Origin of the sequence: Brevibacterium aurantiacum (assembly GCF_003932995.1) — a bacterium.
Classification (GTDB): domain Bacteria; phylum Actinomycetota; class Actinomycetes; order Actinomycetales; family Brevibacteriaceae; genus Brevibacterium; species Brevibacterium aurantiacum.
Genome location: NZ_CP025333.1, coordinates 2,076,179 through 2,133,240, shown reverse-complemented (window position 1 = coordinate 2,133,240; position 57,062 = coordinate 2,076,179). Strand labels below are relative to the sequence as shown.

Genomic DNA, 57,062 nt, shown 5'->3' with positions numbered 1-57,062 from the left:
CTCGAACTCGAACACTACGAGAAGATCGAAGGCGCCCGCCTGTCCTTGGCCGGCAAGGCGAACCGATTGGCATCGATGCTGCGCGGCAACCTCAGCCTGGCCATGCAGGGACTGTCCGTGGTTCCGCTCTTCGCTGGAGTCGACGAGGCCACTCCTGCCGGACAGATCTTCAGCTTCGACGTCACCGGCGGCAAATACGAAGAGCACCGATTCCATTCGATCGGCTCCGGATCCGGCTACGCTCGCGGGGCGCTGAAGAAGCTGTGGCAGCCCGGTCTCGAATTCGACGCGGCGATCTCGGTCGCCGTTGAAGCACTCTTCGATGCCTCCGACGACGATTCCGCCACCGGCGGCCCCGACTTCGTCAGACAGATCGCCCCGACCATCTTCACCGTCGACCTGGAAAACGGCGTCGTCGAGGTCCCCTCCGCCGACGTGATGTCGGTTGCCGCCGAGGTCGTAGACCGTCGGACCAGGAAGGCCCAGTCATGAGCCAGGCACCGTTCTACGTCTCACCGGAACAGCTGATGAAGGACCGGGCCGACTTCGCCCGCAAGGGCATCGCCCGAGGACGGTCCGTGGTGGTTCTGCGCTACGACGAAGGCATCCTCCTGCTCGCGGAGAACCCCTCACCGACGCTGCATAAGATCGCCGAGATCTACGACCGCATCGGCTTCGCTGCCGTGGGGAAGTACAACGAATTCGAGACGATGCGCCAAGCCGGGGTGCGCTACGCCGACCTGCGCGGATACTCCTACCACCGCAGCGATGTCACCGCTCGGGGCCTGACGAACGCCTACGCACAGACCCTGGCCGGGGTCTTCACCACAGAGTCGAAGCCCTTCGAAGTCGAACTCGTCGTCGCCGAACTCGGCCTGACCGCCGACACAGATCAGCTCTACCGCCTCAGCTACGACGGCTCGGTGATGGATGAGACCGAGCACGTGGCCATCGGCGGGCAGGCCGATGCGATCACCGCAACACTGAAGGACCTGAGGACCTCGGTGATGCCGCTGAGCGAGGTCTTCGACCATGGTGTTCGCGCACTCGCCATCGCCACCTCTGGGACCTTGGCGACCAAGGATCTCGAAGCAGCGGTGCTTGATCGCAACGCCAGCGGACACCGCACATTCAAACGACTCAGCGACGCCCTGATGGTCTCGCTGCGGGAAGACGAGGACTGATGGCCAGAATCTACGGCCTCGAAACCGAATACGGTCTCGCTCACTCGGCAGGAGAGGGCGATCGACGGATCGGCCCGGAGGAGATCGCACGCTACCTGTTCCGACCCGTTGTCGAGTGGGGACGCTCCTCGAACGTGTTCCTGCCCAACGGTTCGCGGCTCTACCTTGATGTGGGATCCCATCCCGAATACGCCACCGCGGAATGCGACAAGCTCAGCGACCTCCTCACCCAGGACCGGGCAGGGGAGTCACTGATGATCGATCTGCTGAATCAGGCCCAGGCGAGTATCGAAGCAGATGGCCTCGGCGGCAGAATCCACATGGTCAAGAACAATACGGACGCGGCCGGGAACTCGTACGGCTCGCACGAGAACTTCCTCATCCGCCGCAACCTCGATTTCAACCGTCTCACCACGGTGCTGTTGCCGTTCCTCGTGTCCAGGCAGCTGTTGGTGGGGGCCGGGGCCATCATTCCCGCACAGTCCTCGTTCCAACCCGATGTCGAGGCCAACCAGTCGGAGATGATGTTCGGACTCTCGGCACGTTCGGATGTGATGTGGGAGGGACTGTCCTCGGCCACAACCCGATCACGCCCGATCATCAACGCCCGGGACGAGCCCCATGCCGACGCGGAGAAGTACCGCCGGCTGCACGTCATCGTCGGTGACTCCTCGATGTCGACAGCCACCTCGGCGCTCAAGATCGGGTCCGCCGTGCTCATGCTCGACCTCATCGAACAGGGAGCACGGATCCCCGAACACGGCCTGCGCCACCCCGTCCGCGACATCCGTCTCGTCGCCAGGGACCTCACGGGCTCGGTCAAACTCGAACGCACCGACGGGACGACGATCACCCCGCTGAATCTGCTCGCCGACTATCGAGACCGTGCTCGAGTCATCGTCGACAACGGCGACCACAGCCTCGGCGACGATGGCATGGCCGAATACGTCATCGACCTGTGGACCAGAATGCTTGAGGCGGTCGAGTCTCAGGACTTCTCCGCCGTTGACCACGAGATCGATTGGGTGATGAAGAAGACCCTCATCGATCGAGCCCTGGCCCGGGGCATCGATGACGTCACGGATGCCCGCATCTCCCGCCTCGACATCGCCTATCACGACATCACTCCCGAGACCGGCCTGTTTCCGAAGCTGGAGCGGACAGGGATGGCGAAGAACCTGGTCTCCGCCGAGGCACGGGAGAAGGCGAAGGACATTCCGCCGACGAGCACACGAGCAGCGATCCGCGGCGAATTCGTCCGTGCCGCTCATGCCGCACGCCGAGACTACACGGTCGACTGGGTGCATCTGCGACTCAACGACGAATCCGGTCGGGCCGTGGCACTGAAGAACCCCTTCGAGCCCACACACCCACAGGCCGAAGCTCTCATCGCGGGCCTGTAAGATCTCAGTGATCTGGTCTTGAACGAAAGGAACCACGTGCGCACAAAAGTGCTCGCCGTCATCGCGGCCGCCACACTGCTGCTGTCCGCCTGCGGGCAGGGCGAGGAGGCGGAGGACACTGCAAGTGCCCCGGCTTCCGTCTCGGCCGAAGACGCGAAGTCGACCAGCCTCGACGACGTCACCGTCAAGGGCAAGGTCGGGGAGAAGCCGAAGGTCAGCTTCGAGGCACCCCTGGTCGTCGACAAGACCGGGAAGTCGGTCATCAGCGAAGGCAAGGGTGACAAGGTCGCCGACGGCGAACAGGTCACCGCGCAGATGACCCTGATCTCGGGCACGACCGGGAAACAGATCGAGTCGAGCTACGACTCGAAGTCACCGGCCGGGTTCCCCATGGACAAGAGCCAGATCTCCGAGGATCTGTACAACGCGCTTTTGGACGCGAAGGTCGGGTCGCGTGTGCTCATGTCGCTCAACGGCAGCGCACAGGAGGGTCAGCCCGCTGAGACGCTCGTCTCCCCCGCCGACATTCGAAATACCACGAAGCCGCTGACTCGCGCCGAAGGCAAGAAGATCGACCAGTCGAAGAACCCCGTGACCGTCAAGTGGGCAGACAACGGTGAACCCTCGATCTCGAAGCCCAAGGGCAAGGCCCCGAAGGAACTCGAGTCGTACACCACGATCGAGGGCGAGGGACCGAAGGTCAAAGAGGGCCAGAACGTGGCCGTGCACTACTCCGGTTGGCTCTGGGACGACAATTCGAAGTACTTCGACTCGAGCTGGCAGGATGGTCGTGGACCCTTCGCCGTCGACCCAGTCGGTCAGGCTCAGGTCATCGACGGATGGAACGAAGGTCTCGTCGGTGCGAAGGTCGGCAGCCAGATCGTCCTCGTCATTCCGCCCGACAAAGGATATGGAGAGCAGGGCAGCCCGCCGAGCATTCCCGGCAACGCCACCCTCGTGTTCGTCATCGACGTCCTCTCCGCTCAGGGCTGAGACTCAGTTCGCGAAGAACTGGGTCCCTGAACACCACAGAACCACGACATAAGGAGACACCATGAGCAAGCAGAAACCAGTCGTCGAATTCCCCGGAACAGAGGCTCCGACCGAACTCGTCATCGTTGATGACATCATCGGTGACGGCGCCGAGGCGGCTCCCGGTCATACCGTGAGCGTGAACTACGTCGGCATCGCCCATTCAACCGGTGAAGAGTTCGACGCCTCCTACAACCGCGGGACCCCGCTCGAGTTCCGTCTCGGATCCGGCATGGTCATCTCCGGCTGGGATCAGGGAATCCAAGGCATGAAGGTCGGCGGTCGGCGTACGCTGCAGATCCCACCGCACCTGGCCTACGGCGATCAGGGTGCAGGCGGCGTCATCAAGCCCGGCGAATCACTGATCTTCGTCTGCGATCTCGAAGGCGTCCGCTGAGACACTGAAAACTGATGAGCTCTCCTCAGCCCTGGGGCTGAGGAGAGTGTGGCCGCCGCGGCTTCAGAGCTCGGCGGCCAGCCTGCCCGCCGCGGCGGCAGCGAGAAACGCTGCCGCATCGGCGGGCAGCTTTCGTCCCATCGTCGACAGAGCCACCGGTGAGGACTTGAGCCCGGACCACAGTCCCTCCAGGCTCACGTCGACCTGATTGTGCATGTGCAGCATCGGCAGCTGTGCCGCTGCGACCTCGGCCACGACGGCGGGGTCGGTGTCCATCTCTCGACGGTCCGCCTCGGCGAGGGTGGAGAAGTCCGGGACCGGAATCGTCATTCCGGGGCGGGCGATCTCTGCCAGAGAGGTCAGCGAATGGTGGGAGATGCCGAAGTGTCTGCCCCGAGCATCGGCATTGGACATCCGGAGGACACCTACCGGGGTCCCGCCCAGCAGGGCAGCGGCATTGAGGTGCTCGCCGGTGACCAGACCCGAATAGCCGTATTTGGTGCCGGTGCCCAGGTTCCCCGGACCCTGCGCGACGATGGTGATATCGGCGCCCAGAACATGTTTGGCGGCCAGCAGTCCGGTGTGAATGGTCACAGCTTCGAGATCGGCACCCCAGGATTGGCCGGTGCTGATCGTTCCGTGCAGCCAGCCGGCGTCCTTGAGCCCGGCGGCGGCTTGGGAGAAGCTGGCGGGCAGTGCCGCACCGTCGCTGAGGACATAGGCGATCCGTGCCTCGGGCCGCACCGTCCGGATGCCGGCGATGATGGCAGGCAGCGCCGAATGCAGGTCCGCAGCGAGCACCGGCATGTCGTGCAGCGTCTCTTCGCTGGCGAGGGTCTCGTGGTGCTCCGATTCCTGATCGTCGACGCCGAGGACCATCGTCTGCAGAGGGGAGTAGCGGTCCTTGACCAGATGCCCCGGCCCCTCCGGCGGGTCGGCCGGAAGCGCATCGGGCAGGGCGATGACGAGACCGAAACCACCGGTGCCCAGACGTTTGGTCAGAGCCGAGACGTTGAGCAGGACCGTGTCTCCGACCTGCGGATGCCCGATCGCCTCGGTGTACGCCACGGCCTTGATGTGTGTGATCGTCGTGCCTGGCAGCGCCTGGTCAATATCGGCCTCGACCTCTGTGTATCCTGGCCGGGTGGAGCGAATCGTGGTCACGGTTCCTCTGCGCCAATGAATCATGGTCCTAAGACTATCGCCCGCATTAGGTTACGGTGGAATTGTGAATGCACCCCGCGCCAGTCGACAGAGGCAGCAGACCGAGCGTCTGATGAACCTGCTGATCGCTCTGAGAGCCGCCCGCGGATGGGTCTCCAGGAAGACCCTGATGAGTGCCATCGACGGCTACGCAGGCCTTGACGACATCGCCTTCGACCGCAAGTTCTCCCGTGACAAGGAGCTGTTGCGGCATATGGGGATCACGATCGCCACCCGAGCCGAACACGATGCCTATTCGGATACCGGGGAGACGGGTTACCGGATCTCCGCCGATGACTATGCCATGGACGACGTTGAGCTCACCCCTGCCGAAGCGGCGGCGGTAGCCGTGGCGGCACAGTTCTGGTCCGATACCGAACTCGGCGAGTCCAGTTCTCAGGCCCTGACGAAGCTTCGTGCCCTTGGCATCGACCTCACCGAGGCAGGACCAGGTCGTGTCGAAGCCAACCAGGGTCCTGCCGCACGCAAGCTCGGCAGCGTGAACTTCGCCACCGCCCTCCACCACATCAACGCACGTGAGGCCATCAGCTTCAAATATCACAAACCAGGTCAGAGCCCCCGCAAGGTCAAGCTCGAACCCTATGCGCTGCTCAGCCGCGGTGACCGTGTCTACCTCCTCGGCCACGACATCGACCGTGGTGCTCAGCGCACCTTCCGGCTCTCCCGGGTCGAGGGCAAGCTGACGAAGCTCGGCGGCCGCGACCCCGGTGACTACGAGATTCCCGCTGACTTCGCACCCCACGTGGCCTTGAACTCGAGCACGGAGATGGCTGTCGTCGCCGAGGCGAAGCTGCGCATCCGTGCCCACCGTGCCGACCCGCTGGTCCGGCGACAGGTCCGCACCGAGGACGATGCCATCATCGTCGAATTCACCGATGCGGCCTCACTTGCCGCGGAGATCGTGAGCTTCGGAACAGCAGTCGTCGTGCTTGAGCCTGCGGAACTGGTCCAGGCTGTCGACGATCGTCGGCACACGGTCAGGGAGTCCCTCAAACGACTCGGAGGTCGCAATGTCCTCAGCGCGTGAACGACTCACCCGGCTGCTGAGCCTGGTGCCCTATCTCGATGCCCATCCGGGAGCAGATCTCGAGGAGACCGCCGGATATTTCAACATCGACTCGGACACCCTCATCGATGACCTGCAGCTCCTCTTCGTCACCGGTCGGCCCGGGCACATGCCCGATGATCTCATCGATGCCAGCTGGGAAGGCGGGAAGATCTACATCTCCAACGCCGAGGAGGTCTCCGTCCCGGTCCGCCTCAGTGCGGAGGAGGCAGGGGTTCTCGTCCTGGCTCTCGAACTCATCGATACGCTGCCGGGTCTCGACACTCAGGCAGTGCGGACGGCGGCAGAGAAACTCAGGCTGGCGGCGGGGGAGAACCTGCACACCCCGGTCGAGGTCAGTCCGATCCCCGCTGATGAGGAGCTCATGACCTTCCTTAAGCAGGCCATCGACGCCGAGGCCGCGGTCGAGATCGACTACTACGTCGCTTCCCGAGACGAACTCACTCGGCGGATCGTCGCCCCCAGCCGGCTCGTCCCCGGCGCAGACTGGTACCTGGATGCCTGGTGCTACAGCGCCCAGGCTCCGCGGCGCTTCGCCCTGAGCAGCATCCGCTCCTGGAACTCCGCTGTTCATCCTCCACTGGGCGTCGGCGATCAGCAGTCGAGTGCGCATGAGGTCACCATGACACTGGCCCCGGATGGAGCATGGCTCGCGGATGAACTCGAGTTGAGTGAGCGTGAATACTTCGCCAACGGTGAGCCAAGTGTGCGGATTCGATTCCTTGTGCACTCCGTCGACTGGTTGAGTCGTTTCCTGCTGTGCCATGCCGACGTCATCACCGACATCGACGACAGCGACGCGGTGGAAGCCGCGCTGCAGCGCCTGGGCTGAGCCCGGTCTTCGCGTTCCCGCCCTGCCGTGCGGCGAGGATGAAAGGCACAGCCACAGAGCGTAGAATCTTTCACAGCAGACAACAGTCAAGGAGTCCCCATGAAACCGAGTTTCGTGCAGATCGCGATCGTGATCCTCATCATCGTGATCATTTTCGGCGCACCCAAGCTGCCGGCGCTGGCCAGAAGCCTTGGTCAGTCGATGAAGATCTTCAAATCCGAGGTCAAGGATCTCCGTGATGACGACGAGCCCAAGAAGACGGAACCGGGCGAACTCAACCGCGAAGCGACCGAAAACGACACCTCGACAACCGCCGAGGCTGCTCGAAAGCCTGAGCAGCCTGCGAAGGAAAAGCAGGATCCGCAGTCTCACGAGAAGTGAAAGAGCACAACAACCGGCGTTCGGCTTCGGCACGTAGGAAGAATCCCGAACGGAAGATGCCCGTCGTCGGGCATCTCATCGAACTCCGCAACCGCAGCCTTGTCGCGGCGATCGCAATCGCCCTCGGAGCCGTCGCCGGATGGTTCCTCTACGACCCGGTCCTCGACATCCTGCAGGAGCCGATCCGCAGCATCCGAGCCTCGGGGGACCGGACCGCGGAGATCAACTTCGCCGGAGTCGCCTCCCCGTTCGACCTGAAGATCAAACTGTCGTTCTTCATCGGCATCTTCCTGTCCTGTCCGATCTGGCTCTACGAGGTCTGGGCGTTCATCGTTCCGGGGTTGACGAAGAAGGAGAAGCTGTACTCCGTCGGCTTCCTCGGCGCAGCCATTCCGCTGTTCCTCGCGGGCTCGACCATGGCCTTCTTCGCCCTTCCCAACGCCGTCAAAGCACTGACGTCCTTCACGCCGGCAGGCGGCACCAACATCATCCCCGCCCAGGACTACCTGAGCTTTGTGATGGTCATCATCGTGGTCTTCGGACTCGCATTCGTCCTGCCGGTACTCATGGTCGGACTCAACATGTTGGGTATCCTCTCAGCCGTCAGGATCCAGAAGTCCTGGCGGGTGATTGTGATGATCGTGTTCCTGTTCGCCGCCATCGCCACCCCCACCCCCGACGCCATGTCGATGTTCTTCCTGGTCATCCCGATGCTTACGCTGTTTGCTGTGGCATGGGTGATCTGCCTGTTCAGCGACCGGAGACGCAAGAGACGACTCATCGCCCAGGGCCTGTGGGTCGACCCCGACGAACCGATTGACTGAGAGAGCCATGACTGAATCCGAGAGCCCGATCCAATCCTCAGCCGAGACCGAGACGCTGAGCCCCTCGGCGGCCTATGCCGACTACAAGGACCGGACGAAGAAGGCCCAGACTCCTTTAGGGCGGTTCTCGGCCAGAATGGAATTCGAGCTCGACGACTTCCAGCTTGAGGCCTGCGCCCAACTGCAGGACGGCAAAGACGTCCTCGTGACCGCCCCCACCGGAGCGGGTAAGACTCTGATCGCGGAATTCGCTGTGGAGCTGGCCAGAGACGAAGGCAAACGGGTCTTCTACACGACCCCGATCAAGGCGCTGAGCAATCAGAAGTTCAATGACCTGATGGACGTCCACGGCGTGGAGAACGTCGGTCTGCTCACCGGCGACACCTCGATCCGGCGTGACGCGCCGATCATCGTCATGACCACCGAGGTCCTGCGCAACATGCTCTACAACGATGTCGCTGGGCTCTCTGATCTCGGTTTCGTCGTCCTCGACGAGGTTCACTACCTGGCCGACCGTTTCCGTGGTCCCGTGTGGGAAGAAGTGATCATCCATCTGCCGGACCGGGTGCAGATGGTGTCGCTGTCGGCAACGGTGTCCAACGTCGAGGAATTCGGTGCCTGGCTGAGCGAGGTACGCGGACCCACCACCGTCGTCTCCACCTCCCACCGGCCCGTGCCGCTGGTCAACCATGTCCTCGTCGGCCACCGCATGTACGATCTGTTCACCCACCACGACTCCGACCGAATCGATCCTGCGCTCAATCATGCGACTCGGACCCACGGCGGGCCCCGTTCCAAGCGTGAACGAGCCACTAGGGCCCGTTTCCGCAGGCCCAGCCGCACCCAGGTCGTGTCCTCTCTGGCAGAGGCCGGAATGCTGCCGGCGATCATGTTCATCTTCTCGCGCAATGCCTGTGACGAAGCGGTCGAACAGTATCTGAGCTCGGGCTTCGACCTGAACTCACGTGAAGAGAAGGTCATCGTCAACGCCGCACTCGAAAAGCTGCGCGATGAACTGGCCAGCGAGGATCTGGGCATCCTCGGGTTCCATTCGTTCCGCGAAGGTCTTCTCCTGGGAGTCGCCGCCCACCATGCGGGAATGATCCCGCAGTTCAAACAGCTCGTCGAGGAGCTGTTCTCCCAAGGAATCATCAAGGTCGTCTTCGCCACGGAGACCCTGGCATTGGGCATCAACATGCCTGCCCGCACCGTGGTTCTTGAGAAGCTGGTGAAGTTCAACGGAGAGGCCCACGTCTCGATCACGCCGGGGGAGTACACCCAGCTGACCGGACGCGCAGGGCGCCGCGGCATCGACCAGATCGGCCATGCCGTAGTCATCTGGCATCCCAGCTTCGAAGTCAACGAGATCGCTGGGCTGGCATCCAACCGCTCCTATGCACTCAATTCTGCGTTCGGACCCACCTACAACATGACAGCCAACCTGCTGTCCCGGATGAGCTCCTCCGAGGCTGCGAAGGTCCTGGAGACCTCGTTCGCACAATTCCAGGCGGACAAGGCCGTCGTGGGGTTGGCGAAGAAGGTGCGCAAGAACGAGGCCACGATCGCGGCCTATGAGAAGTCGATGAAGTGCGATCTGGGCGATTTCGCTGAGTACGCGCGATTGCGGCAGGCCATCAGCGATACCGAGAAGCAGGAGACTCGCACGAAGTCGAAGAATCGGCAGCGTGAGATCGTCGAGTCCCTGACCGCTCTCAAGATCGGCGATGTCGTCACCCTGCCGACGAAGCGAGTCGAAGGCGCAGCGGTCATCATCGCACCCATGAGCTCCCGGGATGGGGGTTCCAGACTGCCGACAGTGTTGACCGAACAGGGCAAAGTCTGGCACCTGCGGCCCCACGAGGTGACCGCGCCGCTGCCAGCCCAGGGTCGAGTTCGAGTGCCGAAGAAGTTCAACCACCGCCAGGCAGGGGACCGCCGGCAGCTGCTGGGCATCCTCAACGACGCCATCCACGAGGGTAAGGTCGATCACGAGGCACATTGGGAGTCCAAACCAGGTTCCCCGGGTGTGAGCTCGAGCGTGACGGAGATGACCGCGCAGCTGCGTGCCCATCCCTGTCATGACTGCCCCGACCGTGAGATGCACGCCAGGTGGGCCAACCGAGCGGCCAAACTGGTCAAGGAGAACGATTCGCTCATCGCTCGCATCGAAGGCAGGACGACCTCGATCGCCCTCGTCTTCGAACGTGTTCAGGATGTGCTGCGCACCCTCGGCTTCGATCCCGAGCAGTCCGATATGCTGCGCCGCATCTACGGGGAACGAGACCTGCTCGTGGCACTGACCATCCGAGCCGGGCTGTGGGACAACCTCGTCGAACCTGAACTCGCAGCATTCGCATCGTGCTTCGTCTTCCAGTCACGGCGCGCCGACACACTCCATTCGGAGCGCGCACCCAGCCGCGACCTCAAGGTCAACGGCGACGAAGCGGTGACGATGTGGCGCAAGCTCTTCCAATTGGAGGAGCAGCACGCGCTGTCGACGACTCAGGAACCCGACCGGGGCCTGTTCAAACCGATGTACCGCTGGACCGAAGGCAAGAACCTCGCCGATTCCCTGCGCGGCACCGACATCGCCGCTGGCGACTTCGTCCGGTGGGCCAAACAGAGCCTTGACCTCCTCGGTCAGGTCGCCGAGGTGGCCGAACCGGAGACCGCTGTGCGCATCCGGCGGACCATCGAAGCCATCCGTCGCGGAGTCGTCGCAGACTCCTGACAGTTGGTCTGCCAGGGGTGACAGCTGGTCTGCCTGCGGCAGTGACCGCCGGGCTCTCCCTAAAACGGGGTGGCCCGGCGACTGCTCAGCGCTTGACCTTCTTGACGATGTTCTCGATGTCGGAGCCGAATGCGCTCTCCGTGGTCAGGTAGGTCCATGTCGACGACGGACGTTTGAGCCCGTGCGAGGCCAGGTCGATACCCGTATCAGTGAACTCTGCCTCTTCGACAGTCGATGCGGAATCGTCGATGACATCGGACCAGAAGGTGGAGAACACGCGGATCGATTCCGTGTTGAATGCCTCGTGCGGCTTCTCACGGGCGAAGGTGCGCAGATGAATGCCCTCACGCAGGTCGTTGAGGAAGGCAAGGTGATCGACCCAACGTGCGTCGAGATGGAAGAGCATGACCTCGCGCAGCGTCTCATCGACGAGCTCCTGAGGATGGTCCTCCGCCAGGTTCTCGGCCACATCCCCGAGGCGGGTCTTGAGTTCGTCGATAGCCTCATCATCGACACGCAGCTCCCTGCGCCGGGCGAGGACGAGATCGCGCTGCTTGGCCATGAGTTCGTTGAACTTCCACGTGTCGCGATGCAGTGCCGTGTTCTGACCTTCAGCGATACGCTGCGCGTGTTCGACGAGGCTCAGCGCGCGCTTGGACTCGATCCAACCGGTCTCATCTCCCTCGGAGACGAAGCGTTGGATCTCGGGCACACGAGTCAGCAGCTCGTCCTCGAGGCTGGTGAAGAACACCGAGGTTCCCGGGTCACCCTGACGACCTGCACGACCGCGCAGCTGGTCATCAAGTCGTGAGGACAGGTAGCGACCGGCGCCGATGACCAGCAGGCCACCGGCCTCGGCGACGCTGTCATCGGCCAGCCGAATGTCGGTGCCGCGTCCAGCCATCTGAGTTGAGACGGTGACGGCACCGGGGGCACCAGCGGCGGCGATGACCTCAGCCTCGAGCGAGTCATCCTTGGCGTTGAGGACCGTGACCTCGATGCCGCGTTCGACCAGTCGCTCGGCCAGGGATTCGCTCTCTGCCACCGATGAGGTGCCAATGAGCACCGGACGGTCCTTGGCATGGTTCTCAGCGACCTCCTCGACGATCGCGCGTTCCTTCGACTCCTGATAGGTGTAGAGGCGGTCGGGTTCGTCATTGCGGATGACAGGCAGGTGGGTGTCGACGGGAACGATCTCAAGGTTGTAGAACTCACGCAGGTCATCTCCGACTGCCAGCGCGGTGCCCGTCATTCCGCAGACCGTTTTGTAACCGTGGATGAGTTCTTCGACGGTCATCTGGTCGAGGATCTCTCCGCTTTCGGTGGTGCCGACGCCTTCCTTGGCCTCAACTGCGGCCTGGAGTCCGTCGGGCCAGCGCTGCAGCTCGGCGACGCGCCCGCGGGAGGCCGAGATGAGTTTCACCCTTCCGTCGACGACAAGGTAGTCGACATCGCGTTTGACCAGGGACTTCGCATACAGGGCGAGGTTGACTGCTGCGAGGTCGGACGCGTCTTCGTCGAAGAGCTCGACACCGAGTTCCGTCTCCACTCGGGTGATGCCTGCATCTGTGAGGGAAACAGCTTGGTGATCCGGGCTGATCTCGTAGTCGACGTCTGGCTCGAGTTTCTCGGCGAGTGCTGCGATCGCAGCGTTGGCATCTTCAACACTGGCCGAGCCGGCGAGGACGAGTGGGACACGCGCCTCGTCGATGAGCACGGAGTCGGCCTCATCGACGATGACGACATCGCGGTCCGGGACACGGATCTGGTCATCGTCGGTGACGAATCGGTCGCGGAGGACATCGAATCCGACCTCGGTGACGGAGGCGTAGAGAACCTCAGCGCCATAGGCCTCACGGCGTTCGGTCTCACTTTGGGTCCCGGAGATCGACGCCGACTTCACACCCAGGAGGTCGAAGAGCGGCTTCATCCAGGTACGGTCGCGGACTGCGAGGTAGTCGTTGACGCTGACGACGTGGACGCGACGTCCCTGCAGGGCGTATCCAGCGGCGGCGAGAGCACCGACGAGGGTCTTACCCTCACCGGTGGCCATCTGCACGATATTGGCCTTCAGGAGCCCGACGAGACCCTTGATCTGCGTGTCATAGGCACGTTCGTCCAGGGACCGTTCGGCAGCCTCACGGGCCAGCGCGCAGTAGCGGACGAGGTTGTCCTGGGCAGAACCTGAGGTGAAGATGTCGGCAGCTGCCTCGGTCAGGCCGCTGTCATCGAGCTCCGCGTATTCACGACTCGCGGCCGCCATATCGTCGGCGGCCTTGTCGAACCATCCCGTTGCTTTGTCGGCCTGGGCGCCGGGTCGGTTGAGCAGTCGTGAGAAGAAACCCATTATCGTCCTTTGTCGAGTGATGGTCGCAGTTGATTCTATCGTTCAGGCCATGGGCCAGGAGCCATCGACGACGGCTTCGGCGTTGCCTTTTCTGCGCAGCCAAGATTGCAGGTCAGCGGCCTGGTCGCGTTTCCATTCGCCTTGTGCGGCCATGATTTCGTCCCGGGTGAGCTGGGCAATTTCCTCTGAGCTCTGTGCCAACGCTCGGGAAATGTCCAGGGCGGCCAGCGCGTCTGCGGCGGCATCATGGGCATCAAGCAGAGAAACCTTCCACCGCTTGGCTGTCTCGGTCAGGGTCCTCTTGCCGCGGCGGAACTGCTCGACCTTTTTGTCCAGGACGAAGGTGTCGACGATCGTCGGCAGCAGGGCCGCGAGACCGATGTGGGGCTGGTGGCGTTTGACCTCGGCGGACATGACGCTGAGGTCGTAGACGATGTTGTGGCCCACGACCACGGCACCTTCCGCTTTGAGATCGGCGAGGACCGTGCAGAGCTCGGCAACCACCTCGGCGACCGGTGCTCCGTTGGCTTGGGCGAACTCGGTGGTGATTCCATGAACGGCCCGGGCCGGTTCGGGAATCTCGACTCCGGGATCGGCCAGCCAGGTCCGGGCGTTTTCGGCGGATTCGACGAAGGCCGCAGTCACGATGCGTGCAGTCGCCGGGTCGACGCCGGTCGTCTCGAGGTCGAAGCCGACGAGTCGCGACTGTGACCAGGCCTCGGCCGAGACCGATCCCGGACTCTGCGAGGCGCGAGACTTCGCAGGAGAGACTGAGGCGGCTGCGGATCCTGATGCGGGCCCGGACCCTGCCCCTGCGGCTGTCGTGCTGGTAGGCACCGGCGCCGGCTGTGTGGTTCCGCTCTGGTCGTTGCCTCGGCCGGCATCGCCGAGTGCGGCGATGAGGTTGTCGACAGAACGACGAATGTTCTGGCCGTGGGCCGCAGCCTCAACCGCAGTACGATCGCATTCGCCGGGGACCGATTCGAGATCGAGCCCATGGGCGACATCGGTCAGACAGCGCATGACCTCGATGGTCTTATGCAGCGTCTCCTCTTCCTCGATGAGGGTGGCGGCTCGTTTGGGGCTGAGACCTCCGGTCTTCACCCCGGCCTTGGCTGCCTTGATGATCGATTCGAGGGAACCGAAGTTCGCCAGCAGCGTCGCTGCGGTCTTCTCTCCGATCCCCGGTGCTCCCGGCAATCCGTCCGAGGGGTCTCCGCGCATCGCGGCGAGCTCACGGTACCTGGTGCCATCGGGGACTCCGTAGGCCTCGGGCAGGTCGGCCTGGGAGATGGCCTCCCACTCTCCGCCCTTGCGGGGACGCAGCACGCTCACATCGGAGGCAGCATCGATGAGGGCAAGCAGATCACGGTCGGGGGAGACGATGACCACGGGTGTCTGCGACTGGGCGGCCATGGTCGCGATCACGTCGTCGGCTTCGGTGCCGTCAACCTCGGCGATGGGGATGCCTGCGGCACGGAGGACATCGGTCATGATCGGCAGCTGCGCGTCCAATTCGGGTGGGATCTCCGTGCCTGCCTCGGCGTCCTTGACTCGGGCGGCCTTGTACTCGGGCATGATCGCGGTGCGGAATGCCGGGCGCCAGTCGGCGTCCATGGTCGCCACGACTCGAGGGGAGTCGAAGCGACGGATCATCTGCGCAATCGCATCGAGAACGCCGCGCACGGCATTGACCGGCTGACCTTCGTCGTTGACGATCGAGTCGGGAACCGAATAGAAGGCACGGTAGTACAGGGCAGGCGTGTCAATCAGAACCAAGGGCTTCACACTCGATGACGATACCCGACACCCCTGACGCGAGTGCAACGTCGCCCACAGCAGAGGTGTAACCTGTCGGCTGTGACTATGTACTTTGGTGGAGATGTTTACAGCAGCGTCGACCCGTTTGCGACTGCCCTGGGCTCGAAGGACGGAAAGGTCTCGTTCATCGGCTCCGACGAAGCTGCGCTTGCAGCGGACCCCGATGCGATCAACCTCGACGGGGATTTCCTGACCCCAGGCTTCGTCCATGCAGGACTGGTTCTGGGTGGCGGTGATCCCGATGGGAATCGACTCGTCGAATCCGGATACACGCACGCGCACATCCTTGGCAGCGCCGAGGATGTGGAGGATTTCCAGGCTCGCGCACCGAAGGGCCTGCGGATCGTCGCCTACCCCGAGATCGGGTCCGACGACGCTGGCAGCGCCGACCAGGTCGAGGGCCGGGCGAGCATCGCCGCGGGCGACTTCCTCGGCCTCGACGAGATGCCCGAGACCGCGCTGTACATCCAGGTCGAGTCGAACCAGCGCCTGGGCGAGGTCCTTGACCGCGTGCGCGGACAGGCAGCACTGGCCCAGCGCAACGGCTATCGCCTGCTGTTGGATTTCAGTGTCGAAGAGGAGTTCGTCACTCCTTTGGGCTACTCCGGCATCGCGATCACTCTCGATCCGGCACAGCCCCAACCTCTGGCGCAGCTGCTCTCGGCAGGTGCTCAGGTGTCGTGGACCGACTCACAGGATTCCCCGTGGGCGACGGTGCGCTCGGCAGTCGTCGGGGAGAACGGAATCGGTGCACGCGCAGCATTCAACGCGGCCACCCGATTCGCTCACCGCGCCGCCGGCAATCCCGATGGGGGAGTCCTTGCCCCGGGCGCGGATGCGGATTTCGTGCGGTGGCAGGTGGAACGACTCGTCGTTCAGGTTGCAGACGCACGTGTGGCGGCGTGGAGCACAGACCCCCGCTCGGGTACTCCCGGACTGCCGGAGCTTTCCTCTGACGTTGCACTGCCGACCCGCATTCCGCTCGGCGAGGACGTCTAGAAGCAGCCGCTTGTGTGAGTCGAGTCACGACTCATCGAAGGCAAGACGACACGCCGAGGAAGATCTATTTTCATCATTCTGTCTTGCGTCTGACCTGGAGATTTGAACATAACCCCAGGTCAGAGCGATTTTGCAAAGACGCTGAGAGCCACTAGATTCGTTGCTGACATTCCACAGCAGCTGGGATGGAGCCGGCACCCCCGTCATTAGATAACTCGTTGCTCAACGTGGTCCGAAGGCGAGGGTGTCGGCTCATATTTTCTCTGCCGCGACGCGTATCGTAGTGGCCGTGGTTTCTAAGACTCTGGTCGTCATTCCGACCTACAACGAACGACTCGCTCTGCCCGTGACGCTGTCGGGGCTGTTTGAGAACCAGCCCGACGTCGATGTTCTCGTCGTCGACGACGGTTCACCTGACGGCACCGGCGAATGGGTAGATGAACAGGCGCGAACCGACCCACGCCTGCACGTCCTGCACCGCAGTGAGAAGTCCGGTTTGGGAATGGCCTACATCGCCGGGTTCGAATGGGCGCTGGAACGCGACTACGAGATCATCTGCGAATTCGACGCCGACGGATCCCACCGCCCCCTTGACCTCGGGCAGCTGCTGGCCGTCGCTCAGGCCGGGCACGCCGACCTCGTCATCGGCTCACGCTGGGTTCGCGGCGGGGCGATCGTGGATTGGCCACGCTCACGCTTCTTCCTCTCCCGCGGAGCCAATATCTACGTCAACGCGGTCATGGGCCTCGGCGTCAAAGACGCGACAGCAGGGTTCCGTGCGTATTCGCGAGAAGTACTGCAGAACCTCGATCTCTCCGAGGTGCAGTCTCAGGGCTACTGCTTCCAGATCGACATGACCTACCGCACCGTCGAAGCCGGATTCCGCGTGGCCGAGGTCCCCATCGTCTTCGTCGAACGCGAGCTGGGGGAGTCGAAGATGAGCGGATCGATCATCTCCGAGGCATTCACCAAGGTCGCCGGATGGGGACTGACCCGGCGCCGACGTCAGGCTCGGGGCCTGCTTGAGCGTCTGACAACACGCAGTCGAACTGCGTGAGGTGATTCCCGGCAGTTTCGGGACGATGAGTTTCGGGACGATGAAGGGCGGGGCGCAGGTCCGATGACCTGCACCCCGCCCTTTCCGCTCGGATACGTTCGTGTGACTCAGTACAGAGGCGCTCAGGCCTGTGCTGGCACCTCTCCGCGACGAACGGCGAGTCGCTCATCGAGCAGAACCTGAAGTTCGTCGAAGGAGCGGCGCTCAAGCAACATGTCCCAGTGGGACCGCACATGCTTGCCCGGCTCCCCATCGGGTTCATTCACGCCGACACGAGTGCCGATGCCGTGGATGCCTGAGTCCCAGGTGGAGGGCACTTCGGCTTCGATCGAGAAGGGAACCTTGAACTTGGTTCCGTCTTCGCACTCGAATTCGACCATCTGGCGAGGTGCCGGTTCGACGCCCTCTTCCGTTTCCAGGCTGCGTGAGCCCAACTGTGTACCGCGGAGACTGCGTTCGCTCATATCTCTCTCACCTTCCGACTCGACTGCAGACGTCTCATACGAAGGAACAGTCTACCGTCTACGCCTATTCCCAGCACTCAGGTCCACGCCGCGATCTCGCGCAGCCCCGGCAGGACATCATCCGTGACGATCCCATCGACGCCGAGGTCGAGGAGGGTGCGCATCTCGGCGACGTCGTTGATGGTCCACACATGGATCTGCAGGCCCGAGCGGTGAGCACGCGAAACGAAGTCCTCGGTGAGGACACGGAGGCCCTTGAACGACATCGGCACCTGCAGGGCATCGAGACCGGCTGGCAGCGGAGTCAGGCCGGAATCCGCGACTCCTGGCAGGGCGCCTAAGGCAAACAGGGCAGACTCGAACACTCCGGCCGAAGAACGGACCCCGGGCAGGGCCTCGCGCAGTCTGCGCAGAGTCGACGAGGAGAACGAGGCAAGCCGGATCCTCTCTCCAGCCTCGCGGCTGCGGATGGTGCGGATCATCGGTGCAATGGAGTGGGCGGCTTTGACATCGATGTTCCAGGCGAGGTCCGGAAGCTCCTCCAGAAGCGTGGTCAGGCGAGGCAGATGCCCGCCTGCGATGAGTTCGATGGAATCGAGTTCGGCGGCCTTGAGATCGCGGATGCGGTGGGGGCGACCTGCGATGCGATCCAGATCGGCATCATGGGCGGCGAACACGACTCCGTCGGCAGACGCATGGACATCGGTCTCCATCCACCGCACGCCGGCCTGATGCGCGGACGCGAACGCCTCGAGGGTGTTCTCACTCATACCGGGCCACTGCCCGCCTCTGTGGGCGATGATCTCTGCCTGAGAATTCATGGTCCAATCCTATGTTGCTGTTGACCTGACGAGCAGGGTCGACAACTATGGAGACATGAGCCGAACACAAGATCCGATTGAACCTGACTACGTCATTGACTCCACCAAGCGGACCCCGACCGAAAGGGTGCGTTCGGCAGCCACCAGAGCCTACGGTGCGGCCAGCAGCGGTGTGAAGAACGCTCGTGAAGCCACCTCTGGCAACCGTCTCATCGAGACCACCGAGACGAACGTGAAGAAGGCGCTGGGCAATGTCTCCCACGCGATCGACGATGCCGTGCGAAGCGGCAAGGTCGAGCGAGTCTTCGACAAGGCCCAGGAAGGTGTGACCACCGGCGCCGATACCGTCCGCAGGCTGGTCAACCGCAAGTCCGAGTGACCCGATAACCATTGATGCGGCACGCTTTTTAGCGTGCCGCATTGCTTTTGTAACAGTTTCTTAATTAGACTGTGTTCAGGTAACGATCCGATAACTTGGAGTCAGTGTTGAGCCTTGCTCGATCACTGAGACCCATGTTTGCGAAGGACACCGGCACATCTATACAAGGACTGACTGTGGGTAAACACTCTTCACCCCGTTCGAAATCGACGGGATCGCTCTTCTCTGCGTTCAAGGCACCGAAGAAGTCCGGACGGCATTCGCCGCAGGGGACCCAGGCATCTGCGAACACCGCTGGGGGAGTGCTGGCCTCGGTGCGTGCACGTCCAGTGCTCTCCGCATTCATCGTTCCCACCGCCGCAACAGCAGCGGTCGTCGCATCCAGCCTGGCGATGGTGCCCGGCAGCGCCGGCGGTGACCAGCAGGTCGTCGCCGAATCTCCTGTCGTCGCCGCAGCCGAGGCGACCCAATCCCCAGATGAGTTCCTGGCCAAAGCGAAGAAGCAGGCCAAAGAGAAGCCAGCCGAGATCTCCCTCAAGTCCAAGGTCGAGACACCGAGCCCGACCCCGTCGGAGACCGCGTCCGACGAGGCTGCGAGCACGGACGCGACCACGGGCGGCACCGCAGGCGGCACAGACACGAAGAAGCCCGCTCCTGATACCAATGACGAACCCTCGAAGTCCGGTGAGTCCGCTGGCGAGTCCGGTACCTGCCCGATGTCGTACTACGGCGGAGGCGATGGATTCGATGGCCGGCCGACGGCCAACGGGGAGATCTTCGACACCAACAAGCTGACCGCTGCGCATAAGACGCTGCCCTTCGGGTCGCAGGTCAAGATCACCAATACCGCCAACGGAAAATCCGTGACCGTGCGCATCAATGACCGTGGTCCCTACCACGGCAGCCGCTGCATCGACCTGTCCAAGGCCGCCATGGAAGCAGTCGGCGGAGTCGGTGCCGGGCAGATCAACGGCAAATACGAAGTCCAGTGACCGTCCCTGGCGTCGCTGAGCGACGTCAGGGACCATTGCACGCGGCCGCTTGACGGGCCCGTTCATGCAGCGCCAGTCGGAGTTCTCCAGGTGATATGACCTCGACTCCGGGCACCGTGATCAGCTGGGAGACAGCGACGTCCACGGGCTCCATCGGAAGGTCGATGACATAGTCGTCGGCGGTGATGGATCCTGCCTCGATTGCCTCCTCGGTGACTCGACCCGGAACTGCCCGGCGCAGATCGTCGAGGCTGTGGCTGGGAACCCGCAGTCTCACCGTCGTCGACCTGACGGTGCGGTCGAATTCGACCTGAGACCGCGACCAATAGTCGCCGAGGTGGAATTCCACCGGCCGTGAAACCGCGACGTAGCGCAGTGCGATCGCAGTCATCCGGGAGACCCGGTAGGTTCGGGGTCTGCCTCCGGGAGGCTGTGCGATGAGGTACCAGCGACCGGCCTTGACGACGAGTCCCAGCGGAATGGCAGTGCGAAGTCGTGATCCCGTACGGGCTGCATACCGAAACTGCAGTCCGCGGTGCGAACGCAGAGCCGTGACGATGACCGAGAGCGCCTCGGGACGCTCATGTGTCATGAACCAGTCGGGCCCGTCGACGAGGACGTTCGATGAGAAGACGGATTCCGTCTCGGACAGGATCTTCTCCCGCGCCGTCGCCAACTCCCGTGCGAACCCGAGATCGGCTGCTGCGGCACCTCCGATGAGCACTGAATCAAGCTCATCACGGGTCATGCCCGACAGCGGAGACGTCCAGGTTCCCAGCAGGCTGATGCCCCCACCTGGGCCGGCCTCTGTCACCACGGGCACACCCATCCGAGACAGGTCGCCGAGATCGCGATAGACCGTCCGTTCGGTGACCTCGAGCCGCTCGGCCAGATTCGCGGCAGTGATCGGTACGCTCCTCGCGCTGAGGATGACGATCTCCGACACCAGCCGTGCTGCCTTCATGCTCATCAAGAATAGTCTTCATCACTGACATGAGGTGTCAGTGATCGCACGAGATGCTGTCATCATGACCTCATCCCAGGCACCAGCAGAACCAGAATTTCCTCCCTTCGTCCAGCGTCCGCTTAAGGGCCGAGTCGCTCTCGTCGCCGGCGCAACCCGGGGTGCCGGACGCGCCATCGCCAGGAATCTGGCCCGGGCGGGAGCGTTCGTGTACTGCACAGGACGATCCACCTCGGCGCAGCCATCCGACTACGGTCGCAGCGAGACGATCGAGGGCACAGCCCAACTCATCGAAGCAGACGGCGGCCACGCCCAGGCGCTCGTCTGCGATCACCTGAAACCGGAGATGATCCACGAGGTAGTGCGCCGCATCGATGAGCAGCACGGTCGGCTTGACGTTGTCGTCAACGACATCGGGGGAGAGGCCTACGTCTCCTGGGGCGAGAAGTTCTGGGACACGGACTTCGACTCGGGCATGAGGTTGGTGAACGCGGGCCTGCTCACGCACCTGCACACAGCCCACGCTGCACTCCCTCTGCTGACACGCACCCCAGGGGGACTGCACATCGAGATCACCGACGGAACCTCCGAGTTCAATGCTGCCCACTACCGGGAGTCCATCTATCTCGACCTGACGAAGACGGCGGTGAGCAGGCTGGCGTTCGGACTCGGCCACGAGCTCAGCGACTCCGAGTGCACCGCGTTGGCGATCACCCCAGGCTGGCTGAGATCGGAGATGATGCTCGACCTCTTCGACACGAGTGAGCAGACTTGGCTGCGAGACTCTCTGGATACCGAGCGTGAACTGCCGCCTGCGGATTTCGCGATTTCGGAGACCCCACACCTGTTGGGGCGAACTGTCGTCGCAGTGGCCTCGGACGCGCAACGGCACCGGTTCAACACACGCACATTGAGCACGCGGGAACTCGCAGATATCTACGCGATCGACGATATCGATGGTTCTCGACCCGATTCCTGGAGCTTCATGGCAGCCAAGGAGGCCGACTTGGGCGCGGACGCCCGCGAGTATCGCTGAAACCGATTCCGCACCGGTCCGACCGGACCCGAACTCGCCTTGGCAGGCCCTGGTTCCCTGGTTACTCTGATCACATAAGTGGAACTTTCGAAGGAGTGCAGGATGACGGATCGAACATGCGATGTGGTCATCGTCGGAGCTGGCCCGACCGGCCTGAGTGCGGCCCGGACGCTGCAGGCAGCAGGTAAGGACGTTGTGGTCCTCGAGGCACGAGATCGTGTGGGCGGTCGGACGTGGACAGATCACATCGACGGTCAGATGTACGAAATCGGTGGTCAGTGGATCTCACCTGACCAGACGGCACTCCTCGAACTCGTCGAGGAGCTGGGCAAGGAGACGTACCAGCGCTACCGAGAAGGCGACAGCGTCTACATCGCACCGGACGGCACACGTTCCGTCTACAGCGGCGACATGTTCCCAGTGGGGGAGTCGACCCAAGCGGAGATGGAACGGCTGATCGCGCAGTTGGACGAGCTCGCCGCCCGCATCGGACCGACAGCTCCGTGGGAAGCCGAGGATGCTGCCGAACTCGATTCGGTGTCGTTCCACCATTGGCTGCGCCAACAATCAGACGATGAGACCGCGTGCGCGAACATCGGCATGTTCATCGCGGGCGGAATGCTGACGAAGCCGGCCACCGCATTCTCCGCACTGCAGGCGATACTCATGGCCGCCTCGGCGGGATCATTCACCCACCTCGTCGATGATCATTTCATTCTCGACCGCCGCGTCGTGGGTGGAATGCAGTCGGTCTCCGAGCAGATGGCCAGCGAGCTCGGTGAAGGCGTCGTCCACCTCAATAGCCCCGTGCGCACCATTGAGTGGACGGAGGATGCGGTGAGCGTCGGCACCGATGCGATGACCGTGTCGGCCGATCGTGCCATTGTGGCCGTCCCGCCGAACCTGTACTCACGCATCAGCTACTCCCCGCATCTGCCCCGACTCCAGCAGGTCTTCCACCAGCACCAGTCGATGGGTCTGGTGATCAAGGTCCATGCCACCTATCCGACACCGTTCTGGCGTGAAGACGGCCTGTGCGGAACCGGATTCGGTGCCGGCCAGCTGGTTCAGGAGGTCTATGACAACACCAATCACGGTGAAGAGCAGGGGACTCTCGTCGGATTCATCTCAGACGTCAACGCCGATGCGATGTTCGCCCTCGACGAGGACACCCGCAAGCAGCGCATCGTCGAATGCCTGGCAGACTTCCTCGGTCCACGTGCCCTGGAGCCTGACGTCTTCTACCTGTCGGACTTCGGCTCCGAGGAATGGACCCGTGGAGCGTATGCGACCAGCTACGACCTCGGTGGACTGCACCGGTGGGGCCGGTTCCAGAACGACCCAGTCGGTCCCATCCACTTCGCAAGTTCGGACATTGCAGCACACGGGTACCAGCACGTCGATGGCGCCATCAGGATCGGGCAGGACACCGCCCGTATGATCTTGGGCACCTGAGCACATGTCTGAAAGGTTGAACTGATGACCTCGGCAACTCCATCACCGGGCCCGACCGGAAGCGCGTCTGCGACATCCGCTTCGGGTCTGAGCTCCAAGGGGCTGTCGGCGGGCAAGATCGGTGCCATCGGCGGTGCCGTCATCGGCATCTCCTGCATCGCGCCCGCCTACACCCTGACCTCGGGGCTGGGACCGACGATCTCGCAGGTCGGTGTGCACACTCCGGCGATTCTGCTCATCGGATTCGTTCCGATGCTGCTCGTCGTCTTCGGCTACCGCGAACTCAACACTGCCATGCCCGATTCCGGGACGACCTTCACCTGGGCGACCCGCGCCTTCGGGCCCTGGCTGGGCTGGATGGGAGGATGGGGCCTGATCTCTGCCACGATCCTCGTGCTCTCGAACCTGGCCGCAGTGGCAGTGGACTTCCTGTTCCTGCTGCTGGCGCAGATCTTCGGTGACCCAGGAATCGCCGATCTGACCCGAGTGCTGTGGATCAACATTCCTGTCACAGTTCTCCTGACCGCGGCCGCCGCGTGGATCTCCTACCGCGGAGTCGAAGCCACCGAGAAGATTCAGGTCTGGCTCGTCGCCTTCCAGGTACTTGCACTCGGCTGGTTCGTCATCGCAGCATTCGTCCACGTGTCCAACGGCACCGCCTTCGACCCCACACCGGTCGAACTCGGCTGGTTCAACCCTGCCGAGGCCGGAGACTTCTCGACGGTCGCAGCGGCAGTGTCTCTGTCCATCTTCCTGTTCTGGGGCTGGGACACCGTCATCACCATGAACGAAGAGGCGAAGGACCCGGAGAAGACTCCCGGACGCGCAGCCATGCTCACGATCATCGCCATCGTCATCATCTACCTGGCCTGCACCGTCGCCGTCATCTCGTTCGCCGGTGTCGGCACCGAGGGGCTGGGCGCGGGGAATCCGGAGAATCAGGAATCCATCTTCGCCGTCCTCGCCGGCCCGGTGATGGGGCCCTTCGCCGTTCTCGTCTCGATCGCCGTCCTCTCTAGCTCACTGGCCTCGCTGCAGTCGACGATGGTCTCTCCCTCGCGCACGATCCTGGCCATGGGCCACTACGGGGCGCTGCCGAAGAAGTACGGAAAGATCTCGCCCCGGTACAAGTCTCCATCCGTGGCCACCATCACCTCGGCGACGGCCGCAATCATCTTCTATGTGGTCATGCGTCTGCTGTCAGAGAACGCACTGTGGGACACGATCACTGCCTTGGGGCTGATGGTCTGCTTCTACTACGGTGTGACCGGCCTGGCCTGCATCTGGTACTTCCGACGGTCCCTGTTCTCCGGGGCGAAGAACTTCTTCTTCAGGTGCCTCTTCCCGCTGGTCGGGGGAGTGACCCTGCTGGTGATCTTCGTGACCACCGCGATCGACTCACTCGATCCCGACTATGGTTCCGGCTCTTCGGTCTTCGGCATCGGACTGGTCTTCGTACTGGGCATCGGCGTCCTGCTCCTGGGTGTGGTCATCATGATCATCCAATCCCGCAGGCACCCCGACTACTTCCGCGGGAAGACGCTGACACAGGGAGTCCACACAGGGTGAGCGCGAGAGGCAGCGACACTCCGTCTGTGCAGCAGCTGGCCATCCTGAGGCGTGTGCGCGACCGCATCGACAGAGAATTCGACCAGCCTCTCAACGTCCAGGAACTTGCCGCCGGGGTGCATATGTCGGCCGGGCACCTCAGTCGCGGATTCAAAGCTGCCTACGGGGAGTCGCTCTATTCCTATCTCATGACCCGGCGCATCGAACGCTCCATGGCACTGATTCGTCGCGGTGACCTGTCGATCACAGATATCTGCTTCGCTGTGGGATTCTCATCGCTGGGCACGTTCTCCACTCGATTCAGCGAACTTGTCGGGGTCTCACCCTCCCGCTACCGTTCCGGCGTCGTCGAAGGCGACCACGACCTGCCGACGATCATCGTCAAGAATGTGCTCAGACCGGTCAGGAATCGAGAAGTTCCACCCCGGTGATGCGCACTAGGATGACGATCATGAATATTTCAATCAACGCCAGCTTCCTGCCTCACACCGATGCCGAAGCATCCCTGACCTTCTACCGTGACGTCCTCGGCTTCGAGGTTCGCCTCGATGTCGGATCAGGGCAGATGCGGTGGCTGACTGTGGGCCCTGCCGGTCAACCCGATACCTCGATCGTGCTCACCCCAGCGATCACCGACCCGACCATCAGCGACGAGGAGAGGGCAGTCATCGAATCGCTCATGGCCAAGGGCAGCTACGCCGCGATCGTGCTGGCAAGCACGAACGTCGATGAGGCCTTCGCCGAGGTGGAGGGCAGGGGAGCCGACATCGTCCAGGAGCCGATGGACCAGCCCTACGGTCTCCGGGACTTCGCTCTGCGGGATCCGGCCGGCAATATGATCCGCGTTCAGCAGCGCGGCTGATCGGTATGACGCATCCAGCCGATGACCATGAGCTCATCCGTGTGCAGGGAGCTCGGGAGAACAATCTCGCAGACATCTCTGTCGACATCCCCAAACGCCGACTCTCTGTGTTCACCGGAGTCTCCGGTTCCGGCAAATCGTCGCTGGTCTTCTCCACGATCGCAGCCGAGTCCCAACGCCTGATCAACGAGACGTACAGCGCCTTCGTCCAGGGCTTCATGCCGACTATGGCCAGACCCGAAGTCGACGTGTTGGAGGGCCTGACCACCGCCATCATCGTCGATCAGGAACGCATCGGGGCCAACCCGCGATCGACGGTGGGCACCGTCAGCGACATCAACGCGAAGCTGCGCATCCTGTTCTCCCGGCTGGCTCAACCGAACCTGGGATCGACCAAGGCCTATTCGTTCAATGTGGCCACGATCAGCGGCAAGGGAGCCGTGACGATCGACAAGGGCGCCGACAAACAGGTCGAGCGACGTACCTTCACCGTCAATGGAGGGATGTGCCCTCACTGCGAAGGAATGGGCACGGCCACAGACATCGACATCGCCGAGGTGGTCGACTCCTCGAGGTCCCTCAACGAGGGTGCGATCACGATCCCCGGCTACAAGCCCGGCGGATGGAGCGTGCGGTTCTATTCGGAATCGGGATACTTCGACCCCGACAAGGCAATCGTCGACTACACCGAGGAGGAGAGGCACAATCTCCTCTACGCCGAGGACGAGAAGATCGTCATCAACGGCACGAATATGACCTTCGACGGACTCATTCCCCGGATTCGACGCTCCTTCCTGTCAAAGGACCGCGACGCGATGCAGAAGCATGTGCGTGAGTTCGTCGATCGTGCGGTCGTCTATACGCAGTGTCCCGAGTGTGACGGCACACGCCTGAACTCGGCGGCACGAGGATCGAAGCTGGTCGGTCTGTCCATCGCGGAAGTCTGCGCAATGCAGGTCTCTGACCTCCTGGACTGGCTCGCCCAAGTCCCCGATGAGGGCGTCAGCAACCTCGTGGAATCACTCATCGCAGATGTGCAGGCCTTCGTCGACATCGGCCTCGGATATCTCTCCCTTGACCGTTCGGCCGGGTCGCTGTCCGGGGGAGAGGCACAGCGAATCAAGCTGGTCCGACACCTCGGGTCCTCACTGACCGATGTCACCTATATCTTCGACGAACCCACGATCGGGCTCCACCCGCACGACATCGACGCAATGAATGGGCTGCTCATCGCGCTTCGAGACAAGGGCAACACAGTCCTCGTCGTCGAACACAAACCCGAGACCATCAGAATCGCCGATCACATCGTCGACCTCGGACCCGGAGCAGGAACAGCCGGGGGAGAGGTCTGCTTCACCGGCACCGTCGGCGACCTCATCACCAGTGACACCCTCACCGGTCGACATCTCAATGACCGTGCGCAGCTGAAGGCGACAACCCGTGAACCGACTGGACGTCTCGAGATCAGGGGAGCACAGGCCCATAATCTGCGTGACGTCGATGTTGATGTTCCTGTCGGAGTCATCACTGCGATCACCGGCGTGGCAGGTTCGGGCAAGAGCACCCTCATCGAAGGATCGCTGCGCCATCGCGATGGTGTGATCATGATCGATCAGGCGGGTATCAAGGGCTCACGTCGGAGCAACCCGGCCACCTACACCGGCATGCTCGAACCCATTCGGAAGGCATTCGCGAAGGCCAACGGGGTCAAACCAGCACTCTTCAGCACGAACTCCGAAGGGGCTTGCCCGGTCTGCAACGGTGCCGGGATCATCTACTCCGATCTCGGAATGATGGCGGGAATGTCAGCTCCCTGCGATGTCTGCGACGGCAAGGGATTTCAGGCCGAAGTCCTCGAATACACGCTCGGTGGCAAGAACATCCGTGAGGTACTCGACCTGCCGGTGACAGCAGCCATCGAATACTTCGCAGCAGAGGAGTCACGTATCCCTGCGGTGAGTAAGATCATCGCCAACCTCGCCGAGGTGGGACTCGGATATCTCAGCCTGGGACAGCCGTTGACGACCTTATCGGGCGGTGAGCGACAGCGTCTCAAGCTCGCCACACATCTGTCGGCCAAAGCCGCGGATGCCGCACAGGTGATCATCCTCGACGAACCGACAACGGGCCTGCACCTCGCCGACGTGGACAACCTGCTCGGAATGCTCGACCGTCTCGCGGATGCAGGCAGAACAGTTATCGTCATCGAGCATCATCAGGCAGTCATGGCCCACGCCGACTGGATCATCGACCTAGGACCCGGGGCCGGACACGACGGTGGCCGCATCGTCTTCGAAGGCACTCCGAAGCAACTCGTAGACGGTGCCCCGGAGTCGGACGCGTCCTTGACCGCACAGCACCTGGCGGCCTACGTCTCAGGTGCCTGAGCCGGATATCGGGGGAGTCTGAGGCGATTCTCGGGGGAGTCGAGCACCTCTGTGACACTCACCTGACGGGCTCGTCTCTCAGTTCGTGTTGTGACTTCTGTGAGTCGATTCGGAGTGCAGAGACCTTGATCTCGGTTCACACCGGCACTCAGATCCGTTACGGTGTATAACGGCTCGGTAACGACCGAGTTACAGAACCGAAATGCAGTCGTATTACGGAGATGAGACAGTGAACCTCTACAGCACAAGCCTCCGCAAGGTCGCCCTCGTTGCAGGAGCCGGCGCGGTCGCCGCAGCCGGACTGACGGGAATGGGCGGCCCAGCTCAGGCCTCCACAGGGGCTCAGTCCTCGGAAGGCGTCTGGGACAAGGTCGCCGAGTGCGAGTCCGGCGGTGACTGGCACATCAACACCGGCAATGGCTACTACGGCGGACTGCAGTTCTCGGAGCAGACCTGGAAGGCCTTCGGCGGTGAGGGTATGCCTCACAAGGCCAGCAAGGCAGAGCAGATCGATGTCGCTCAGAAGACTCTCAAGGAGCAGGGCCCGGGAGCATGGCCGGTCTGTGGTGAAGAAGCTGGCCTGACGAAGGCCAACGGCGCTGCAGACGACGGCGGAGGATCCAAGGACGATGGTGGATCCAAGGATGACGACAAGGTCGGACTCGGCGGCAGCTGAGACACCTGCTGATACACGCAGTTGGCTGACACGCAGTCAGCACGATGACGGTCGCGAATAGCTGAGAAGCTATCCGCGGCCGTCATCTTTTTGTACGCTGGTGACTGACCGGTAACTATGATCGTCGCAGGAATGACAGCAGAACTGATGGCAAGACCGACGGCAGAACTGACAGCTCAATATCAGCGGTATCTCGTGGCTCCCTTGGGGTCATGTGTATAACGCCGATAATATACATTATGTTAAGTAAACTCATTCGTCACCACTATTGCCGCGACCGGCACCATGGCCAAAGGAGAATTCCATGACCGCAGGAACAGCAGACACCACAGGCACCGCAGAGGCGCAGCGCACTTCCATGCCCGGCGCTCCGCGCAGTCTGGACACCACAGCTTCGGGCGCGATCTTCACAATCTGGCAGAAACTGCAGAAGGTCCCGTTCGGCAACTGGCTCTTCACTCGTGCGGTGTGCTTCAAGGCTCCTTATTTTCGAACCGTTCATCCGCAGATCCATGAGCTGCGTCCCGGGTATTGCCGAGTCAGTGCCCCGAACCGTCGCGGCGTACGCAATCATCTCGGCACCTATCACGCCATCGCCTCCTGCAATATGGCTGAAATCGCTGCCGGCATGATGACTGAGGCGACGGTTCCGGCAACGCATCGTTGGATTCCAGTCGGAATGACAGTTGAGTACAAGGCCAAGGCCACCACCGGTGTCACATCCATTGCACGGCTTGATGCGCTTCCGAAATTCGGTGATGATCCGATGGAACTGCTCGCGCCGGTCGATGTCCTCGATGCTGACGGTCAGGTGTTCGTCTCCGCGGAGATCACCATGAGGGTCTCTCGGAAGAAGGCTGCCTAGGTCGACGTGCAGGAAGTCCGATCCCCGGCTCCCCTGCGGATGTGTTTCTGGAAATGCGTTATATGGTGTCGCTATGACCTGCATATTGTGTGACGTGGCCGATGGCACAGAGTCCGCAGAGATCATCTACGACGATCCGGAGTGTCTCGCGATCACTCCCCTTCGCGTTATGGCACCCACGCATGTGCTTCTGTTTCCTCGCGCACACTACGACGGTCTCCCCTATTTTCTCGAGCGTGAGGTCGAGTCCGCGGGTCGGTCGGCTCATGCGGCGGGCAGCGGAGATTGCCGCACAGCGCGGATTAAATGAACGCGGCTATCGGTTGGTGTGGAATTTCGGACCGGACACGAAACAGCGCATCACACATCCGCATCTTCACCTGCTGGGTGGCACCTTGCTTCGAGAAGAGTTGGCCTGACGTTTTGGTGCTGCGATCAACTGTCGGCGGCCGCTCCCCCTCACGAATGAGGTCAGCCCTCGCCTCTCAGCGCCCCGAGATCGCCAGCACGCGCTCTGCGTGGGATCCTGAGTGTCGATGTCTCGGCGATGCATATCCCCCAGTCTCCCCCAATTCGATGATGAGTTCGTCGAGCTCTGTCGACATGAACTTTGCCAGCTCATCATCGATGGGCCACCTATCACCGGTTCCGACAGAGAGGTCGGCGGCGTGGAGCGCCAGTTCGAGTATGCGCATTCGCATCAGCTGATGGCCGGAGATCGGGCCGATGCGATGAGGCACCTGGCGGTCGAGATCGCACTCCCCCGCAATTCTGCGGAAGGCCCGTTCATGGTTCCAGAACGACGCAACTCGATCCTCGCCGAGGTGGTCCTGTCCTCGGGTGGCCTCGACCTCTGCTGGCGGGGCTTGAGCCAGCAGCTTTTCGTAGCGCAGTCCCCCGCCGATGAGGTGGTTGATCAGTTCCCTATTGGTCCACTCCTGGCATCCGCTCCTGAGATCAAAGTGCTCGTCTGAGACTCGGGTCAGAGCAGTCACCCAGCACGTCTCTGCCTGGTCGAGGTAGCTGTCGATGTTCCGCTTGCCCATTGTTCGAGTCTTCCTGATCGCGAATAGTTGTGTTCTTGAGGTTACTCATCGGATTCGTTGATGGTCGGCATTGAGAAGTCTGTTCTTGCCAGTCGGGAAGTCTGGCCAAAGATGATCATTTCAGCCCCGTCCCGGTATACGTTACTCACACACGTGATGTGGACCACAAAGAGGTGGCTCGGTCCCGTGAGCAACTCCGACAAGAAAGTGAGGAGCCCCGCTATGGTGCTGGCAAGTCAGTCGGCCGATTACATCGGTCTCGCAAATGCCCCGGTTCTCTGGATTCTGGCAGCGGCAGTTATGGGCGTTGTCGTCGTCCAGTCACTCATCTACATGACTGCGGTGAAGAAGAACGCCGAATCCGCGGGCATGACCCAACAGGAGGTCAAATCGGCCTTCAGAGCAGGCGGTGTTGCTGCGATCGGGCCGTCATTGTCCGTCGTCCTCGTCGCCATTGCGCTTCTCCCCCTCTTCGGCACTCCCCCGGTCGTCGTACGCGTCGGTCTCATCGGTTCCGCCGCCACCGAGGTTGCCTCGGCCTCGATCGCAGCCGGCACCATGGGCTCGAGCCTCGGTGATGAGACCTTCACTCGTGGCGTCTTCATCGTCGCTCTCATGGCCATGAGCCTCTCGGGTGCAGGGTGGATGATCTCCACCCTGATCCTGACTCCGGTCTTCAAGCGCAGCTCCCACAAGCTGGAGAAGGTCAATCCGGCACTGATGTCCATCATTCCCGGGGCAGCACTGCTCGCGGCCTTCGCCGCACTGACGTTTCGGGAGCTTCCGAAATCCCCGACACACGTCATCGCCATCCTCGTCTCAGCTGTGGTGATGACGATCTGTCTCTTCCTCGCAAAGACGTTGAAACAGCCATGGCTCAAGGAATGGGGACTTGGAATCTCCCTGCTCGTGGGTCTCATCGCGTCCTACTTCGCCCACTACGCCGGTCTTGGCGCACCCGAAGCCTGAGGAGAACATCATGTCCAACATCATCACGTCACCCTCGCACGCGGCCTTCGAACGCACCACGACCAAGTGGGGCTCACTCACTCTGTTCATCGGGTTCCTCATTGCCACCTCGGTGCCCTTCTACCTTCTGTTCGTTGCAGATGCCAACGTCAACTTCGGTGAGATCCTCAAGGGGTTCCTGGCCGTCTTCGCCGTCTACGGCGTCTTCTACATCGTCGAACCACTGACCTACTTCCCGATCCTCGGACCCGCCGGCATGTACCAGGCATTCCTGATCGGCAACATCTCCAACAAGCTCCTGCCCTCGGCGATCGTCGCGCAGGACACGCTCGGAGTGAAGCCGGGTACGCGCAAGGGCGAATACGCGGCCACCATGGCCATCTGCGGAGCGGCACTGATCCACGTAGCCTCCATGGTGCTCTTGGTGGGCATCCTCGGCACCTGGCTGGTCTCGATCATTCCCGAACCGGTGACTCTCGTAGCCAAGCTCTACATCCTGCCGGCCATCCTCGGCGGTGTCACAGTCCAGCTCATCGCCTCTCTGCGGCAGGTCAAGTCCACGCTCATCGCCTTGGGAGCGGCGGCCCTGGTCATCCTCGTCCTCATCCCGCTCGTCCCAGTCCTGGCCTCCGGCGATGTTGCCATCGTCGTCATTCTGACGATCGCCATCACCTGGTTCACCCGGAACAAGGCCCTCACCGACAAGAAGGGACCGGCAGACGGCGACAACGTCGGAATCAACTGACGGTCACCCGCCACCTCGTCATTCAATACCTGAGACCATCGAAGACACCCACACTGTGAAAGGACATCATGTCGCTCAACACCACTCTTCGGAGTGCGATCTCGGACAATCTGGCACAGACAGTCGCCGACTACAAGGACTTCCATCGCACGCCCGAGCTGTCGATGCAGGAGACTCAGACGGCTGCGACGATTCGTTCCAAGCTCGAAGCACTCGGACTTGAAACCCGCACCTACGGCGGCACCGGCATCGTCAGCGTCATCGAAAACGGAGAAGGCCCTGTCGTGGCCTACCGGGCCGACACCGACGGACTGCCGATCGCCGAAGATACCGGATACGACTACGCCTCGACGGCTGAGGGAACACTGCCCGATGGATCGACCACGAAGGTCATGCACGGCTGCGGCCACGATACGCACATCACCGTCGGCCTATATCTGGCCCGCTACCTCGTCGAGCACAAGGACCTGTGGTCAGGCAGCGTGGTCATGATCTTCCAGCCCGGCGAAGAGACCGGCGAGGGCGCGCGGGCGATGCTCGACGACGGACTTTGGGACTCGACCGTCAAGCCAGAGGTCGTCTACGGACAGCACGTGTGGCCCGGTAAGGCCGGACACGTCTACGTGGCCAAGGAGACCGCCATGGCGATGTCCGACTGCATCAAGGTCACGGTCAGAGGCAAGCAGGCTCATGGTTCACAGCCCGAGAACTCAGTCGACCCGATCGTCCTCGGCGCCTATATGATCACCCGCCTCCAGAGCATCGTCTCGCGAGAGATCTCGGGTCGCGACATGGCTGTCGTCACCGTGGGCACCTTCCACGGCGGGCTGAAGGAGAACATCATTCCCGATTCCGCCGAATTCAAACTCAACATCCGCACCTTCAACGAGGAGGTGCGTGAGGTCGTCCTCAACCGGATCGAACGCATCATCCTCGCCGAGGCGCAGGCATCCGGGGCACCGGAGCCGATCATCGAAGAGATGTACCGGTTCCCACGCTGCTACAACGATCCTGCAACCACCGACCAGTTCCTCGAGGCTGCCGGATCCGAGCTCGGAGCAGAACAGGTCCACCTGGACCAGGCCGTCACCGGCAGCGAGGACTTCGGGGCCTTCGGCGATGACATCGACGTGCCCTACGTCTACTGGTTCTTCGGCGGGTACTCCCCCGCCAAGTTCGACGGTGATGAACCGCCGGCAGGCAACCACTCCCCCTTCTTCGCTCCAGACGATGTCGAAACCACACTGGAGACCGGTATTCGTGCGGCACTGAGCGCCGTTCTCAGCACGGTCGGGAAGTGAGACGATGAGCAAGGAACTGGACTGGCTGTCCACCCGTGAGCTGGCGGCGAAGATCGCGACGAAGGAGATCTCTGCGCGGGAAGCACTCAGCGATCACTTGGCACGCATCGATGCTCTCAACCCGGCCCTCAACGCGGTGGTGACCCGCGATGACGAAGGCGCGCTGGCACGCGCCGACGCCGCTGACCAGGCGGTGGCCAACGGTGAGCCGATCGGACCGCTGCACGGCGTGCCGATGACCCATAAGGACACGCACGACACTGCCGGGATGCGCACCACCTGGGGCTCGCCGATCATGGCCGATCGCGTTCCCGAGACTGACTCCCTCATCATCGCCCGACTCAAAGCGGCGGGTGTCAACACGACCGGCAAGACGAATGTGCCTGAGTTCGCGGCGGGCTCGCACACCTTCAACCCGGTCTTCGGCACCACGGTCAATCCCTATGACACGAGCAAGTCCGCCTCGGGCTCCTCCGGCGGAGTCGGGGCGGTCTTGGCCGCTGGCATCCAAGCCTCCGGAGATGGTTCGGACATGGGAGGATCGTTGCGCTCCCCCGCGTCGTTCAACAATGTCGTGGGGTTTCGCCCGTCGAATGGGCGCATTCCTCATACGCTTCCCGGCAACCCGTTCGCGTGGTTGGCACAGAGCGGCTTCATGGCCCGGACGGTCTCGGATGTGGCATTGACGATGAGTGCGACTGCCGGGCCGGAGCCAGGCGGGCCTCGTTCGATCAGTGAGCCCGGCAGCGTCTTCGACCTGCCCGAGTTCGAGCTGGGACATCAGGCCGAACCTGACCTGCGCGGTGTCAAGATCGGATTCAACCCAGACCTCAACGGTCTGCTCCCCGTCGAACGGGAGGTCCATGACATCGTGGCGGGTACGGCAGACGTCTTCTCCGAGCTGGGAGCGAGCGTCGTCGACACGATCCCCAACCTCGGCGATGCCGATGAGGTCTTCAACGTTCGACGAGCCCTCGATTTCGTCCATTCCTGGGGGCCCCTGCTGGAACAGCATCCCGAACAGATCAAGGATTCCGTGATCTGGAACATCGAGATGGGACTCAAGCTGACCGGCACCGAGGTGGTCTCCGCCGATCGTGCTCGTGCACGTCTGCATGGCGAAGTCGACCAGTTCTTCGGTGACCACGACCTCCTGGTGCTCACCACCTGCCAAGTGCTCCCCTTCGACGCCAGCATCGAATACCCCACGGAGATCAACGGGGTCGGACTCGAGAACTATCTCGATTGGATGCGAGCCCTGTGTCTGATCTCGGCCACGGGGTGCCCGGCGATCTCCGTGCCTGCGGGCTTCTCGGAGTCGGGGCTGCCGGTGGGAGTCCAGCTCGTCGCGAAGCCGGGTGCCGACGTGGACCTGCTGCGCATGGCGCATGCCTTCGAAACGGCGACCCAGGTCCATCGCCGTCATCCTCAGCTGGCTGCGTCGATGCCCTGATCCTTCGCGATCTGGGAGATCTCAGTGGCCAAGTCGATGTCCTTGTCGGTGATCGACCCGGCGTCATGGGTGGTCAGTGAGATATCCACATGTGGGAACCGCAGGTCCACATCCGGGTGGTGGCCTGCGGCTTCTGCTGCGTCTGCGATGGCATTGATGAACGTGACTCCGCTGACGAAGGAACCCGTCAGGAACCGTGCGTGGAGTGCGTCGTCGGCCGATTGCCATTGTGTGAGTTCGTCGATTCGATCCTGCATGGACCCAGCTTGGCACCGGGCCCGGCGAAGTGTCCATAGCCACGGCATCGGCAAAAGCAGCGAATCTGCTGGGTCAGGTATGCCATGCCTCAGCATTGTTTGCCGAGCCTTCCCACACTGGAACCGTTCTAGAAAAGGTGTCAGGATATGGAACATGAGGACGGAACGAATCCGTCTCGTATCGCGAAGGAGAAACATATGCAGTTGAGCCCCGCAATGCAGAAGGTCCTCGGCGAGCAGGTCACTCTCGAACTCGAAGCGTCGATGGTCTACCTGCAGCTGTCCATTCAGCTCGATGATCACGACCTTCCCGGAATGACACGCTGGATGCGTGCGCAGTCCGAGGAAGAACAGGTCCATGCTGCGAAATTCATTCAGCACTGCCAGGATCGTGGCTTCGCTCCCCAGATCGGTGACATCGCGGCACCGAAGGTCTCGGGCTCACAGCCCATCGACTACTTCAAGGCTGCCTTGGCCCACGAGGAGAAGGTCTCCGAATCGATTCGCAACCTCTACCGCACTGCTCAGTCGGAGACCGATCTCGACGTCCTGCCGCTCCTGCACTGGTTCATCGACGAGCAGGTCGAAGAGGAATCAACCATCTCTGAGATCATCGGTCGCCTTGAGCTCGTCGGCGACAGCGGTTCCGGTCTGCTCCGGATCGATTCCGAGCTCGGATCGCGTCACCCTGACATCAAGGCTGACAACGAGTGATCGACAGATCATGACCTGTTGCGTGTGACCTGCAGTCACCGTAGGCAAGCAGCGAATGGCCGGACCCCGCACGGGGTCCGGCCATTCGCTGCTTCGGTGTGAGAACTTCCAGTCCGCGAACTCGCGGGTAATGCGAGAGACCGCGGACGATGAATTGCTCAGCTGCCGAGTACGGCTTGTGAGACGAGCAGGACGATGGGCAGCGTGATGAGCATGAGCACAGTCTGGGCCGCGATGAGGGCGGCCATGAGCTCCGAATTGCCGCCGAGCTGCCTCGCCATGACATAGCCGGAGCTGGCCGTGGCGATCGATTGGAAGATCATGGCCACCAACGCCGGGGTGGTGGGGACGTCGAGCAGGACCAGAGCGAGCAGGGTCACTGCAGGCAGGACGATGAGCTTTGCCACGGTGGAATTGATCAGGCCCGCGACCTGGGCGCGAAGCGGGAATCTTCGCAGACCGGCGCCGACACACAGAAGTCCGATCGGCAGGGCCGCGGCCGCCAATGGCGAGAGCACGGAGTCGAGCACATCGGGCACGCGAGCTCCGGTGAGGTTGAACGCTCCCCCGGCCGCACAGCCGATCACCAGCGGGTTCGTCACGATGACGCGGAGGATTCCGAGCACGGAGCTGGGCCCGGTGCGCAGAAACTCGAACCCCAGGCTGGAGACGATGTTGACCGTGGGCACGAGAACGGCCGCCACGATGGCAGCCAGGGCACTCCCCTCAGGTCCGAACATGCTGGCCGATATCGACAGTCCGATGTAGGTGTTGAAGCGGATTCCGCCCTGCAGCACCGAGGTGAAGGATGGAAGATCGCGAGTCACGAACCGACGCAGCACGATGATGAGGATCGATACGAGCAATGTCGGGGCGATGAGGCCGATGGTCAGTCGCCCGAGCGGAACATGTGCGACGTTGACGTCGGCGACCGATGTGAACAGCAGCACCGGCAACAGGCAGTAGTAGGCGAGCTTCTCCGCTCCTGACCAGAATTCGGGATTGGTGAAACCTGGGAGTCTTTTGAGCACGGCGCCGAAGAAGATCAGAACAGCGACGGGAACGAGGGCGAGGAGGACCGGAGTGAGACTCACGAGACTGAGAATTTCATGAGATGGGAATCATTTCAAAGTTGAGTGTGTTTGACTCAATGTAACGACCTAACGAAAGGAAGCTCATGGCTACACGTTTTGACCCCATCCGTGACCTCGATCGATTCTTCTCGGAAGTGACTCGCACCCCGAACTCCACTTCGCTTCCCATGGATCTCTACCGTGATGGAGAGGTCTTCGTCGCACGTATCGACATGCCGGGTGTTGACCCCTCGAGCATCGACGTCGACGTTGAGGATCGCACGCTGACCGTTCGCGCTCAGCGGCAGTCCGAGGTGGCGGATAAGGATGTGAAGTGGCTGACCCGGGAACGGACGACCGGCACCTATGCACGCCAGCTCACCCTGGGCAATCGAGTCGCCCTCGACCGGATCCAGGCTGACTACCAGGACGGCGTGCTGACCTTGACCGTCCCTGTGGCAGAGGAAGCTCGGCCCCGCAAGATCAATGTCTCGCACTCCAACCCGACCAGAGCCACCGAGGTTGTCGAAACCTCTCCGGTCCGTGATGAGGATCCGGCCGGCGCCTGATCGACAGTCTGCGCCGTCACGACGGACACAACGCTCCGTTGCGAAGGACTCGACCGTGAGAAGCGGGCCGCACCCATGGTACGGCCCGCTTCTTTGCGCTGAGTGTGGGACCGACCAGGCAGCTTGGCGAACCGTCAGGCAACCGACTTAAGCACATACGCCAGGCACATGTAGGGCAGCTCCAGCGCTCCGTCGATAGGGTGCTCAAGGGTGAAGTACTCACGCAGATTCGCCTCGACCCGGGCCCTGGTCGTCTGGTTCGAGCGCAGCCAATAGGAACGGGTCCGGGCCAGATCCACGGTGCCATCCACGGTGAGTGGGGTGGAGAACTCGACCAGCTCATGAGCGACGAGCTCGAACCCGGCCGGGTTCGGGCGGTACGCGGGACGGTACACGTCCCCGGCGTGCATGATCCGACTCAGGCGCAGCACCCAGTCGACACGCACGTCGAGTTGGTTGATGAGGATGAGCAGCCGACCGCCCGGTCGCAGGATGCGCGAGATCTCAACCGCCGCGGCGGCTTCGTCGAACCAGTGCCAGGCCTGTGCCACGGTCACGACATCGACGCAGTCATCCGGCAGCAGAGTGTCTTCTGCGCTGCCGCCGCTGCTGCGCGCAGGATTGCTCTCCAGGGCCTCTTCGTCGGGATCGACGGCGATGACCTGGGCTCCGCGGTCGAGCAGAGCACGACTGAGGATGCCCGTCCCCGCACCCAGATCGCAGACGTCGAGTTCGCTCCACTCAGAGCCCGCAAGGTCGATGGCCGCATCTGGATAGCGTGGGCGCACTTCATCGTAGACGTCGGCCAGTCGACCGAAGCTGCGCCCATGGGCCGATCGCGCGCGTGGTCTCACAGCTGCCCACCCCGATTCGCAAAGTTCAATGATCGAGGTCAACTCTAACTCGTCGCCGATGGGTGGCGCCCGCGCCGAACTCAGGAAGTGACTAGGATAGAGGTACCGGTCAAACAACAGTGACAAGGAGCATCGATGTCCCCCACGTCCGAGCTGCAGGCAGAGCTGGAGAGCGCCTCCGGCGCCTATCAGGAATTCGCTTCCCGCGGGTTGAAACTCGATATCACCCGAGGCAAGCCTGCAAGCGCGCAACTCGACCTGGCGGCAGACCTTCTGACTGCGGTGACACCCGATGACGTCATGACTCCCAGCGGAGTCGATACCCGCAACTATGGCGGTCTGGACGGAATCGTCGAGCTGCGTGAGCTCTTCTCACCGCTGCTCAAGATCCCTTCGAACCAGTTGCTGGCCGGCGGCAACGCCTCTCTGACCCTCATGGCCCAGGCTCTGACCTTTGCTCTCATGCACGGAACCGTCGGTGACTCACGCCCCTGGGGCCAGGGGCCTCACAAGCTCATCTGCCCGGTCCCCGGTTACGACCGCCATTTCACGCTGGCCGAGTCGCTGGGCTTCGAACTCCTCAGCATCCCCATGGACTCACAGGGTCCGGTCGTCGCCGAGGCCCAGCGTCTGGCAGAGGATGAAACGGTCAAGGGCATGTGGTTGGTGCCCATGTACTCGAACCCGACAGGCATCACCATCACCGAGGAGCGGGCGAAGGAGCTCGCGGCGATGCCGGCAGCGGCACCCGACTTCACGCTGCTGTGGGACAACGCCTACGGTCTCCACCACCTCCGGGACGAGCATCCCGAGGTCCTCGACATCCTCGACATCTGCGCCAAGGCCGGACACCCGGAACGCCCCTGGATCTTCGCCTCAACGTCGAAGATCACCCACGCCGGTGCCGGCGTCTCCTTCTTCGGTGCGGGTCCCGAGACCAATGATTGGATCCGGTCGAATCTCGCAAAGATCTCCATCGGTCCCGACAAGGTCAACCAGCTGCGTCACCTGCGTTTCTTCTCCACCCCGGAGGGCGTCAAGGAGCACATGCGCCAGCACGCGAAGATCATCGCACCGAAATTCGACGCGGTGCTCGATACCTTGGAACGGGAACTGGGCGGCACCGACCTGGCGCAATGGACCCACCCAGACGGTGGATACTTCATCACGCTGACCACCTTGGAGGGCACCGCGGACCGGATCGTGAAGCTGGCCGCCGAGGCGGGGGTCAAGCTGACCCCGGCCGGTGCCACCCATCCCTATGGTTTGGATCCGCACAACAACGTCATCCGCATCGCCCCCACCATGCCGACAGTCGAAGATGTGGAACTGGCTGCACAGGGCCTCGTGGCCTGTGTGAAGCTCGCCAGCTACGAGAAACTCCTCGCGGGCTGAAGCCTGCGCTTCGCGGTACGCAGCCTGAATACAAGAACTCCTGGTCGGTGCGATCACCGACCAGGAGTTCTTTGTCTGTCTTGGTGCCTTTGGCCTCAGTACTCGTAGAAGCCGCGGCCGGACTTGACTCCGAGCAGACCGCCATCAACCATGCGCGAGAGCAGCACTGGAGGTTTGGCCGCAGGATCTCCGGTCTCCCTGTAGATGCTCTCAGCCGCGTACAGGCAGGTGTCGAGTCCCACCATGTCGGCAAGCTTGATCGGCCCCATCGGGTGCGCGCAGCCGCCCACCATTCCGGCGTCGATGTCTTCCTTGGTGGCGAACCCGGCCTCGAGCATGCGGATGGCACTGCACAGGTACGGGATAAGCAGTGCATTGACGATGAACCCGGGACGGTCCTGCGCCTGGATCGGGTTCTTGCCCAGCACCTCGGCGACGAACTCCGTGACCGAATCACGCACCGAATCGGCGGTGAGCACGGAGGAGACGATCTCAACCAGGGGCTGGACCGGTGCCGGGTTGAAGAAGTGAACCCCGAGCACACGCTCCGGACGTGACGTCGACTGTGCAAACCGGATGATCGGCATCGACGAGGTGTTGGAGGCGAGGATCGCATCGGGGTCGGTCACGACCTTGTCGAGTTCGGCGAAGATCGACTTCTTGATGTCCTCGTTCTCACTTGCGGCCTCGATGACCAGCTGACGATCGGCGAGTTCGCCGATGTCGGTGGTGAATCGCAGCCTGCCCATCGCCTCGTCACGGGCCTGGGCATCGAGCTTGCCCTTTTCCACCGCACGGGCCAGGGACTTCTCGATACGAGCACGACCAGCTGCCGAGGCCTCGTCGTTGATCTCACGGACGATGACGTCGAGACCTGACTTCGCGAGCACCTCGGCGATGCCTGCTCCCATGAGTCCGCTTCCGATGACTGCAGTGCGTTGAATGCTCATCTGGTGCTCCTTCTGTTGAAGTGGTGATTCGTCGTTGTTGGTTACGGCTGCCTGGCGAGGAACCAGTCTGAGCCGCGGATGGCCTTCATCGCCTCTCGGCGACGCTCCTTGGGAAGGGTCTGGACGTAGACCTGACCATCAAGGTGAGCGACCTCGTGCTGAAGCATCTGGGCGAAGACCTCGGTGCCGGAGATCTCCACGGGCGAGTTCTCCGCATCCACACCGCGCACACGAGCGAACTCGTAGCGCGGTGTGGGGAAGAACAGCCCGGGGACAGACAGGCAGCCTTCTTCGATGTCGCGCAGCTCCCCGCCGACCTCGACGACCTCGGGGTTGATGACATACCCCGTGCGGCCGTCGAGATCATATCCGAATGCCCGTACGCCGACGCCGATCTGCGGTGCCGCCACAGCGGCCCGGCCCTCCGGCAGAGATGTGTCCACGAGGTCTTGGGCCAATGCTCTGAGCCCTTCGTCGAAGACGGTGACCGGTGCGCACGGACTGCGCAGCACCGGATCACCCCAGAGACGGATGTCGCGTTCAGCCATCGATGACCACGACGAGGTCGCCGCCTTCGAGCTGCTGGACGTTGCCGATGGCGATACGTGAGACGGTGCCGCCCGTCTGAGTGGTGATGGAAGCCTCCATCTTCATCGCCTCGATCGTGGCAACCGTAGCGCCGGCCTCGACCGTGTCGCCCTCGGCAACCTGCAGGGTGACCACACCGGCGAACGGGCTGGCCACGTGACCGGAGTTCGTCGGATCGGCCTTCTCCGCGGTCTTGACGTCGCTTTCGACGGCACGATCGCGAACCTGCAGTGGACGCAGCTGGCCGTTGAGAGTGAACATCACCGAGCGCATGCCGCGTTCGTCGGTGCCGCTGATGGCCTGGACACCGATGAGGAGGTCCTTGCCCTTGGACAGTTCGACGGCGTGTTCCTCCCCCGCGGTCAGACCGTAGAGGTATTCCGAGGTCTCGACAACGGAGAGATCACCGTAGTTGGCCCGCATCTGCTGGAATTCCTTCGTCGGTCCAGGGAACAGAAGCGAATTGAGTTTCGCCTGCCGCTCGGTGCCGGGGGTCTCCAGCGCTGCCGCGTCCTCGGTTGCGAGGTCTTCGGAGACAGCATTGTGCCTGCGGCCTGCCAGAGCCTTTGTGCGGAACGGCTCAGGCCATCCGCCTGGAGGGTCGCCGAGGTCGCCGTTGAGGAATCCGATCACCGAGTCCGGGATGTCGAACTTGTCCGGGTTCTCGGCGAACTCCTGAGGATCGACACCGGCGCCCACGAGGTGGAGCGCGAGGTCACCGACGACCTTCGACGAGGGAGTGACCTTGACGAGGTGGCCGAGGATGGCATCGGCTGCGGCGTACATGCGCTCGATCTCTTCGAATCGCTCCCCCAGTCCCAGTGCCACAGCCTGCTGGCGCAGGTTGGACAGCTGTCCGCCCGGGATCTCATGTCGGTAGACACGTCCGGTCGGTCCGGCCAGACCGGACTCGAAGGGTGCGTAGACCTTGCGGACTGATTCCCAGTAGGGCTCGAGATCGCTGACAGCGTTGAGGCTGATCTGAGTGTCGCGTTCGGTGTTTTCAAACGCTGCCACCAGCGCGGACAGGCTCGGCTGGCTCGTGGTGCCGGCCATGGCCGCCGAGGCGGCGTCGACGGCGTCTGCTCCGGCTGCCGCGGCAGCGTAGAGAGTGGCCAGCTGACCGCCCGCGGTGTCGTGGGTGTGGACGTGGACCGGGAGATCGAAGTTCTCCCGCAGTGCTGTGACGAGTTTCGTCGCGGCGGCGGGGCGCAGGAGCCCGGCCATGTCCTTGATCGCGAGCACATGTGCTCCGGCACCGACGATCTGCTCAGCCAGCTTGAGGTAGTAGTCGAGCGTGTAGAGCTCTTCACGCGGATCGAGGATGTCGGAGGTGTAGCACAGGGCAACCTCGGCGACTGTGGTGTTCGTGGAACGAACCGCTTCGATGGCCGGGCGCATCTGCTCGACGTCGTTGAGGGCGTCGAAGATGCGGAAGATGTCGATGCCGGTGCGTGCCGCCTCATCGACGAAGGCGTCAGTGACCTGAGTCGGGTACGGGGTGTAGCCGACGGTGTTGCGACCGCGCAGGAGCATCTGGAGGTTGATGTTGGGCACTGCCGAGCGCAGAGCGGTCAGCCGTTCCCAGGGATCCTCACCGAGGAAACGCAGCGCCACATCGTAGGTGGCACCTCCCCAGGCCTCGATGCTCAGCAGCTCCGGCGTCATCCGGGCGACGTGTCCGGCGACGGCCAGCAGGTCACGGGAGCGGACCCGGGTGGCCAGCAGGGACTGGTGAGCGTCGCGGAACGTGGTGTCGGTGACAGCCAATGGTGTCTGATTGCGCAGCGACTGGGCGAAGCCGGAGGGACCGGCCTCGAGGAGACGGTCACGGCTGCCCGGTGCGGGATCCGCGCCGAGGTCGATCTCGGGCAGCTTCTCACCGGGGCGAATGCGCACGCTGGGTTCGCCGTGAGGACGGTTGACGGTGACGTCGGCCAGGTAGTCGAGGATCTTCGAACCACGGTCCGCGCTGACACGGGCGTCGAGCAGATGGGGCCGCTCTTCGATGAATGATGTTGCCAGGTCACCGGCGATGAACGAGTCATCTTCGAGCACCGCTCGCAGGAAGCCGATGTTCGACGATACGCCGCGGATCCTGAACTCGGCCAGGGCCCGTCGGGCACGTGAGATCGCCTGTTCGAAGTCGCGACCACGGCAGGTGAGCTTGACCAGCATCGAGTCGAAGTGGGCGCTGACGGCGGCACCGGCGTGGACGGTTCCTCCGTCGAGTCGGACACCTGCGCCGCCGGCAGAGCGGTAGGCGGTGATGGTTCCGGTGTCGGGACGGAAGGCATTTGCCGGATCCTCGGTGGTGATGCGGCACTGGAGGGCAGCACCCTTGATCCGCATGTCTTCCTGAGTCAGGCCGATCTCAGCCAGGGTCTCCCCCGACGCGACGCGCATCTGGGAGGCGACCAGGTCGACGTCCGTGATCTCCTCGGTGACCGTGTGCTCAACCTGGATGCGCGGGTTCATCTCGATGAAGACGTGCTGGCCCTTGCGGGGGCCGTCGGTTTCGAGGAGGAACTCAACGGTTCCGGCGTTCTGGTAGCCCAGCGCCTTGGCGAACTTGAGGGCGTCGGCGTGAAGCGCGTCAGCGATGGCCGGGTCCAGGTTCGGAGCCGGTGCAAGTTCGATGACCTTCTGGTGGCGACGCTGGACCGAGCAGTCGCGTTCGAAGAGGTGGATCGCATTCGAGTCATTGTCGGCAAGGACCTGGACCTCGATGTGGCGCGGCCGCTGCACGGCCTGCTCGATGAAGACCGTGGGATCTCCGAAGGCACCCTCGGCTTCGCGCATGGCGGCTTTGAGTGCGTCCTCCAGTTGCGAGGCTTCGCCGACGCGGCGCATTCCGCGTCCTCCGCCTCCGGCCACAGCCTTGACGAAGAGTGGGTACTCCATGGATTCCGCGTCGGCCAACAGCTGCGCGATGTCAGCAGAGGGACGGGTCGAATCGAGTACGGGAATCCCGGCATTGCGTGCGGCTGTCAGAGCCTGCACCTTGTTGCCGGCGAGTTCGAGTACATCGGCCTTGGGGCCGATGAAGGTGATTCCTGCCTCATGGCAGGCTCGCGCCAGGTCGGGATTCTCCGACAGGAAGCCGTAGCCGGGGTAGATGGCGTCGGCTCCGGATTCCTTCGCGACGCGCAGCATCTCTTCGACGCTGAGGTAGGCACGGACTGGATGGCCTTCTTGGCCGATCATGTAGGCCTCGTCGGCTTTCATGCGGTGTTCGGAGTTCCGATCCTCATAGGGAAAAACAGCGACAGTGGAGGCGCCGAGTTCGTACGCTGCTCTGAACGCGCGAACGGCAATCTCTCCACGATTTGCCACAAGAACTTTAGAGAACATCTGTGTCTCTCACTTCTGTATCGATCGCTCGTAGGCGATAGTCGACGGGCTGTCGAAGAACTACTCTACTCAGTGACCCAGGCCACTCGAATCAGGGGGTCCCATTTTCACTCGACTGCCACGCCCGGCGTGGTCGTGACGGCTCAGCCCAGCCGGATACGTTAACGTAGGAGGGTGCTTGTCCTAAGTATCAGCAGCCTCAAAGGCGGAGTCGGTAAGACGTCCGTGACACTCGGTCTTGCCTCGGCCGCATACAACCGGGGAATTCCGACCTTGGTCGTCGACATGGATCCGCAAGCGGATTCCTCGACCGGCCTTGATGTCCCGACGTCGACGCGCGTCGACATCGCCGATGTTCTCGCTGCTCCTAAGTCCCAGAAAATCCTGTCCGAGGCGATCATCCCCTCCGGGTGGGTGGGCGATAAGCTCGGACACCTCGACGTGATCTCCGGCTCCCCCAGGGCTGCGGAGTTCGATCGCCCTTCGCTGTCTGAGAGGTACCTCCGGCGCCTCGAAGACGCACTGAGTCGGGTGGCCAAGGGCTATCGTCTCGTGCTCATCGACTGTCCGCCGAGTCTCAACGGGCTCACGCGCACCGCGTGGACGGCCAGCAGTCGGGTGGCCGTGGTGACTGAGCCCAGTCTGTTCTCGGTCGCCGCAGCCGATCGCGCACTGCGGGCCGCCGACGAGCTGCGCCAGCGTGGCACCTCGGATATCCAGCCGCTGGGTCTTGTCGTCAACCGGGTGCGTGCCGGGTCCAACGAGCATGACTATCGGATCTCAGAGATGCGGGAGATGTTCGGGCCACTGGTTCTCAATCCCCCACTGGCCGAACGCGCAGTGATGCAGCAGGCCCAGGGGTCGGCGCGTCCGATCCACTCCTGGCCTGGAAAGCCGGCAGAAGAGGTGGCGACGTCGTTCGACGCGCTGCTGGAGCGTGCCCTACGTTCGGAGAACATCCGCTCGCGCAAAACCCCGAAGCAGTAGGTCCGGTAAGTCCGAGATAGTGCAATCAGGTGCAGCTGACTGAGTTCAGCTGCACCTGATGCTTTTCCGGGACAGCGAGACCACAACCGCAGCGCCCAGATCCCAGTGCCGCGTGCAGATCCCACCGCAGCGCCCAGTTCGTACCGCGACGCCTGGACGATGCTGAGGCAGAGCGCCACTGCCGAACCTGTCATTGAATATGAGTGTGGCCCGTCCTTTCGGACGGGCCACACTCATCAATCCCCCATGGTGTCCCTATCTGGGACTGCCCGGTATCCGGGCGAGCAACCTGTTCAGCCGAGTTTCCGAGCCCGTCGTTGGGCGAGCTCGTCCATCTCGACGATGGCTGAGTCATCTTCGGGAAGCCGTTCGCTGGGCAGTTCGGAGAGACTGCCTTCGACTTCGTTCCAGACACGACCGACGGCGATGCCGAAGACGCCCTGTCCGCCCTGCAGGAGGTCGACGACCTCATCGGGTGAAGTGCATTCGAAGACGCTGGCTCCATCAGACATCAGGGTGATCTGTGAGAGATCCCGAACTCCACGCGAACGCAGGTGGTCGACTGCCGTGCGGATCGACTGCAGCCCGACGCCGGTGTCGAGGAGTCGCTTGACGATCTTGAGGACGAGGATGTCACGGAAGCTGTAGAGCCGCTGGCTGCCTGATCCGGTTGCATTGCGAATCGACGGGGTCACCAGGTCGGTGCGTGCCCAGTAATCGAGTCGGCGGTAGCTGATGCCGACGACCTTGCACACAGTGGGACCACGGTAGCCGGCCTCTTCATCGAGGACAGGCAGATCGTCGTCGAACAACAGTCCCTGAGCGGCTGGCGGTATTGGCGTCGGCTCGACGCTTTCATGACTTGAGCGGTTCACACCGACTCCTCCTTATAGTCCCTGGGGGAAGCGAGGTCGCTTTGAAGGGCAGAGAACATTTCCATTCTAGCTCTCTTCTCAGCGAACCTACAGTGGGATTCAACATCTCCAAGCTATTCTTCCCGGCCTTCCAGGACAAACACCTCAAGGTAACAATTTCTGCGTGTCGCCGTTATCGCAGTATTCGAACACCCGAATGAGTGCCGTTCGGACAGCCCGAGACCCAGCAGACGTACCCGATCACTCGGATTCTGGCCGGGCCTTGTGGTTCTCGGCCTCGGCTGATTCCTGTGTCTGCTCATCGTCCGGTTTGGGCTCGTCTGCCTTCTTCGGTTTGGAGCTGGTGAGGAGCTTGGTCTTGACGGTCGAAGCGTATTTGTCGACGTATTCCTGCCCGGACAGCCGCATGATCTCGTACATGATCTCGTCGGTGACGGAGCGCAGGAGGAAGCGGTCGGTTGGGAGCCCCTCGTACTTGGAGAAGTCCATCGACGATCCGAAGACGATTCCGACGCGCCGGAACTTCGGGATCAGTCGGCCTGCGGGCTGGATCTTGTCGGTGCCGATGATCGCGACGGGAATCACCGGAGCACCCGACTCGAGAACCAGCCGGGCCACGCCGGTCCGGCCGCGGTAGAGCTTGCCATCCGGTGAGCGAGTTCCCTCAGGATAGATGCCCAGGGAGTTACCCTCGCGCAGCACCTTGAGTCCGGACTCGAGGGACGCCTGCGAACCGGATCCCCCGGCTCTGTCCATCGGCAGCTGGTTGTTGAGTTTGAAGAACCACCGTGTGACGGTGCCTTTGAGTCCGCGTCCGGTGAAGTAGTCCTTCTTCGCCAGGTAGACGACTGGCCTGGGGGCGAGCAGGGGGACGAAGATCGAATCCATGAAATGGTTGTGATTTCCCGCGATGATCGCAGGCCCATCGGACGGGAGGTTGTCCAGTCCGCGCACCCAGGGGCGGAAGAGGATCCGCAGAATGGGTCCGGCCACGACTCGCTTGAGAAACCAGTAGAACACGAGCACCTTCCCTGTCACGACTCTTTGTCGTTCTCGGACATCATATATCGACACCATCACCGCACATTCATGCCATGCTGATGCTATGGAGATCGACTACTCACCACAATCGGTGCCGACTGCACCTTACCGGCAGATCGCTCCGGACTCGGAGTCTGCCGTGCTGTTTCTCCACGGAATCACCGGTTCTCCGGCCGCGTGGTTTCCCATTGCCCGTGCCCTCAGCGATCACGGAGTCAGCGTCAGCGTGCCGTTGCTTCCCGGACACGGCACCCGTTGGCAGGATCTCAATGCCACGAAGTGGTCTGATTGGCTCGACGCTGCGAAGGCGGAGTTGTCGGCGCTGTCGCAGACTCACTCTCGGGTAGTGGTCGCTGGTTTGTCCATGGGTGGGGCCTTGGCCTTGGCATTGGGTGCCGACGATTCGCCTCCTACTGAACTCGTCCTCATCAATCCGGCCCTGTACATCGACTCCCCGCTGACTCCACTTCTTCCGGTCCTCAAACATTTCGTCGCCTCGGTGCCGGCGATCGGCGGAGACATCGCACATCCGGATCGCTGCGAATATGCCTACGACCGGACGCCTGTCGCTGCCATCGCATCATTCGCCTCGGCGCAGTCGAAGCTTCGCAACGACCTATGGCGGGTCGAATGCCCGGTCACGCTCTTCATCTCCGGCAGTGACGGCGTCGTCGGCCCACTCACCCTCAGGACCCTGCGCTCACGTCTGCCCACGGCTCCTGCGATCCGTGCCCTGCGTCGGTCACGTCACGTAGCCACCTTGGACAACGACGCGGACACCATCGCCGAGGTGATCCTTGAGAAGGTGACATCCGCCGGTGGCGCAACGGCTGGTACCCCGGGAGACCGGGAATAGAGAAGTCGACAGGATTGCTGATAGAGAACATGGACGACGAGAAGAACGAGGACTGGCGTAACGAGGTTCCAGAATCGGAGCAGCTCGGCGATTCCTCACGCATCAGTGACAGTCACTGGGAAGATCTCGTCAACCAGATTGCCGAACCCAGCGCGATGATGGGCGATACGCCTGCCGACGAGGTCAGGGAACGACTCGAAGAGGATGAAGGGTGGGAACCCGGCCCTGCCGCGCCGATCGGTTGGCGCACAGCCTCACCGACTCTGATGCTCTCCGTCGTCGCCACGTTCGGTGCCGTGCTGCTGTTGCTCCTCGGCGTGATCTTCTTCCGACCTCTGCCCGGGTGGTTTCTGTTGGTCGGCATCGCCGTCGGTCTCGGCGGGGCAGTCGGGCTCTTCTTCCATCTCCCCACGAACCGTTCGTCCGACGGGGACAACGGTGCCTCGGTCTGATCACGGCTTCGCACCTCGGGTCTCCCCCGGTGTCAGTGGTGGGTGAAATACTGGGGCGCATGTCTGCCCCATTCGACCGAACTCCGACAGCAATCGAATCCTCCCAGCTGTCCTTCGATGCCCTTGGCACACCGCTCCATGAGGTCACTTTCGTCATCGTGGACTTAGAGACGACAGGCACGACCGCAGGAAAGTCGGAGATCACTGAGATCGGTGCGGTGAAGACGCGCGGCGGTGAGGTCCTCGGCGAGTTTCAGTCTCTGGTCAAGCCCGAAGAATCGGTGATCAGTCCCTTCGTGGCACGGTTGACCGGCATCACACACGCCATGGTCGACGATGCACCGTCCATTCGTTCGGTCCTCCCCAGCTTTCTGGAATTCTGCGTCGGCGCGGTACTGGTCGCCCACAATGCCCCCTTCGATATCGGATTCATCCGCTCGGCCTGTGAAAAGCTCGACTACCACTGGCCCCAGCCGACAGTCCTCGACACCGTCACTCTGTCTCGGCGAGTGGTGAGTCGAGACGAGGTGCGCAATCACAAACTGTCGACCCTCGCCGCTCATTTCGGAACCGAGGTCTCACCCGACCACCGTGCGCTGTCCGATGCCAAGGCCACGGGAGAGGTGCTGCACCGGGTCCTCGAACGGTTCGGAGGCTACGGCATCACAACGCTCGAAGAGTTGGCCACGGTACGCCAGGCAGGGTGGGCGAAACGCCAGGCCAAGTCGCACCTGGCTAAGGGAGTTCCGGCTGAGCCGGGTGTCTACATGTTCCTCGATGGAACTCGCCGTGTCCTCTACATCGGGAAGTCCGGGAACATGGCCCGGCGCGTCCGAGGCTACTTCAATGCCTCGGAGAACCGAGGCCGAATGGCTGAGATGATCACTGCTGCCCAAGAAGTCAGCTGCCTGCCGTGCGCGCATGCCCTCGAAGCCGAAGTCAGAGAGATCCGCCTGATCGGCGAACTCGCCCCGCCGTACAACCGTCGCTCGAAGAACCCTGAACGCAATTCCTGGATCGTTCTCAGCGATGAGGAATATCCACGTCTGTCAGTGGTCCGGGCGAACACGGCATTGGAGAAGTCACCCGCAACTCCGCTCGGCCCGTTCCGATCACGCAAGACAGCACAAGCGGTGAAGGAACTTCTCGATACCCTCTACCCGGTCAAACGATGCACAGCGAAGATCACTGCCTCCAACCTCGCCTCTCACCGTCCGTGTGTGAGCTCCCAAGTCGGTCAGTGCGGAGGACCCTGTGCCGGGGTGCTGGACAGGCAGGCCTACCTGGATGACATCGCCGCACTGTTCGAGGTCATGGCCGGAGACTTCACTTCTCTGCGCAGTCTGTGCACTCAGCGAATGTCGCGGCTGGCTGACGAAGCGAGGTACGAGACCGCCGCTGAGGTGCGCGACGCTATGCGCTCGGCGCTCTCGTGTGCGGCTCGGGCCGAATCGGTTCAGGCGCTGCGGGCTGTCCCTGAGATCCTTGCGCACGCCCCGGGACCCGAGGGTGGGATCGATCTCGCCGTGATCCGTCACGGAAAATTGGCCGCAGCCTCGCACGTCCGTGGCTCGCAGGCGATTGACGAGTCATTCGCCGCCATCGCAGCGACCGCAGAATGGGTGCCTGCTCCAGGTCGTCTTCCAGCCGACACCGATTCTCTCCCAGAGGAGACCCGGCTGCTGTCCCAGTGGCTGCAGTCAGCCACGCTGACATCAGCGCAGGGGGCGTGGTCGCTCCCCCGCGCTGGTGCCAACTACCATGCGCAGGAGTCAGGGACGGTTCGTCTCAGCGACCCTGTGTGAGACCTCGATCAGCTGATCGAGCTTCTGTGCACCGAGGCCGGCGTCAACGGTCTTTTCCGCAATGACGAGTTTTGCCGCCATCCGCTCGGTCAAGCTCCCCACCGAGGACTCATCGGCCGCGACCAGTGCCGCTGCGGTATTGATCAGCACGATGTCTCGCACCGCTGATTTCTCACCGTTGAGCACCGATCGGGTGATCTCGGCATTCTCATCGGGGCCACCGCCACGCAGATCATTCTTCGTCACACGATCGAAGCCCAGATCCAGAGCATCGAAGGTCATGTGCTCGACCTCGCCATGGCGGACTTCCCACACATCGTTGACGTCGGTGTTGCTCAGTTCGTCCAGTCCGTCTCGGGACCGGAACACAATCGCCTGATGCCCCCGCTTGGCCAAGGTGCCCACGACCAGAGGAGCCATCTGCGCGTCAGCCACGCCGATCGCGGTGTGACGGGCACGAGCCGGGTTCGTCAGTGGGCCGAGGATATTGAACGCAGTCGGCACACTGATCTGCCGACGCACAGCCGACACGAACTGCATGGAGGGGTGGAAGACGTTGGCGAAGCAGAATGCCAGGCCGACTTCCTTTGCGATGATCCCGGTCTGTTCCGGCGTGATGTCGAAGCGAACGCCAAGGGCTTCGAGAACATCTGCGGAGCCGGAGGCTGAGGACGTCGCACGGTTGCCGTGCTTGACGACGCGCTGCCCCGAGGCAGAGATGATCATCGCCGCGGTCGAGGATATGTTGGCAGTCTTCGCGCGATCTCCACCGGTGCCGACGATGTCAACGGAATCTTCGAGGCCCGGCAACGGCACGGCGTGATCCATCATGGCCGAGACCAAACCCGCAATCTCCGATACGGTCTCGCCCTTCGTATGGTGTGCCACGAGGAATGCGGCCATTGTCACATCGGGTGTCTGCCCGGACATGATCTGGTCCATTGCCCACGCCGCAGCGGACTCATCAAGGTCCTGCTGGTGCATGAGGTTCATCAGGAGATCGGGCCAATTGTAGGTGGCGCCCTCAGATGTGGTTCGGGTCCCGGAATCCTGTGTTTCCGGGGGTGTCGTACGCGGTGTCTCCGTCATCCGAATGAACTCTCCTTAAGGTGCTGCCACCACCTCTGACTACGAGATGGAACTTACCTGCGGCATCCTATCCTGTCTTCGACACGCGGGGGCCAGGTGATCCGAATACGAGATTCCGGCACCAAATCAACGTTTTCGCTACACCGTGTAGAAAAATATTCACCGAAAGCTGGGTAAAAGATGAAAACTTACCCCGAGACGAGTAATAATGGGGTTGTGTCAACTGCCACTGCATCTCAAACAGCGCCAGCACATCCGGTTGTCAATCGTCCGAATGTGACCACGGTGGGCTTCATCGTGTTCCTCGCGAGCGACCTGATGTTCTTTGCCGCGCTCTTCGCCATGTACTTCACCATTCGATCCGTTGTGCCGGAATTATGGGAGACCCAGACTGAGGTTCTCGACATCCCATATGCGCTCGGCAACACGCTGATCCTGGTGTCGTCTTCATTCACCTGCCAGCTGGGCGTCTTCGCAGCGGAGAAGTTCCGGCCTCGCCGGACGGGTTCTCTGTTCAACGTCGCCAAATGGGGAATGGTTGAGTGGTTCTACCTCACCTTCCTGCTGGGCGCGGTCTTCGTCTCCGGCCAGGTCATGGAATACGCCACCCTGGTCAGCGAAGGCATCGCCATCAACAGCGATGGCTATGGTTCCGTCTTCTACCTGACCACTGGGTTCCACGGTATTCACGTGACCATCGGACTCATCTGCTTCCTGCTTGTGATCGGACGAGCATACGGAGCCAAGAAGTTCGGTCACCATGACGCCACATTCGCGATTTGCGTGTCCTACTACTGGCACTTCGTCGACGTTGTCTGGGTTGGTCTCTTCGGAGTCATCTACCTCCTTCAATAGTCGGCTCGAGATGCTCGGCCATTCGGACTCACAACATTTAAAGCAAAGGACGATCACGTGAAGCTTTTAGCAGATCGCCGCAGGCACCCAATGGCACTGGTTGTGCTGCTCTTGGTGGCACTGCTGCTGACTGGCGGAGCCTACGCACTCTTCACTCAGACTTCGAGCGCCCAGGCGGAGACCGCCAGCGCCTCGGACGTCGAGGAAGGCAAAAAGCTCTTCGCAGCGAACTGTGCAACATGCCACGGTCTCAGCGGCGAGGGTTCGAAGGCCGGACCGGGTCTCATCGGCGTCGGCGCAGCTGCCGTCGACTTCCAGGTCGGAACCGGTCGTATGCCGCTGCAGGCCAATGGGCCGCAGGCACGTACCAAGGAACCTCAGTTCGATGAGGAGCAGACCGCTCAGCTCGCGGCCTACGTTGCTTCGCTGGGCCCCGGCCCTGCCGTTCCTGAGGAAGAGAACCTCGACGCATCCAAGGGTGACCCCGCAGCCGGCGGTGGCCTCTTCCGCACCAACTGCGCCATGTGCCACAACGTGGTCGGCGCCGGCGGTGCGCTCACCCGCGGCAAGTACGCTCCGAACCTGTCGGACGTCTCCGAGAAGCACCTTTACGAGGCAATGCAGACCGGTCCGCAGAACATGCCAATCTTCAACGACGCAAACCTGACTCCTGATGACAAGCGCGACGTGATCGCCTATGTCAAAGAGGTCTCGGAAACCCCATCGCCCGGTGGCTTCAAGCTGGGATCGCTGGGACCCGTGGCAGAAGGACTCTTCATCTGGTTCTTCGGGCTCAGCGCGGTCATCGGACTGACAGTATGGCTGTCATCCAGGGCAAAGTGAGTCAGTCAATGTCGTTCAGTAACCACCACGAGAAAAGACGGGGAATTCAATGACCTCGAAAGACCACTTCGGCGGCGGCAGCCAGCTCGAGGAGTTGAATGGGTTCACGAACCCGGGGCTGCCGGAACATAAGCCGCGAGTCGCTGATCGCGATCCGAAGGCCGCGAAGGTAGCTGAGCGCCAGGTGGCGGCTTGGTTCGTCCTGTCGATGGTCGGAACCATCTGGTTCATTGTCGCTTATTTCCTGTTCACACCGGGTGAGACGATGCAGAGCATCCGTCTTCACAACACCTCCATCGGCCTTGGTGCGGCAGTAGCCATGTTCTCCATCGGCGCCGGTGCAGTGCTGTGGGCCAAGAACCTCATGAGCGATCACGAGGGAATCGATGAGCGTCACGACATCGGCGGCAGCGAAGAGGATCAGGCAGTTGCCCTTGAGATTCTGCATCAGGCGAAGGAAGAGTCAGGCATCGCCCGTCGTCCGCTTCTGCGCAACACGCTGATCGCGGCGCTGGCCATCGCTCCCCTGCCCGCAGTCCTCGTCTTCCGCGACCTTGGCCCACTGCCCGGAGACAAGATGTTCAACACCCTCTGGGGCAAGGGCATTCGCCTGATCCAGGATCCGGGCGGCATTCCATCGGTGGAATCGGAACGCCCCATCAAGGCAGACGACGTCACCATCGGTTCGGCTTACCACGTGTTGCCATCCGGCATCGGCGATGAAGAGAACGCCGAACACCCGTTGGAGGAGAAGGCAAAAGCCGCCGTTCTGCTCATGCGCATCGATCCCAAGGAACTCAGAGAAGATCCGGATCGCAAGGATTGGTCACACGACGGCATCGTCGCATATTCCAAGATCTGCACCCACGTCGGTTGCCCCGTCGCACTGTATGAGCACCAGACACACCACCTGCTCTGCCCGTGCCACCAGTCGACCTTCGATGTGACCGAACACTGCAAGGTCATCTTCGGCCCGGCCAAGCGTCCACTGCCGCAGCTGCCCATCTCGGTCGACAGCGAAGGATATCTGGTCGCACAGTCGGACTTCCCTGAGCCCGTCGGACCTACGTTCTGGGAGATCAATCACCCATGAGTACTACACAACCCACAACAACCATCGGGAAGGCCGCGAACTTCGCCGAAACTCGAGTCGGGGCTTCAGTCCTCGTCCGCGAGTTCGGACGCAAGATCTTTCCTTCCCACTGGTCGTTCATGCTCGGTGAGGTCGCTCTCTACAGCTTCGTCATCGTTATCCTCTCCGGAACGTTCCTGACCTTCTTCTTCACCCCTGCAATGGGTGAGATGCACTATGAAGGTCCCTGGGCGCCGCTGCGTGGCGTCGAGATCTCAGAGGCGTACAACTCGACCCTGGCGATCTCATTCGAGATCCGCGGTGGCCTGTTCATCCGTCAGATGCACCACTGGGGTGCCCTGCTGTTCGTCGCTGCGCTGAGCATCCACATGCTGCGCGTGTTCTTCACCGGCGCGTTCCGTCGCCCTCGTGAGCTCAACTGGATCGTCGGTGTGCTCCTGGTCATCATGGGTATGGCGGCCGGCTTCACCGGTTACTCGCTGCCCGATGATCTGCTCTCAGGAAACGGTCTGCGAATCATTGACGGCATCGTGAAATCGCTGCCACTGGTCGGAACATATCTTTCGTTCTTCATCTTCGGCGGCGAGTTCCCAGGCACGGACATCGTGGCCAGGCTCTATTCGTTGCACATCATGATCGTTCCTGCGCTGCTGATCGCTCTGATCGGCATCCACCTGGTGTTCGTCGTCGTGCACAAGCACACGCAGTACCCAGGTGCAGGCAACACAGAGAAGAACGTCGTCGGCGAGCCGGTTCTGCCGACATTCGCAGCCAAGGGTGGAGGATTCTTCTTCCTCATCTTCGGTCTGGTGGCACTCATCTCAGCCCTCTTCACGATCAACCCGATCTGGAACTACGGCCCGTACGACCCGTCGCCGGTGTCTGCAGGCACGCAGCCTGACTGGTACATCGGTTGGGCAGACGGCTTCCTGCGCATCGTTCCCGGTTGGCTCGAGTTCTACATTGCCGGCTGGCCGATCTCACTGAATATCAACAGTGCGGTGGTTGTCATGGGCGGCGTCTTCGGTGCGATGTTCATCTATCCGTTCTTCGAGTCCTGGTTGCTCAAGGACAAGCGTGAACACCACATCCTCGATCGTCCTCGCAACAACCCCACGCGTACTGCCATCGGTGTTGCAGGCATCATCTTCTATTGCAACATGTGGGCCGCTGCCTCGGGTGACATCATTGCGGTGTTCTTCCAGATGTCGCTCAACGACATGATCTACATCTTCCGCATAGTGTTCTTCGTCGGTCCGATCATCGGCTACATGATCACGAAGCGAATGTGCATCGGTCTGCAGCGCAAGGATCGTGAGATCGCGCTGCACGGTCGGGAGACAGCGAACATCATCCGTCTCCCCCATGGCGAGTTCCTTGAGCGTCACGAAGCGCTGCCACCACATAAACTGTGGAAGCTGACAGCGTTCGAGTCGCCGTCGTACACGCCGGCAGAGCCGAATGCGGAAGGCAAGATCACCGGACTTGAGAAGTTCCGTGCGAAGCTCTCCAGGTTCTTCTTCGAAGACCGTGTCGCGCCAGTGACCAAGCAGGAGCTCGAAGCATCGCATCACGATCATGATTCGGTGGAGTCGAACACTCACAAGAAGATCGGCTACTGATCGACCTGGAGTTCAGCTCTCGCGAACTTGATAAGCCAGCGCTATGACGGAAGGGCCCAACATCTGTTGTTGGGCCCTTCCGTCATGTTGTTTCAGTGCACAGTTGACTGTTCGAGCTGATCGGACTGACCCCGTCGGCCTTGCGAGTGTCTGTCGAACCCCGGTCACGAATTTCCTGCCTTCGCCGTGGTGGTCAAGTATTGGTACCTGAGAGTGGTGCGATTCGCAGATCTCACTTCTCGATCTCAACCGTGCTGGTGTCATCCGCTCCTGCCAGGTGCGGTCTTCTATGGCTGTCAGCCCACACTCCCCTGGTTTGGATTGGAAGAATGAAATCGCGGCGGCGTGGAGTCGGGTCTGTTTCCGGGATTTGATGAATTGGGCAGGTACGACGGCGACGGCAACGAGGGTCACGGTCACGACGATGGCGGGTTCAATCCTCTGCCAATCGGCTGTCCCTGGGCGAAGATGACCTGTCCGTGGGGTGACCGTAGAGTGCTTATGCGCA

54 protein-coding genes (1 of these 54 cut by a window edge) are annotated in these 57,062 nt (G+C 62.2%); 38 read left to right on the top strand and 16 right to left on the bottom strand.

Going from position 1 to position 57,062, the window contains the following annotated elements; genetic code table 11:
- The 5 genes from prcB to CXR25_RS09910 form a co-directional block, all read left to right on the top strand.
- On the top strand, window positions 1-492 hold the 3' portion of the coding sequence (gene prcB, locus CXR25_RS09930; RefSeq protein ID WP_180957319.1) for a proteasome subunit beta. Its footprint begins 309 nt before the window's first position; the window shows 492 of its 801 coding nt (coding positions 310-801); its start codon lies off the left edge, out of view; the stop codon is at window positions 490-492.
- Window positions 489-1,184, top strand: coding sequence for a proteasome subunit alpha (gene prcA / locus CXR25_RS09925; RefSeq protein WP_096161967.1), 696 nt, complete (start codon window positions 489-491; stop codon window positions 1,182-1,184). Before prcB ends, prcA begins: the two co-directional genes overlap by 4 nt.
- Window positions 1,184-2,587, top strand: coding sequence for a Pup--protein ligase (gene pafA / locus CXR25_RS09920; RefSeq protein WP_096161968.1), 1,404 nt, complete (start codon window positions 1,184-1,186; stop codon window positions 2,585-2,587). The genes prcA and pafA overlap by 1 nt, the downstream gene beginning before the upstream one ends.
- A 36-nt stretch (window positions 2,588-2,623) precedes the next feature.
- Window positions 2,624-3,580, top strand: coding sequence for an FKBP-type peptidyl-prolyl cis-trans isomerase (locus CXR25_RS09915; protein WP_241212326.1), 957 nt, complete (start codon window positions 2,624-2,626; stop codon window positions 3,578-3,580).
- Window positions 3,581-3,641: 61 nt separating this feature from the next.
- Window positions 3,642-4,016 carry an FKBP-type peptidyl-prolyl cis-trans isomerase gene (locus tag CXR25_RS09910; protein ID WP_009881290.1) on the top strand — a complete coding sequence of 125 codons (375 nt, stop codon included), beginning with the start codon at window positions 3,642-3,644 and terminating at the stop codon, window positions 4,014-4,016.
- Window positions 4,017-4,079: 63 nt separating this feature from the next.
- On the opposite strand, the gene CXR25_RS09905 is transcribed toward CXR25_RS09910, so the two are convergent.
- Window positions 4,080-5,204: a DUF3866 family protein gene (locus CXR25_RS09905; RefSeq protein WP_029416450.1), complete on the bottom strand. Its 1,125-nt coding sequence runs from the start codon at window positions 5,202-5,204 to the stop codon at window positions 4,080-4,082.
- Between the two features lie 40 nt (window positions 5,205-5,244).
- On the opposite strand from CXR25_RS09905, the gene CXR25_RS09900 reads away from it, so the two are divergent.
- The 5 genes from CXR25_RS09900 to CXR25_RS09880 all read left to right on the top strand — a co-directional run bounded on the left by CXR25_RS09900 (window position 5,245) and on the right by CXR25_RS09880 (window position 11,074).
- On the top strand, window positions 5,245-6,267 hold the full coding sequence (locus CXR25_RS09900) for a helix-turn-helix transcriptional regulator (RefSeq protein ID WP_236850405.1): 1,023 nt from the start codon (window positions 5,245-5,247) through the stop codon (window positions 6,265-6,267).
- Window positions 6,251-7,138 carry a WYL domain-containing transcriptional regulator gene (locus tag CXR25_RS09895; RefSeq protein ID WP_009881287.1) on the top strand — a complete coding sequence of 296 codons (888 nt, stop codon included), beginning with the start codon at window positions 6,251-6,253 and terminating at the stop codon, window positions 7,136-7,138. Before CXR25_RS09900 ends, CXR25_RS09895 begins: the two co-directional genes overlap by 17 nt.
- 99 nt (window positions 7,139-7,237) lie before the next feature.
- Window positions 7,238-7,519, top strand: coding sequence for a Sec-independent protein translocase subunit TatA (gene tatA, locus CXR25_RS09890; RefSeq protein ID WP_009881286.1), 282 nt, complete (start codon window positions 7,238-7,240; stop codon window positions 7,517-7,519).
- The gene (gene tatC / locus CXR25_RS09885; RefSeq protein WP_307722867.1) at window positions 7,516-8,343 is read left to right on the top strand and encodes a twin-arginine translocase subunit TatC; all 828 of its coding nucleotides are present in this window, start codon (window positions 7,516-7,518) and stop codon (window positions 8,341-8,343) included. The genes tatA and tatC overlap by 4 nt, the downstream gene beginning before the upstream one ends.
- Before the next feature lie 7 nt (window positions 8,344-8,350).
- Window positions 8,351-11,074, top strand: coding sequence for a DEAD/DEAH box helicase (locus CXR25_RS09880; protein ID WP_114384905.1), 2,724 nt, complete (start codon window positions 8,351-8,353; stop codon window positions 11,072-11,074).
- 85 nt (window positions 11,075-11,159) lie between these two features.
- On the opposite strand, the gene secA2 is transcribed toward CXR25_RS09880, so the two are convergent.
- Together secA2 and CXR25_RS09870 are read right to left on the bottom strand one after the other, a co-directional pair.
- Window positions 11,160-13,421 carry an accessory Sec system translocase SecA2 gene (gene secA2, locus CXR25_RS09875; RefSeq protein WP_009881283.1) on the bottom strand — a complete coding sequence of 754 codons (2,262 nt, stop codon included), beginning with the start codon at window positions 13,419-13,421 and terminating at the stop codon, window positions 11,160-11,162.
- A 42-nt stretch (window positions 13,422-13,463) separates the two neighbouring features.
- Window positions 13,464-15,209, bottom strand: coding sequence for a 5'-3' exonuclease H3TH domain-containing protein (locus tag CXR25_RS09870; RefSeq protein WP_240518460.1), 1,746 nt, complete (start codon window positions 15,207-15,209; stop codon window positions 13,464-13,466).
- Between the two features lie 78 nt (window positions 15,210-15,287).
- Here CXR25_RS09870 and CXR25_RS09865 point away from each other — a divergent pair, with 78 nt between their 5' ends.
- Together CXR25_RS09865 and CXR25_RS09860 are read left to right on the top strand one after the other, a co-directional pair.
- Window positions 15,288-16,241 carry a hypothetical protein gene (locus CXR25_RS09865; protein ID WP_009881281.1) on the top strand — a complete coding sequence of 318 codons (954 nt, stop codon included), beginning with the start codon at window positions 15,288-15,290 and terminating at the stop codon, window positions 16,239-16,241.
- A 283-nt stretch (window positions 16,242-16,524) separates the two neighbouring features.
- A complete protein-coding gene (locus CXR25_RS09860; protein WP_009881280.1) occupies window positions 16,525-17,298 on the top strand; it encodes a polyprenol monophosphomannose synthase in 774 nt (257 codons plus the stop codon).
- A gap of 122 nt (window positions 17,299-17,420) precedes the next feature.
- Here CXR25_RS09860 and CXR25_RS09855 read toward each other — a convergent pair whose 3' ends face one another.
- Window positions 17,421-17,762 (bottom strand): RNA polymerase-binding protein RbpA, encoded by a 342-nt coding sequence (locus tag CXR25_RS09855; RefSeq protein ID WP_029417638.1) that lies wholly within the window; start codon window positions 17,760-17,762, stop codon window positions 17,421-17,423.
- A 77-nt stretch (window positions 17,763-17,839) separates the two neighbouring features.
- Window positions 17,840-18,583: a glycerophosphodiester phosphodiesterase family protein gene (locus CXR25_RS09850; RefSeq protein WP_114384904.1), complete on the bottom strand. Its 744-nt coding sequence runs from the start codon at window positions 18,581-18,583 to the stop codon at window positions 17,840-17,842.
- Between the two features lie 55 nt (window positions 18,584-18,638).
- Here CXR25_RS09850 and CXR25_RS09845 point away from each other — a divergent pair, with 55 nt between their 5' ends.
- Both CXR25_RS09845 and CXR25_RS19140 read left to right on the top strand, forming a co-directional pair.
- Window positions 18,639-18,962: a hypothetical protein gene (locus tag CXR25_RS09845; protein WP_226823530.1), complete on the top strand. Its 324-nt coding sequence runs from the start codon at window positions 18,639-18,641 to the stop codon at window positions 18,960-18,962.
- A gap of 176 nt (window positions 18,963-19,138) precedes the next feature.
- The gene (locus CXR25_RS19140; RefSeq protein ID WP_096158734.1) at window positions 19,139-19,954 is read left to right on the top strand and encodes a septal ring lytic transglycosylase RlpA family protein; all 816 of its coding nucleotides are present in this window, start codon (window positions 19,139-19,141) and stop codon (window positions 19,952-19,954) included.
- Between the two features lie 25 nt (window positions 19,955-19,979).
- On the opposite strand, the gene CXR25_RS09835 is transcribed toward CXR25_RS19140, so the two are convergent.
- On the bottom strand, window positions 19,980-20,924 hold the full coding sequence (locus CXR25_RS09835) for a helix-turn-helix transcriptional regulator (protein ID WP_009884894.1): 945 nt from the start codon (window positions 20,922-20,924) through the stop codon (window positions 19,980-19,982).
- A gap of 58 nt (window positions 20,925-20,982) precedes the next feature.
- On the opposite strand from CXR25_RS09835, the gene CXR25_RS09830 reads away from it, so the two are divergent.
- The 9 genes from CXR25_RS09830 to CXR25_RS19375 all read left to right on the top strand — a co-directional run bounded on the left by CXR25_RS09830 (window position 20,983) and on the right by CXR25_RS19375 (window position 30,187).
- Window positions 20,983-21,954, top strand: coding sequence for an SDR family oxidoreductase (locus CXR25_RS09830; RefSeq protein ID WP_069601349.1), 972 nt, complete (start codon window positions 20,983-20,985; stop codon window positions 21,952-21,954).
- A 102-nt stretch (window positions 21,955-22,056) separates the two neighbouring features.
- Window positions 22,057-23,409 (top strand): flavin monoamine oxidase family protein, encoded by a 1,353-nt coding sequence (locus CXR25_RS09825; protein ID WP_114384903.1) that lies wholly within the window; start codon window positions 22,057-22,059, stop codon window positions 23,407-23,409.
- Between the two features lie 24 nt (window positions 23,410-23,433).
- Entirely contained in the window at window positions 23,434-24,978 is a 1,545-nt protein-coding gene (locus tag CXR25_RS09820; RefSeq protein ID WP_181871737.1) for an APC family permease, read from the top strand.
- A gap of 26 nt (window positions 24,979-25,004) precedes the next feature.
- Entirely contained in the window at window positions 25,005-25,409 is a 405-nt protein-coding gene (locus tag CXR25_RS09815) for a helix-turn-helix transcriptional regulator (protein ID WP_241211482.1), read from the top strand.
- A gap of 11 nt (window positions 25,410-25,420) precedes the next feature.
- Window positions 25,421-25,840: a VOC family protein gene (locus tag CXR25_RS09810; RefSeq protein WP_009884900.1), complete on the top strand. Its 420-nt coding sequence runs from the start codon at window positions 25,421-25,423 to the stop codon at window positions 25,838-25,840.
- Window positions 25,841-25,845: 5 nt separating this feature from the next.
- Window positions 25,846-28,227, top strand: coding sequence for an ATP-binding cassette domain-containing protein (locus CXR25_RS09805; RefSeq protein ID WP_114384901.1), 2,382 nt, complete (start codon window positions 25,846-25,848; stop codon window positions 28,225-28,227).
- Window positions 28,228-28,429: 202 nt separating this feature from the next.
- Complete coding sequence (locus CXR25_RS09800) at window positions 28,430-28,903, top strand: transglycosylase family protein (protein ID WP_009884902.1); 474 nt, start codon at window positions 28,430-28,432, stop codon at window positions 28,901-28,903.
- A gap of 304 nt (window positions 28,904-29,207) precedes the next feature.
- A complete protein-coding gene (locus tag CXR25_RS09795) occupies window positions 29,208-29,768 on the top strand; it encodes a hotdog fold domain-containing protein (RefSeq protein ID WP_206430631.1) in 561 nt (186 codons plus the stop codon).
- A gap of 101 nt (window positions 29,769-29,869) precedes the next feature.
- Window positions 29,870-30,187, top strand: a complete 318-nt coding sequence (locus tag CXR25_RS19375; protein ID WP_122992588.1) for an HIT domain-containing protein — start codon at window positions 29,870-29,872, stop codon at window positions 30,185-30,187.
- A 66-nt stretch (window positions 30,188-30,253) separates the two neighbouring features.
- Here CXR25_RS19375 and CXR25_RS09785 read toward each other — a convergent pair whose 3' ends face one another.
- The gene (locus CXR25_RS09785; RefSeq protein WP_125240537.1) at window positions 30,254-30,814 is read right to left on the bottom strand and encodes a maleylpyruvate isomerase N-terminal domain-containing protein; all 561 of its coding nucleotides are present in this window, start codon (window positions 30,812-30,814) and stop codon (window positions 30,254-30,256) included.
- A 222-nt stretch (window positions 30,815-31,036) separates the two neighbouring features.
- Between CXR25_RS09785 and CXR25_RS09780 the strand changes: the two genes are divergently transcribed.
- The 4 genes from CXR25_RS09780 (at window position 31,037) to CXR25_RS09765 (ending at window position 35,282) form a co-directional block, all read left to right on the top strand.
- A complete protein-coding gene (locus CXR25_RS09780; protein ID WP_069600157.1) occupies window positions 31,037-31,783 on the top strand; it encodes a DUF5058 family protein in 747 nt (248 codons plus the stop codon).
- A 10-nt stretch (window positions 31,784-31,793) separates the two neighbouring features.
- Window positions 31,794-32,528, top strand: a complete 735-nt coding sequence (locus CXR25_RS09775) for a hypothetical protein (RefSeq protein WP_125240536.1) — start codon at window positions 31,794-31,796, stop codon at window positions 32,526-32,528.
- A 68-nt stretch (window positions 32,529-32,596) separates the two neighbouring features.
- Window positions 32,597-33,829 carry an amidohydrolase gene (locus CXR25_RS09770; RefSeq protein ID WP_009884621.1) on the top strand — a complete coding sequence of 411 codons (1,233 nt, stop codon included), beginning with the start codon at window positions 32,597-32,599 and terminating at the stop codon, window positions 33,827-33,829.
- Between the two features lie 4 nt (window positions 33,830-33,833).
- Window positions 33,834-35,282: an amidase gene (locus CXR25_RS09765; protein WP_009884622.1), complete on the top strand. Its 1,449-nt coding sequence runs from the start codon at window positions 33,834-33,836 to the stop codon at window positions 35,280-35,282.
- Here CXR25_RS09765 and CXR25_RS18645 read toward each other — a convergent pair.
- A complete protein-coding gene (locus CXR25_RS18645) occupies window positions 35,258-35,539 on the bottom strand; it encodes a 4a-hydroxytetrahydrobiopterin dehydratase (RefSeq protein WP_009884623.1) in 282 nt (93 codons plus the stop codon). The genes CXR25_RS09765 and CXR25_RS18645 overlap by 25 nt on opposite strands.
- Window positions 35,540-35,737: 198 nt before the next feature.
- Here CXR25_RS18645 and CXR25_RS09755 point away from each other — a divergent pair, with 198 nt between their 5' ends.
- Complete coding sequence (locus tag CXR25_RS09755; RefSeq protein WP_029417556.1) at window positions 35,738-36,253, top strand: ferritin; 516 nt, start codon at window positions 35,738-35,740, stop codon at window positions 36,251-36,253.
- A gap of 158 nt (window positions 36,254-36,411) precedes the next feature.
- On the opposite strand, the gene CXR25_RS09750 is transcribed toward CXR25_RS09755, so the two are convergent.
- Window positions 36,412-37,347: an AEC family transporter gene (locus CXR25_RS09750; RefSeq protein WP_096145559.1), complete on the bottom strand. Its 936-nt coding sequence runs from the start codon at window positions 37,345-37,347 to the stop codon at window positions 36,412-36,414.
- An 83-nt stretch (window positions 37,348-37,430) separates the two neighbouring features.
- Between CXR25_RS09750 and CXR25_RS09745 the strand changes: the two genes are divergently transcribed.
- Window positions 37,431-37,895, top strand: coding sequence for an Hsp20/alpha crystallin family protein (locus CXR25_RS09745; RefSeq protein WP_069600152.1), 465 nt, complete (start codon window positions 37,431-37,433; stop codon window positions 37,893-37,895).
- Between the two features lie 134 nt (window positions 37,896-38,029).
- On the opposite strand, the gene CXR25_RS09740 is transcribed toward CXR25_RS09745, so the two are convergent.
- Window positions 38,030-38,749 (bottom strand): class I SAM-dependent methyltransferase, encoded by a 720-nt coding sequence (locus CXR25_RS09740; RefSeq protein WP_236850379.1) that lies wholly within the window; start codon window positions 38,747-38,749, stop codon window positions 38,030-38,032.
- A gap of 135 nt (window positions 38,750-38,884) precedes the next feature.
- Between CXR25_RS09740 and CXR25_RS09735 the strand changes: the two genes are divergently transcribed.
- Window positions 38,885-40,144 (top strand): aspartate aminotransferase type Ic, encoded by a 1,260-nt coding sequence (locus CXR25_RS09735; RefSeq protein ID WP_069600150.1) that lies wholly within the window; start codon window positions 38,885-38,887, stop codon window positions 40,142-40,144.
- Window positions 40,145-40,239: 95 nt separating this feature from the next.
- On the opposite strand, the gene CXR25_RS09730 is transcribed toward CXR25_RS09735, so the two are convergent.
- From CXR25_RS09730 to CXR25_RS09720, 3 genes are read right to left on the bottom strand one after another with little or no spacing between them, the layout of a single operon-like run.
- Window positions 40,240-41,094 carry a 3-hydroxybutyryl-CoA dehydrogenase gene (locus tag CXR25_RS09730; RefSeq protein ID WP_009884629.1) on the bottom strand — a complete coding sequence of 285 codons (855 nt, stop codon included), beginning with the start codon at window positions 41,092-41,094 and terminating at the stop codon, window positions 40,240-40,242.
- 41 nt (window positions 41,095-41,135) lie between these two features.
- Window positions 41,136-41,642 (bottom strand): peptide deformylase, encoded by a 507-nt coding sequence (locus CXR25_RS09725; RefSeq protein WP_009884630.1) that lies wholly within the window; start codon window positions 41,640-41,642, stop codon window positions 41,136-41,138.
- Entirely contained in the window at window positions 41,635-45,036 is a 3,402-nt protein-coding gene (locus tag CXR25_RS09720; protein WP_101556331.1) for a pyruvate carboxylase, read from the bottom strand. Before CXR25_RS09720 ends, CXR25_RS09725 begins: the two co-directional genes overlap by 8 nt.
- Before the next feature lie 174 nt (window positions 45,037-45,210).
- Here CXR25_RS09720 and CXR25_RS09715 point away from each other — a divergent pair, with 174 nt between their 5' ends.
- Window positions 45,211-46,023 (top strand): ParA family protein, encoded by an 813-nt coding sequence (locus CXR25_RS09715; RefSeq protein ID WP_029417561.1) that lies wholly within the window; start codon window positions 45,211-45,213, stop codon window positions 46,021-46,023.
- A 293-nt stretch (window positions 46,024-46,316) separates the two neighbouring features.
- Here CXR25_RS09715 and CXR25_RS09710 read toward each other — a convergent pair whose 3' ends face one another.
- Together CXR25_RS09710 and CXR25_RS09705 are read right to left on the bottom strand one after the other, a co-directional pair.
- On the bottom strand, window positions 46,317-46,898 hold the full coding sequence (locus CXR25_RS09710) for a MerR family transcriptional regulator (RefSeq protein ID WP_096177786.1): 582 nt from the start codon (window positions 46,896-46,898) through the stop codon (window positions 46,317-46,319).
- Between the two features lie 240 nt (window positions 46,899-47,138).
- On the bottom strand, window positions 47,139-47,918 hold the full coding sequence (locus CXR25_RS09705) for a lysophospholipid acyltransferase family protein (RefSeq protein ID WP_035279411.1): 780 nt from the start codon (window positions 47,916-47,918) through the stop codon (window positions 47,139-47,141).
- Window positions 47,919-48,003: 85 nt separating this feature from the next.
- Between CXR25_RS09705 and CXR25_RS09700 the strand changes: the two genes are divergently transcribed.
- The 3 genes from CXR25_RS09700 to CXR25_RS09690 are packed head-to-tail and all read left to right on the top strand — an operon-like array spanning window position 48,004 to window position 51,052.
- A complete protein-coding gene (locus tag CXR25_RS09700) occupies window positions 48,004-48,795 on the top strand; it encodes an alpha/beta hydrolase (RefSeq protein ID WP_009884635.1) in 792 nt (263 codons plus the stop codon).
- A gap of 29 nt (window positions 48,796-48,824) precedes the next feature.
- On the top strand, window positions 48,825-49,247 hold the full coding sequence (locus tag CXR25_RS09695; protein WP_125240535.1) for a hypothetical protein: 423 nt from the start codon (window positions 48,825-48,827) through the stop codon (window positions 49,245-49,247).
- Window positions 49,248-49,306: 59 nt separating this feature from the next.
- The gene (locus tag CXR25_RS09690; RefSeq protein ID WP_009884637.1) at window positions 49,307-51,052 is read left to right on the top strand and encodes a DEDD exonuclease domain-containing protein; all 1,746 of its coding nucleotides are present in this window, start codon (window positions 49,307-49,309) and stop codon (window positions 51,050-51,052) included.
- On the opposite strand, the gene trpD is transcribed toward CXR25_RS09690, so the two are convergent.
- Window positions 51,020-52,141, bottom strand: coding sequence for an anthranilate phosphoribosyltransferase (gene trpD, locus CXR25_RS09685; RefSeq protein WP_069600148.1), 1,122 nt, complete (start codon window positions 52,139-52,141; stop codon window positions 51,020-51,022). The genes CXR25_RS09690 and trpD overlap by 33 nt on opposite strands.
- A 180-nt stretch (window positions 52,142-52,321) precedes the next feature.
- Between trpD and ctaE the strand changes: the two genes are divergently transcribed.
- From ctaE to qcrB, 4 genes are read left to right on the top strand one after another with little or no spacing between them, the layout of a single operon-like run.
- Window positions 52,322-52,996 (top strand): aa3-type cytochrome oxidase subunit III, encoded by a 675-nt coding sequence (gene ctaE / locus CXR25_RS09680; RefSeq protein ID WP_439951946.1) that lies wholly within the window; start codon window positions 52,322-52,324, stop codon window positions 52,994-52,996.
- A 57-nt stretch (window positions 52,997-53,053) separates the two neighbouring features.
- On the top strand, window positions 53,054-53,839 hold the full coding sequence (gene qcrC, locus CXR25_RS09675) for a cytochrome bc1 complex diheme cytochrome c subunit (RefSeq protein ID WP_029417563.1): 786 nt from the start codon (window positions 53,054-53,056) through the stop codon (window positions 53,837-53,839).
- 49 nt (window positions 53,840-53,888) lie between these two features.
- Complete coding sequence (gene qcrA, locus CXR25_RS09670; protein WP_009884641.1) at window positions 53,889-54,932, top strand: cytochrome bc1 complex Rieske iron-sulfur subunit; 1,044 nt, start codon at window positions 53,889-53,891, stop codon at window positions 54,930-54,932.
- Window positions 54,929-56,554, top strand: a complete 1,626-nt coding sequence (qcrB, locus tag CXR25_RS09665) for a cytochrome bc1 complex cytochrome b subunit (RefSeq protein ID WP_069600146.1) — start codon at window positions 54,929-54,931, stop codon at window positions 56,552-56,554. Before qcrA ends, qcrB begins: the two co-directional genes overlap by 4 nt.
- The last annotated feature ends 508 nt before the right edge of the window (window positions 56,555-57,062 follow it).

Coding starts and splice junctions, on each gene's coding strand:
- CXR25_RS09695 (WP_125240535.1), top strand. CDS start 48,825: ATGGACGACGAGAAGAACGAGGACTGGCGTAACGAGGTTCCAGAATCG.
- prcA (WP_096161967.1), top strand. CDS start 489: ATGAGCCAGGCACCGTTCTACGTCTCACCGGAACAGCTGATGAAGGAC.
- CXR25_RS09810 (WP_009884900.1), top strand. CDS start 25,421: ATGACGATCATGAATATTTCAATCAACGCCAGCTTCCTGCCTCACACC.
- CXR25_RS09780 (WP_069600157.1), top strand. CDS start 31,037: ATGGTGCTGGCAAGTCAGTCGGCCGATTACATCGGTCTCGCAAATGCC.
- CXR25_RS09895 (WP_009881287.1), top strand. CDS start 6,251: ATGTCCTCAGCGCGTGAACGACTCACCCGGCTGCTGAGCCTGGTGCCC.
- CXR25_RS09755 (WP_029417556.1), top strand. CDS start 35,738: ATGCAGTTGAGCCCCGCAATGCAGAAGGTCCTCGGCGAGCAGGTCACT.
- qcrA (WP_009884641.1), top strand. CDS start 53,889: ATGACCTCGAAAGACCACTTCGGCGGCGGCAGCCAGCTCGAGGAGTTG.
- ctaE (WP_439951946.1), top strand. CDS start 52,322: ATGAAAACTTACCCCGAGACGAGTAATAATGGGGTTGTGTCAACTGCC.
- CXR25_RS09770 (WP_009884621.1), top strand. CDS start 32,597: ATGTCGCTCAACACCACTCTTCGGAGTGCGATCTCGGACAATCTGGCA.
- qcrB (WP_069600146.1), top strand. CDS start 54,929: ATGAGTACTACACAACCCACAACAACCATCGGGAAGGCCGCGAACTTC.
- CXR25_RS09730 (WP_009884629.1), bottom strand. CDS start 41,094: ATGAGCATTCAACGCACTGCAGTCATCGGAAGCGGACTCATGGGAGCA.
- CXR25_RS09850 (WP_114384904.1), bottom strand. CDS start 18,583: ATGAATTCTCAGGCAGAGATCATCGCCCACAGAGGCGGGCAGTGGCCC.
- CXR25_RS09785 (WP_125240537.1), bottom strand. CDS start 30,814: ATGGGCAAGCGGAACATCGACAGCTACCTCGACCAGGCAGAGACGTGC.
- CXR25_RS09825 (WP_114384903.1), top strand. CDS start 22,057: ATGACGGATCGAACATGCGATGTGGTCATCGTCGGAGCTGGCCCGACC.
- CXR25_RS09865 (WP_009881281.1), top strand. CDS start 15,288: ATGTACTTTGGTGGAGATGTTTACAGCAGCGTCGACCCGTTTGCGACT.
- CXR25_RS09845 (WP_226823530.1), top strand. CDS start 18,639: ATGAGCCGAACACAAGATCCGATTGAACCTGACTACGTCATTGACTCC.
- CXR25_RS09905 (WP_029416450.1), bottom strand. CDS start 5,204: ATGATTCATTGGCGCAGAGGAACCGTGACCACGATTCGCTCCACCCGG.
- CXR25_RS09765 (WP_009884622.1), top strand. CDS start 33,834: ATGAGCAAGGAACTGGACTGGCTGTCCACCCGTGAGCTGGCGGCGAAG.
- trpD (WP_069600148.1), bottom strand. CDS start 52,141: ATGACGGAGACACCGCGTACGACACCCCCGGAAACACAGGATTCCGGG.
- CXR25_RS19375 (WP_122992588.1), top strand. CDS start 29,870: ATGGCACAGAGTCCGCAGAGATCATCTACGACGATCCGGAGTGTCTCG.
- CXR25_RS18645 (WP_009884623.1), bottom strand. CDS start 35,539: ATGCAGGATCGAATCGACGAACTCACACAATGGCAATCGGCCGACGAC.
- CXR25_RS09835 (WP_009884894.1), bottom strand. CDS start 20,924: ATGAGCATGAAGGCAGCACGGCTGGTGTCGGAGATCGTCATCCTCAGC.
- CXR25_RS09820 (WP_181871737.1), top strand. CDS start 23,434: ATGACCTCGGCAACTCCATCACCGGGCCCGACCGGAAGCGCGTCTGCG.
- CXR25_RS09795 (WP_206430631.1), top strand. CDS start 29,208: ATGACCGCAGGAACAGCAGACACCACAGGCACCGCAGAGGCGCAGCGC.
- CXR25_RS09690 (WP_009884637.1), top strand. CDS start 49,307: ATGTCTGCCCCATTCGACCGAACTCCGACAGCAATCGAATCCTCCCAG.
- CXR25_RS09725 (WP_009884630.1), bottom strand. CDS start 41,642: ATGGCTGAACGCGACATCCGTCTCTGGGGTGATCCGGTGCTGCGCAGT.
- CXR25_RS09830 (WP_069601349.1), top strand. CDS start 20,983: ATGACCTCATCCCAGGCACCAGCAGAACCAGAATTTCCTCCCTTCGTC.
- CXR25_RS09745 (WP_069600152.1), top strand. CDS start 37,431: ATGGCTACACGTTTTGACCCCATCCGTGACCTCGATCGATTCTTCTCG.
- secA2 (WP_009881283.1), bottom strand. CDS start 13,421: ATGGGTTTCTTCTCACGACTGCTCAACCGACCCGGCGCCCAGGCCGAC.
- tatA (WP_009881286.1), top strand. CDS start 7,238: ATGAAACCGAGTTTCGTGCAGATCGCGATCGTGATCCTCATCATCGTG.
- CXR25_RS09720 (WP_101556331.1), bottom strand. CDS start 45,036: ATGTTCTCTAAAGTTCTTGTGGCAAATCGTGGAGAGATTGCCGTTCGC.
- CXR25_RS09735 (WP_069600150.1), top strand. CDS start 38,885: ATGTCCCCCACGTCCGAGCTGCAGGCAGAGCTGGAGAGCGCCTCCGGC.
- CXR25_RS09855 (WP_029417638.1), bottom strand. CDS start 17,762: ATGAGCGAACGCAGTCTCCGCGGTACACAGTTGGGCTCACGCAGCCTG.
- CXR25_RS09700 (WP_009884635.1), top strand. CDS start 48,004: ATGGAGATCGACTACTCACCACAATCGGTGCCGACTGCACCTTACCGG.
- CXR25_RS09910 (WP_009881290.1), top strand. CDS start 3,642: ATGAGCAAGCAGAAACCAGTCGTCGAATTCCCCGGAACAGAGGCTCCG.
- CXR25_RS09880 (WP_114384905.1), top strand. CDS start 8,351: ATGACTGAATCCGAGAGCCCGATCCAATCCTCAGCCGAGACCGAGACG.
- CXR25_RS09800 (WP_009884902.1), top strand. CDS start 28,430: ATGCAGTCGTATTACGGAGATGAGACAGTGAACCTCTACAGCACAAGC.
- CXR25_RS09775 (WP_125240536.1), top strand. CDS start 31,794: ATGTCCAACATCATCACGTCACCCTCGCACGCGGCCTTCGAACGCACC.
- pafA (WP_096161968.1), top strand. CDS start 1,184: ATGGCCAGAATCTACGGCCTCGAAACCGAATACGGTCTCGCTCACTCG.
- CXR25_RS09805 (WP_114384901.1), top strand. CDS start 25,846: ATGACGCATCCAGCCGATGACCATGAGCTCATCCGTGTGCAGGGAGCT.